Annotated in this window: 47 protein-coding genes and 1 pseudogene (2 of these 48 cut by a window edge); 23 read left to right on the forward strand and 25 right to left on the reverse strand. The window is 49.7% G+C overall.

The window, feature by feature from the left end:
* Positions 1-11 carry the 3' end of an FHA domain-containing protein gene (locus KS4_RS10000; RefSeq protein WP_145077566.1) on the forward strand. Its footprint begins 913 nt before the window's first position, so only the last 11 of its 924 coding nucleotides appear in the window; its start codon lies off the left edge, out of view; it ends in the stop codon at positions 9-11.
* Positions 12-64: 53 nt separating this feature from the next.
* Positions 65-1,288 (forward strand): tryptophan synthase subunit beta, encoded by a 1,224-nt coding sequence (trpB, locus tag KS4_RS10005; protein ID WP_145077568.1) that lies wholly within the window; start codon positions 65-67, stop codon positions 1,286-1,288.
* Positions 1,289-1,361: 73 nt separating this feature from the next.
* On the opposite strand, the gene KS4_RS10010 is transcribed toward trpB, so the two are convergent.
* From KS4_RS10010 to KS4_RS10020, 3 genes are all read right to left on the reverse strand, one after another.
* Positions 1,362-4,115 (reverse strand): hypothetical protein, encoded by a 2,754-nt coding sequence (locus KS4_RS10010; RefSeq protein ID WP_145077570.1) that lies wholly within the window; start codon positions 4,113-4,115, stop codon positions 1,362-1,364.
* Between the two features lie 84 nt (positions 4,116-4,199).
* Positions 4,200-5,282: a peptide chain release factor 1 gene (prfA, locus tag KS4_RS10015; protein WP_145077571.1), complete on the reverse strand. Its 1,083-nt coding sequence runs from the start codon at positions 5,280-5,282 to the stop codon at positions 4,200-4,202.
* 305 nt (positions 5,283-5,587) lie between these two features.
* Positions 5,588-5,848 (reverse strand): type B 50S ribosomal protein L31, encoded by a 261-nt coding sequence (locus tag KS4_RS10020; RefSeq protein WP_145077573.1) that lies wholly within the window; start codon positions 5,846-5,848, stop codon positions 5,588-5,590.
* Positions 5,849-6,251: 403 nt separating this feature from the next.
* On the opposite strand from KS4_RS10020, the gene KS4_RS10025 reads away from it, so the two are divergent.
* Entirely contained in the window at positions 6,252-7,196 is a 945-nt protein-coding gene (locus KS4_RS10025; protein ID WP_145077575.1) for an aminotransferase class IV, read from the forward strand.
* Positions 7,197-7,393: 197 nt separating this feature from the next.
* Complete coding sequence (locus KS4_RS10030) at positions 7,394-8,584, forward strand: PEP-CTERM sorting domain-containing protein (protein WP_145077577.1); 1,191 nt, start codon at positions 7,394-7,396, stop codon at positions 8,582-8,584.
* Positions 8,585-8,664: 80 nt separating this feature from the next.
* On the opposite strand, the gene KS4_RS10035 is transcribed toward KS4_RS10030, so the two are convergent.
* From KS4_RS10035 to KS4_RS10070, 8 genes are all read right to left on the reverse strand, one after another.
* On the reverse strand, positions 8,665-9,981 hold the full coding sequence (locus tag KS4_RS10035; protein ID WP_145077579.1) for a matrixin family metalloprotease: 1,317 nt from the start codon (positions 9,979-9,981) through the stop codon (positions 8,665-8,667).
* A gap of 817 nt (positions 9,982-10,798) precedes the next feature.
* Positions 10,799-11,503, reverse strand: a complete 705-nt coding sequence (locus KS4_RS10040) for a hypothetical protein (protein WP_145077581.1) — start codon at positions 11,501-11,503, stop codon at positions 10,799-10,801.
* 71 nt (positions 11,504-11,574) lie between these two features.
* Positions 11,575-12,159: a type II secretion system protein gene (locus KS4_RS10045; protein WP_145077583.1), complete on the reverse strand. Its 585-nt coding sequence runs from the start codon at positions 12,157-12,159 to the stop codon at positions 11,575-11,577.
* A gap of 300 nt (positions 12,160-12,459) precedes the next feature.
* The gene (locus KS4_RS10050; RefSeq protein WP_145077585.1) at positions 12,460-14,469 is read right to left on the reverse strand and encodes a methyl-accepting chemotaxis protein; all 2,010 of its coding nucleotides are present in this window, start codon (positions 14,467-14,469) and stop codon (positions 12,460-12,462) included.
* Positions 14,470-15,043: 574 nt separating this feature from the next.
* Positions 15,044-16,159: an ARMT1-like domain-containing protein gene (locus KS4_RS10055; RefSeq protein ID WP_145077587.1), complete on the reverse strand. Its 1,116-nt coding sequence runs from the start codon at positions 16,157-16,159 to the stop codon at positions 15,044-15,046.
* Between the two features lie 250 nt (positions 16,160-16,409).
* Entirely contained in the window at positions 16,410-17,054 is a 645-nt protein-coding gene (hisH, locus tag KS4_RS10060; protein ID WP_145077589.1) for an imidazole glycerol phosphate synthase subunit HisH, read from the reverse strand.
* Between the two features lie 191 nt (positions 17,055-17,245).
* Entirely contained in the window at positions 17,246-17,884 is a 639-nt protein-coding gene (locus KS4_RS10065) for an OmpA/MotB family protein (RefSeq protein ID WP_145077591.1), read from the reverse strand.
* A 323-nt stretch (positions 17,885-18,207) separates the two neighbouring features.
* Positions 18,208-18,432: a hypothetical protein gene (locus tag KS4_RS10070; RefSeq protein ID WP_145077593.1), complete on the reverse strand. Its 225-nt coding sequence runs from the start codon at positions 18,430-18,432 to the stop codon at positions 18,208-18,210.
* Between the two features lie 269 nt (positions 18,433-18,701).
* Between KS4_RS10070 and KS4_RS10075 the strand changes: the two genes are divergently transcribed.
* Positions 18,702-18,959, forward strand: coding sequence for a hypothetical protein (locus tag KS4_RS10075; RefSeq protein ID WP_145077594.1), 258 nt, complete (start codon positions 18,702-18,704; stop codon positions 18,957-18,959).
* Positions 18,960-19,122: 163 nt separating this feature from the next.
* Here KS4_RS10075 and KS4_RS10080 read toward each other — a convergent pair whose 3' ends face one another.
* Positions 19,123-19,530 carry a hypothetical protein gene (locus KS4_RS10080; RefSeq protein WP_145077596.1) on the reverse strand — a complete coding sequence of 136 codons (408 nt, stop codon included), beginning with the start codon at positions 19,528-19,530 and terminating at the stop codon, positions 19,123-19,125.
* A 123-nt stretch (positions 19,531-19,653) separates the two neighbouring features.
* Here KS4_RS10080 and KS4_RS18160 point away from each other — a divergent pair.
* A pseudogene (locus tag KS4_RS18160) lies at positions 19,654-19,796 on the forward strand (SMR family transporter); the annotation flags it as partial.
* A 62-nt stretch (positions 19,797-19,858) separates the two neighbouring features.
* On the opposite strand, the gene KS4_RS10090 reads toward KS4_RS18160, so the two are convergent.
* The 3 genes from KS4_RS10090 to xseA form a co-directional block, all read right to left on the reverse strand.
* The gene (locus KS4_RS10090; RefSeq protein WP_145077600.1) at positions 19,859-21,103 is read right to left on the reverse strand and encodes a prepilin peptidase; all 1,245 of its coding nucleotides are present in this window, start codon (positions 21,101-21,103) and stop codon (positions 19,859-19,861) included.
* A 64-nt stretch (positions 21,104-21,167) separates the two neighbouring features.
* The gene (locus tag KS4_RS10095) at positions 21,168-21,443 is read right to left on the reverse strand and encodes an exodeoxyribonuclease VII small subunit (RefSeq protein WP_145077602.1); all 276 of its coding nucleotides are present in this window, start codon (positions 21,441-21,443) and stop codon (positions 21,168-21,170) included.
* 66 nt (positions 21,444-21,509) lie between these two features.
* On the reverse strand, positions 21,510-23,126 hold the full coding sequence (gene xseA, locus KS4_RS10100) for an exodeoxyribonuclease VII large subunit (protein ID WP_145077604.1): 1,617 nt from the start codon (positions 23,124-23,126) through the stop codon (positions 21,510-21,512).
* Positions 23,127-23,310: 184 nt separating this feature from the next.
* On the opposite strand from xseA, the gene gap reads away from it, so the two are divergent.
* Entirely contained in the window at positions 23,311-24,330 is a 1,020-nt protein-coding gene (gap, locus tag KS4_RS10105; RefSeq protein WP_145077606.1) for a type I glyceraldehyde-3-phosphate dehydrogenase, read from the forward strand.
* Between the two features lie 159 nt (positions 24,331-24,489).
* On the opposite strand, the gene KS4_RS10110 is transcribed toward gap, so the two are convergent.
* Positions 24,490-25,230 (reverse strand): DUF4393 domain-containing protein, encoded by a 741-nt coding sequence (locus KS4_RS10110; RefSeq protein ID WP_200761141.1) that lies wholly within the window; start codon positions 25,228-25,230, stop codon positions 24,490-24,492.
* Positions 25,231-25,579: 349 nt separating this feature from the next.
* On the opposite strand from KS4_RS10110, the gene KS4_RS10115 reads away from it, so the two are divergent.
* The 9 genes from KS4_RS10115 to KS4_RS10155 all read left to right on the forward strand — a co-directional run bounded on the left by KS4_RS10115 (position 25,580) and on the right by KS4_RS10155 (position 40,919).
* Positions 25,580-28,054: a hypothetical protein gene (locus tag KS4_RS10115; RefSeq protein WP_200761142.1), complete on the forward strand. Its 2,475-nt coding sequence runs from the start codon at positions 25,580-25,582 to the stop codon at positions 28,052-28,054.
* 326 nt (positions 28,055-28,380) lie between these two features.
* A complete protein-coding gene (locus tag KS4_RS10120; protein WP_145077611.1) occupies positions 28,381-30,906 on the forward strand; it encodes a hypothetical protein in 2,526 nt (841 codons plus the stop codon).
* 1,524 nt (positions 30,907-32,430) lie between these two features.
* A complete protein-coding gene (gene carA, locus KS4_RS10125; RefSeq protein ID WP_145077613.1) occupies positions 32,431-33,678 on the forward strand; it encodes a glutamine-hydrolyzing carbamoyl-phosphate synthase small subunit in 1,248 nt (415 codons plus the stop codon).
* A 468-nt stretch (positions 33,679-34,146) separates the two neighbouring features.
* Complete coding sequence (locus KS4_RS10130) at positions 34,147-34,884, forward strand: PEP-CTERM sorting domain-containing protein (protein ID WP_200761143.1); 738 nt, start codon at positions 34,147-34,149, stop codon at positions 34,882-34,884.
* Positions 34,885-35,043: 159 nt separating this feature from the next.
* The gene (speA, locus tag KS4_RS10135; RefSeq protein WP_145077618.1) at positions 35,044-37,044 is read left to right on the forward strand and encodes a biosynthetic arginine decarboxylase; all 2,001 of its coding nucleotides are present in this window, start codon (positions 35,044-35,046) and stop codon (positions 37,042-37,044) included.
* Between the two features lie 154 nt (positions 37,045-37,198).
* Positions 37,199-37,990 carry a sulfite exporter TauE/SafE family protein gene (locus KS4_RS10140; protein ID WP_200761144.1) on the forward strand — a complete coding sequence of 264 codons (792 nt, stop codon included), beginning with the start codon at positions 37,199-37,201 and terminating at the stop codon, positions 37,988-37,990.
* A gap of 14 nt (positions 37,991-38,004) precedes the next feature.
* The gene (locus KS4_RS10145) at positions 38,005-38,823 is read left to right on the forward strand and encodes a DNA binding protein (protein ID WP_145077621.1); all 819 of its coding nucleotides are present in this window, start codon (positions 38,005-38,007) and stop codon (positions 38,821-38,823) included.
* A gap of 65 nt (positions 38,824-38,888) precedes the next feature.
* Positions 38,889-39,797: a carboxylating nicotinate-nucleotide diphosphorylase gene (gene nadC, locus KS4_RS10150; RefSeq protein WP_145077623.1), complete on the forward strand. Its 909-nt coding sequence runs from the start codon at positions 38,889-38,891 to the stop codon at positions 39,795-39,797.
* Between the two features lie 54 nt (positions 39,798-39,851).
* On the forward strand, positions 39,852-40,919 hold the full coding sequence (locus tag KS4_RS10155) for a biotin--[acetyl-CoA-carboxylase] ligase (protein WP_145077625.1): 1,068 nt from the start codon (positions 39,852-39,854) through the stop codon (positions 40,917-40,919).
* 34 nt (positions 40,920-40,953) lie between these two features.
* Here the strand turns inward: KS4_RS10155 and KS4_RS17600 are convergent, their stop codons facing one another.
* On the reverse strand, positions 40,954-41,118 hold the full coding sequence (locus KS4_RS17600) for a hypothetical protein (RefSeq protein ID WP_200761146.1): 165 nt from the start codon (positions 41,116-41,118) through the stop codon (positions 40,954-40,956).
* 18 nt (positions 41,119-41,136) lie between these two features.
* Between KS4_RS17600 and KS4_RS10160 the strand changes: the two genes are divergently transcribed.
* The gene (locus tag KS4_RS10160; protein WP_145077626.1) at positions 41,137-41,748 is read left to right on the forward strand and encodes a hypothetical protein; all 612 of its coding nucleotides are present in this window, start codon (positions 41,137-41,139) and stop codon (positions 41,746-41,748) included.
* A gap of 258 nt (positions 41,749-42,006) precedes the next feature.
* On the opposite strand, the gene KS4_RS10165 is transcribed toward KS4_RS10160, so the two are convergent.
* From KS4_RS10165 to acpS, 4 genes are all read right to left on the reverse strand, one after another.
* Positions 42,007-43,278 carry a pyridoxal phosphate-dependent aminotransferase gene (locus KS4_RS10165; protein WP_234698789.1) on the reverse strand — a complete coding sequence of 424 codons (1,272 nt, stop codon included), beginning with the start codon at positions 43,276-43,278 and terminating at the stop codon, positions 42,007-42,009.
* 136 nt (positions 43,279-43,414) lie between these two features.
* Complete coding sequence (locus tag KS4_RS10170) at positions 43,415-43,594, reverse strand: small basic protein (RefSeq protein ID WP_145077628.1); 180 nt, start codon at positions 43,592-43,594, stop codon at positions 43,415-43,417.
* Between the two features lie 29 nt (positions 43,595-43,623).
* Entirely contained in the window at positions 43,624-44,490 is an 867-nt protein-coding gene (locus tag KS4_RS10175) for a hypothetical protein (RefSeq protein WP_145077630.1), read from the reverse strand.
* Positions 44,491-44,711: 221 nt separating this feature from the next.
* The gene (gene acpS, locus KS4_RS10180; RefSeq protein WP_200761147.1) at positions 44,712-45,113 is read right to left on the reverse strand and encodes a holo-ACP synthase; all 402 of its coding nucleotides are present in this window, start codon (positions 45,111-45,113) and stop codon (positions 44,712-44,714) included.
* Between the two features lie 53 nt (positions 45,114-45,166).
* Here acpS and mqnE point away from each other — a divergent pair, with 53 nt between their 5' ends.
* Positions 45,167-46,309 (forward strand): aminofutalosine synthase MqnE, encoded by a 1,143-nt coding sequence (mqnE, locus tag KS4_RS10185; RefSeq protein ID WP_200761148.1) that lies wholly within the window; start codon positions 45,167-45,169, stop codon positions 46,307-46,309.
* A gap of 15 nt (positions 46,310-46,324) precedes the next feature.
* Entirely contained in the window at positions 46,325-47,023 is a 699-nt protein-coding gene (locus KS4_RS10190) for a hypothetical protein (protein ID WP_145077634.1), read from the forward strand.
* A gap of 166 nt (positions 47,024-47,189) precedes the next feature.
* On the opposite strand, the gene KS4_RS10195 is transcribed toward KS4_RS10190, so the two are convergent.
* Positions 47,190-47,945, reverse strand: coding sequence for a site-2 protease family protein (locus KS4_RS10195; protein ID WP_200761149.1), 756 nt, complete (start codon positions 47,943-47,945; stop codon positions 47,190-47,192).
* 96 nt (positions 47,946-48,041) lie between these two features.
* On the opposite strand from KS4_RS10195, the gene KS4_RS10200 reads away from it, so the two are divergent.
* On the forward strand, positions 48,042-48,764 hold the full coding sequence (locus tag KS4_RS10200) for an SDR family NAD(P)-dependent oxidoreductase (RefSeq protein WP_145077638.1): 723 nt from the start codon (positions 48,042-48,044) through the stop codon (positions 48,762-48,764).
* A gap of 364 nt (positions 48,765-49,128) precedes the next feature.
* Positions 49,129-50,073 carry an NHL repeat-containing protein gene (locus KS4_RS10205; protein ID WP_145077640.1) on the forward strand — a complete coding sequence of 315 codons (945 nt, stop codon included), beginning with the start codon at positions 49,129-49,131 and terminating at the stop codon, positions 50,071-50,073.
* 80 nt (positions 50,074-50,153) lie between these two features.
* Here the strand turns inward: KS4_RS10205 and KS4_RS10210 are convergent, their stop codons facing one another.
* From KS4_RS10210 to KS4_RS10220, 3 genes are all read right to left on the reverse strand, one after another.
* Entirely contained in the window at positions 50,154-51,194 is a 1,041-nt protein-coding gene (locus tag KS4_RS10210; protein ID WP_145077642.1) for a DUF6786 family protein, read from the reverse strand.
* 162 nt (positions 51,195-51,356) lie between these two features.
* Positions 51,357-52,397 (reverse strand): 2-oxoacid:ferredoxin oxidoreductase subunit beta, encoded by a 1,041-nt coding sequence (locus tag KS4_RS10215; RefSeq protein WP_145077644.1) that lies wholly within the window; start codon positions 52,395-52,397, stop codon positions 51,357-51,359.
* On the reverse strand, positions 52,394-54,379 hold the full coding sequence (locus KS4_RS10220; RefSeq protein ID WP_145077646.1) for a 2-oxoacid:acceptor oxidoreductase subunit alpha: 1,986 nt from the start codon (positions 54,377-54,379) through the stop codon (positions 52,394-52,396). Before KS4_RS10220 ends, KS4_RS10215 begins: the two co-directional genes overlap by 4 nt.
* 364 nt (positions 54,380-54,743) lie before the next feature.
* Here KS4_RS10220 and KS4_RS10225 point away from each other — a divergent pair, with 364 nt between their 5' ends.
* Both KS4_RS10225 and ccsA read left to right on the forward strand, forming a co-directional pair.
* Positions 54,744-55,358 (forward strand): hypothetical protein, encoded by a 615-nt coding sequence (locus KS4_RS10225; RefSeq protein ID WP_145077648.1) that lies wholly within the window; start codon positions 54,744-54,746, stop codon positions 55,356-55,358.
* Between the two features lie 70 nt (positions 55,359-55,428).
* Positions 55,429-57,671, forward strand: partial view of a cytochrome c biogenesis protein gene (ccsA, locus tag KS4_RS10230; protein WP_145077650.1) — the 5' portion only. It continues 835 nt past the right edge of the window; the window shows 2,243 of its 3,078 coding nt (coding positions 1-2,243); the start codon lies at positions 55,429-55,431; the stop codon falls past the right edge of the window.

Raw genomic sequence — 57,671 nt, forward strand, 5'->3', positions numbered from 1 at the left:
AACGCAAATAACACACACACCCGCCAGCTTGCATCTCACCTTCCTCATGGCATAAAGTATGCCTATGAACACGGAATCCGAGAAACCATCCAAGTTGTCACACCTGCCCTCTGAAACCGGCCATTACGGCGATTTTGGCGGTGTTTTTGTGCCTGAAACCCTACATAACGCTTTGGTACAACTCACCAAAGCATATGAGGACGCCAAGCATAATCCAGAATTTCAAGCCGAATTCCAACGTCACCTCAGCGAATATGTTGGCCGCCCAACACCACTCTATTATGCCGAACGACTCACCAAGCACGTCGGCGGCGCCAAGATCTACTTCAAACGAGAAGATCTATCCCATACCGGCGCTCACAAGATCAACAACTCAATTGGCCAAGCCATGCTCACAGTCTGCATGGGTAAAAAGCGCATCATCGCTGAAACCGGAGCCGGCCAACACGGCGTCGCCACCGCAACCGCCGCAGCTAAATTCGGCCTGCAATGCGACGTCTTCATGGGCACCGAAGACATGCGTCGCCAACAACCCAATGTCAAGCGCATGCAACTTCTCGGCGCCAATGTGGTACCCGTCGAATCAGGCTCATGCACACTTAAAGACGCGACCAATGCCGCCATGCGTGACTGGATGAGTACATCCGAAACCACGCACTACATCATCGGCTCTGTTGTTGGCCCGCACCCATTCCCACAAATGGTTCGAGATTTCCAGTCCGTCATCGGCATCGAATGCCGCGCACAATGCCTCGATCAAATAGAGCGTCTCCCCGACACCGTCATCGCCTGCGTCGGCGGCGGCTCCAATGCTGCTGGCATTTTCTACCCATTCATCGATGACAAAGACGTTCAACTCATTGGCATCGAAGCAGGTGGTCGCTCCAATCAGCTCGGTGATCACGCCGCCCCACTCTCCTTTGGTGGACCCGGCATCCTGCACGGCTCACGCAGCTTTATACTCCAAAACAAAGACGGCCAAACCTCACCGGTTCATTCAATCTCTGCGGGCCTTGATTACCCCGGCGTTGGTCCTGAACACGCCCACTGGCATAGCAGCGGCCGTGTATCATACGAATCTTGTACCGACACCGATGCCCTCAAAGCATTCACTACCATGTGTCGTATCGAAGGTATCATCCCCGCACTCGAATCATCACATGCCATCGCAAATGCAATCACACACGCCGCATCCATGCCATCAGATCAAATCCTTGTCGTTAACCTCTCAGGCCGAGGCGACAAAGATTTGGAAGAAGCAATCCGCCTGCTTGATGATATGACCTGAACCCAATTCCAAGCCAAACAAACAAAAACAGCGATGCTTCATGCATCGTTGTTTTTTTATCACTCGTCCTGATTTATTCATACGTGCCGTAAGTTATCTTCTGATTCAGAACCGCCGGCCCATCCACCTCACGCACACCCACACGTACCGAAAATTTCTTTAATGCCTCTTCAACATCCTCGAAATAAAACCTTCGCATCACCGTCTCACCCGGCATCAACTTCGGCACAGGAACCTCTTGCCGACGTTTGCCCTGTATACTCGCAAACGAATACAACGTCACTTCATCTAAGCTTCGATTAGATATCAAACAAACCAGCACCGCATCCGTCGCCCCCTCCTGCAATCCAGGCCGCAATGATAATGTTGCCGAGAAATCAATCCCCTCAAGCCCCAATTCCATCGGCGTCCCCATATCAATCTGATAATCCATATCTGCAGTAAATTTAAACCTCGCAACCAACTGTTTATCACCAGACGTCTCTGAAAGCGGGAACCGCAACTTGATCGACAAACTATTTTTCTGACCTGCAGGTATCGAGAAGAATTGACGTACAGGCTCCATCTTCCATCGCTCTGGCCCTTTGACTTGCAGATACCCAGAGATCGTACGATTCCAAGGATTCTTCAGCAAAATCTTCCGCTCATGCATCATCTGCTTTGATTCAATGAACGGCTCAGATAATTTAAAACTAGCCCTAAACATCGCCAACTTCGTATCAATCCCTTCAACAAAAACCGGCACCTTGCTCAGCTTAATATGATGCTTTCCACCCTTTAATTCCAGCGATGTTCTGTTCCCCCACACATCAACCAATACCGGCGATTCGCCCAAATACATCGACAACTCTCGTTCCCGACCATCTGCCAGATCATCCCATACCGCCAGCATCCCCCCTTGCCGACCATCCAAAACAAGCCCCTTCAGCCCCCTCTCCAATGGCAACTCTTCAACGACCTGTCGCTCTGCCAACAGCTGCCCCAACTGACTAAACGCGCCCAATATTGGGTCAGGCAATACCGCATTTCTACGCTCAGCCGCCCTCGTCCATGGCCGGCGTATCGCAAGTACATTTGGATCTTCACGCCATGCATAAAGCATACGCTTCACCAAATCACTAACGCGATCAACATGCCGATACCGTGACGCATCTAACGACGGGAAATACACCCAAAACGGCGGGCGATCCGTCTGCCATTCCTCTAAATACGCGCCCAATTCATTTGGCGCAATCCCCTCAGATGCGCGTAGCAAATACGTAACATCCTCTTTATCATCCACGTCCATCGGCCGAGCCTGATTCAACTCCCAGGGCAACATCAAATCCGGCGTAGGCACCATCGACCTCAACCGACTGCGTGCCCCGCTTACTTTCTCATCCAACTTATCAAAATAAAACGCATCTGGATCTTCACTGTAACCGATCTGCCAGTTAGAAATCCGCTGCCCCAATCGCATCATCATGGGTGCGATATGCTGCCGCCACAACGCCTCTTCACGCTGAAACATCACCAATGATTGCTTCGCATCTAGCTCCTCAGATTGCGACAACAACTTCGGCAAAGGATCCAGCGACAATACTAACTGACCACCGCTGCGATACACATCACTCGCAATCTGCTCAATCTGTTTATATCGCGCAACAATCCCATCCGGCGATGTCTCTTCATCCCACACATTCAATGTCAACACCTTCACACCAACACGCAACAACATCTTTGATATCAACCCCAACTGATGGCTGTCCGCATCATCATTAATAATCGCAAACCGCCGCCCCTCAGCACCCACCGCATTCCGCAGCTCTGGCGTCCACAAAAACGCGCTCCGCGTCCATGCCACGGGAACACTTTCTCTATTCGATCGATAGAATTTTTGTTCATAGATCCGCATGTCAACCAAATACCAACCAAATTCCTTAAGCCCCGGCTCCCACGTCCAACTCTTCGGCATGCCGCCGCCAACCACCCTTCGCTGACTTGCAACTTCCTCTAACCGATAATCATAAACCTTAACATCAGCCAGCAATCGGTGACCCGTCAAATCCCTGATCTGCAAATCCAACCTCGGCCGCTCCGGCCAGTTCACCACATTCACCTCCGACTGAGTCTTCACCTGAATATGTGGCACCTGCCATACACCAATATCATCAAACCAAGCCCCACCCTCAATATCTTCCAACACAATCTGTCGTTTGCCCAACGGATGATCCACCTGATCCGTTGGCTGCTCAATATCCAACTCCATCCCCAAATAGGCTGCTCGATCATAATTCCCCAACAGCTTCAACTTCACCAGCGTCCATTCTCCCTGCGTCCGTATCGCCTCACTCGCCACGACACTCTCACCAATGCGTTCACCTTTTGTATCAACAAAGTACACCCGCACGCGCGCATTCGCGCGATGCAGCGCTTCTGTTTTCACATGAAACGTCATCAGATAATCACTATTCGGCACCACCGGAATCGCACCCACCTCCAAAAACATCCCGACATCCCCATCCTTCACCTTCATCCCCAAGCTATACTCGCCCGACAACTGATGAGTCTGATCAAAACCTAGCTCATTAAAAATCGGATACCCCATCCGCCCTGTCATCTCCCGATGCAGCGGCTGCATCATGAATGATTGCACCGCCGTCTGCGCATCGCGCCCCGTCTCATACCAATACCGTGGCATCTGCTCGAAGTTATTGCTTGCCCGTTCCTCAAAATCAAAGAAATGAATCAACCGTCTCGACCCAACACTCACCTGCGCATCACACACCCCCGCGCCATACACACTCAACAACAACACCCCAACCAGCCACAAGCAGGTTTTCCTCATCGCCTCTTTCACACCCTTATTATCGGATCATTCCCCTATCTCCCCCCTGTTTTTTTCCCCTTTTTCACCGCGAATTCCCGCACATCACAGCGCCGCCAAACGCTTCGCTCGATCTTCCGCTATCAAACTGTCAATCATGTCTTCCAACTCACCCGCCAATATCGATTGCAGGTTATACGACTTACTCAACCGGTGATCCACTACCATATTATCTTTGTATCGATACGTCCTCACACGCTCGCTTCGCCCGCCCGTTCCGATCATGCTCGCCCGTTCTTCCGCCCGTTCCTTATCCTTCTCACGCTGATACAGATCATGCACTCTCGCACGCAACAACTGCCACGCCTTCTGCTTATTCTGCGCCTGGCTCTTGCTCTCCTGCATCCTCACCTCAATCCCTGTCGGCTTATGGATCATATGAACCGCCGTCGCCACCTTATTCACATTCTGCCCCCCCGGCCCCGTCGCCGTCGTCACATGAATATCAACATCACTATCCGGAATCTCAATCTCCAACTCCTCAGGCTCAGGCAACACCGCAACCGTCGCCGTACTCGTATGCACACGCCCTTGCGTTTCCGTCGCAGGCACGCGTTTCACACAATGCACCCCGCCCTCATAACCCAGCCCCTGCCACACACCATCACCCGTCACATTCGCCGTCAATCCTTTCAACCCGCCCATATCTCCCCCACTAAAATCCATCAGCTCAATCTTCCAACGCTTCTTTGTCGCCCATTTCTGATACATCTCCCACAAATCCCCCGCCCAGATCGCAGCCTCATCCCCACCAGCCCCCGGCCGAATCTCCATAATCACCGATCCCACCGCCTTATCATCCGCCGTCACCAACTCATTCGCTACTCCCTCCAACATCCCATCCACCTGCTCTCGCAATTCCTCCAACTCCATCTCCGCCAACTCAACCAACTCCGCATCCTCACCCTCCTCAACAATCTCTTCATTTTCCGCGATCTGCTTCATCGCATTTTCCCACTCCCGAAACTTCACAACCACATCCTCAAGCGCCTTTCGTTTCACGCTGATCTGCATCACCTTCTTATGATCCGAAACCACCGCAGGATCATTCAGCTGTTCACTCAGTTCATCAAACTGAACCGCCAACTCCCGCAATTTCCCGATCAGATTCGCATGCTCATCAGCCATTTTTAGCCATACCCTTTAATTCCCCCCCTGTTCGTATTATCAAACTTTCAATCTCGCCCCTTAGTTGCAGAATCCCCTCTTCTCATAATTGCTCCCACCAACGCCAATCCTACAAACTCAAGCCGCCGATCGTCACACCCCACTACGACATCTTTCCACCCAATCAACGCCCATTACCAAAACCCCTCGCCTCCATCTAGCAACAGCCCCTGCACTCCACCACTTTCCCAGGGAGAGGGGGGGGGATGATGCGCATAAAAATACCGCAGCTTGAATCACAAACCGCGGTATCCATTTTCGTCTTGCTATTTCTTGCTGAAATAACCACCAGCAAATTTTCTGTTGAACTTCTCTACGCGGCCAGCAGCGTCCACAAACTTCTGCTTACCAGTAAAGAACGGGTGACTCGCACTCGAAATATCCACCTTCACCAGCGGATAATCATTGCCATCTTCCCATGTCACGGTTTCTTTAGACGTAACAGTCGACTTAGTGAGGAATTGAGCACCATCTGACACGTCTTTAAAGACTACGGTGCGGTATTCTGGGTGGATATCTTTCTTCATTGCCGTTACCTGTATTTCTTAAAACTATGCAGTTACTGCATTTGCGCGGATATTCTCAGAACGTCAACGTACGTTACTGTCCGTAGAGTCCATAAGTCTACCGCACCCCCCTAATTAGGTCAATTTTATCCCCCCAATCCCCCCCCTGTTCGTGTCATGCAATTTCCAAAGCCGCCCCTGATCCTGCACACAACCCCTTCGCAAGAATAATTTATCAAGCCCATGACCGCCGGTCATGAGGTGCTTCGCATTCAAATCACACATTGCCTACAAACCCACACCCTCTCTCCCAACCCATTCCTTCAACACCAATACACGCTCAGCGCACTCCCAAACCTAATGTCGCAATACCCCCAATCCTCACAACTTCCCTCATCCCTTCACACTCATTACCATATTTGCCATGAGCGAATACCAGATTTACCACAACGGCTCCTTCCACGACCCCGCAGCACCCATCCTCTCCGCGCAGGACGCCGCATTCCAGCACGCCATCGGCCTCTTCACAACATTCTCCGTCTACCACAGTCAACCCTTCCGCCTCGAACAACACATCAACCGTCTCGAAGCCTCCGCCATCGATCTCGGCCTCGCCCCCGCTCTTGACAAAGCCCAACTCTCCGACGCCGTTCATCAAACCATCGCACACAACAACATCGACCGTGCCCGCATCCGCCTCACCTTCACCCCCGGCAACCTCTCCCTCCTCCGTCCCAACACTGACGAAAATTCTGGAACTTCAGGGGGGGCCGCCCAACCAACACCAACCGTCATCATCCAACCCACACCCGCCGTTGAATACGACCCCGCCTACTTCAATAAAGGTATCCGCGTCGTCGTTGCCCAGCCCTCCGCCAACCCCTTCGATCCCAACGCAGGCCACAAAACTCTCGCCTACTGGTCAAATCTCCGCTCTCTCCGCCAAGCCGCAGCAGCCGGCGCAGGCGAAGCTCTCCTCCTCAACATCACCAACCATCTCGCCTCCGGCTCAGTCTCCAACATCTTCCTCATCAAAGACGGCACCCTCCTCACACCAATCGCCCACGGCGAAGAAGTCGAGGACGCACTCCCTGCCCCAGTCCTCCCCGGCATCACCCGCGCCGCTATCATCGAAATCGCTCAAAAACTCGACATCCCCATCAAAAAGCAAATGCTCTCCATCAACGACCTGCTCGAAGCCGACGAAGCCTTCCTCACTAACTCATCCTGGCTCATCCTTCCCATCACCTCCGTCGAACAAAAAGAACTATCTAACAACAAAATAGGCCCCATCACTCAACACCTCCGCCTCGAGCTCTTGAAGCTCATTGAGAGTGAAACCAACCCCGACGGCAACCTGACCGACTAAATCCTTGCCACTCAGCCTACTTCCCCAATCCGATTAAACTCCCCAAATTAACAATCGCAATTTCTTCTTGCGTCTTAGCTATTCCGCACCATAATTAACTTACATTTTATTGCTTTCATTATTGCCCAACCAATGCCTCGAAATCTCCTCAGGCATTCAACGTTATACCTATTCTCCAATGGCAAAAGGAATCCGGAATGGCGAAAAAACACCTTATCCACACCGCTACGTATCTCAGCATCCTACTATCAACGACAACCCTGCTCTCCGCCAGCTCATTCCAAGGCCTCGGCGACCTCATCGACAACACCGGCTCCAACGTCATTAACAGCACCGCCACAGCCCTCTCAGCCAACGGCCAAACCGTCGTTGGTTACGATGGCAAAAGACTCACAGACTTCAGCGACTCTTACGCGATATACACACGAGCCTTCAAACACACATCAAACAGCACAACAACCCTCGGCAACCTGAACCCCGATCGCCCTATTAGTGTCGCCTATGGCGTCTCAGCCGACGGCCAAACAATCGTCGGCACCGCCAGAAATACCTACGTAGACACCGCCTTCCGTTGGTCGCAAGACACCGGCATACAAGCTCTTCACGCACCCAACCTATTCATCAGCAGCTCCGCATACGACGCATCCGCTAACGGCCAAACCATCGTCGGCCGCGTCGTCACTGAACCTTACGACAATTTTCCTACTGAATTTAAACCCTTCGTATGGACCGCCGATCAAGGCCTTCAAATCATCGCCCAGTCACCAAACAACGATTTCATCGGCCATGCCTCTGCCATCTCAAACGATGGCCAAACAATCGTCGGCACAAACTACATCACACCCACACACCAACAAGCATTCTTCTACACACAACAGCAAGGCATCCAAACCCTCGAATCGCTCACACTCGACTCAACACACACCTTCGCACACAACATCTCAGGTGACGGCAACGTCATCGTCGGCGAAGTCTATGTCGAACAACAAGCACTCGCCGTCAAATGGGATGAACTCGGACAAATCCAACCACTCGACGCACTCAGCCCATTATTCGATCAAACCATGGCAACCGCCACCAACTACGACGGCTCCATCATCGTCGGAAACGCATGGAACGGTTCCGACCAAACCACATTCATCTACCACGACAACGTCGGCATCCAATCACTAACCGCATACCTCCAAGACCTCGGCCTCGAAGACCAACTAGAAGACTGGACACTCACCACCGTCAACGACATCAGCGATGACGGCCTCACCATCATTGGTATCGGCGTCAACCCTGACGGTGACACTGAATCATGGATCGCAACCATTCCCGAACCCGCTACCAGCCTCCTCTTGCTCACCGCCCTCCCCCTCTGCTTGGGAAGAAGGAAACACTAAAACGACATCAACATTCAACACATAAAAAGCCGAGCATGACTCGGCTTTTTATCTTTATTTATAGGCTTAAATGTATTGTTCTAATTCATATCGATCGTGGATCGGCGGCGTCTCCGCACTCCATGCAATACACACAATCCCATCAATCCCCAAACACTTGGCTCCGGAATCTCGACCGCAGACATACTCAACGAATAAAACTGTATCTCATCATCTGCCCCATTAATCCGCACATAATAATCTCCCCCATCAGATAACTCATAACCAAACATCGTCTCTACCCCACCACGCGCCATCGCATCAATATGCTCCAGCAACACACCTTGCTCGTCGAATAAATCAAAACTCAAATCCGACATCGTCTGCATATCAATCACGTACTCAGGCTTCGTATCACTACGAATCGCCCGGCTATACTCAAAACCAGCCGGCGTTAAAGCAATGTTCAACATCGACTCGCCTTCAACCGAAAACCGGTAAAAATCTCGATCCGAATCATCATCAATCGATACAAAATCGATATCTTCCTTATAAAGCAAATCACTCTTGCCCCGCAAACCATCCGTACCAATTGACCACACAACCCCATCAGTCAACAAACCCACGTCCGTAGCCTGATCCAGTGAATCATTTCCACCATTCTTTTCCAACACATCCCCATACAACCGTTGAGCCATAAAAATATCATCCATCTGCGGCCCAAAGAAATTCGTAGGACGGTAAATCTCCATCACCGCCAATGTATCCTTCGACATCGCATGACGTATCCCAATTCCATGCCCAATCTCATGCTGCACGGTGTTAATAAACGCCGTACTATTCGAACTATTAATGTACGGCAAGCTCGGATCATAAACCTTCCAACGCGAATCATGATTCGCATTGATAAACATATCACCATTATCTGGATAATAATTATAAGCATACGGCCCACCCGAATCCCCATAATGCGTTCCACCAATCCGTATATCAGCCCGAACCCCCAACACGCCAGCCGGCCCTCCCGAACCATGCTTGTCATGCGTCGCGTTCGCATGGTAATTGAACGTCAACCCCGTCAACTCCTCCCAACGATCGAACGATAATTGAAAAATCTTAAACCACTCCCGGTCACGCAAATCTCCTTTATCCGCCGTCCCAACATTAAAATGCTCATCCATCAGTGATATCAAATCACTTTGCCGCTTCGGTTGCCCGCTCCGATTCGTCTCCGTACCATCCGGAATGATCGACCACGTCAACGTCACCGGCGTACCATGCGCCCATCCAACATAGCCATCCGTTGCCGTGCGCGACCATCGATCCAACTCACTAAAATCTTTATAAACACCATGCACCTGTCCAGCGTGAAAAAGACCTATCACACCAGCCATTACGCCTATCACATGAATCTTCATGATTTACTTTTCCCAGAAACATAACTCAATATTACCCACAGAACATTCAACCACACGCCGCTCTCGTTTAGCATCCATTCTAACGAAACACATCCGTACACAGAAGATTTTTATTCAATTATCGCACTCTCACAAATGATCATCCTCACGCTATCACACACCCACTCGTCCAACCTGCGCGCAATCCAAACGCTCCATCTCCACATCCCCGATCAATCACAGTGCAAAACTCATACCAAAACAAACTGATTTCATTTTGTGCGCACAAACATGAAAAACCACTTTAAAACCAGTCATTTTTTCACCATTTCTAGCCCATTTTTCATCCAAACTAATCATTTTCCACTGTTTTCTCCTTATTCTTCAAACGAAATCCATCAGATAAGTCTGGCAATTTTCTTTTCCGTGCGCGCAACACAAACACGCACCCCCTTTATCAACTCAAAAACACGCACATCGTATAACCTATTTCACAATTCCAATCATGAACTTTCTCATTTCGCACATCTCCACATTCATCATCCCCCATTTTAAACCACATATTTTTTTAGCAATCAATCAAAATATGCGCACAAACGCACTCAAGCAAAACCAATCCAATAAAAAACCCGCTGCACTTGCAGCGGGTAGCACAACATCGCATCACCTTAGTGTCTACATTCTTCAAATCTCAAAAAACGTCTATCCCCGTCATCCCCATACTTTCTCAGCTCTCCTTACCCTCCCCTGTCATTCAGCTTTCATCATCTCTTGTGGCTTACGATGCATGCCTCTCTCCATCCCTCCGCCTCACGTATTGGCAAGTGTACGGTCTTTTCTACTTTTTCCCGCCACCGCGGCCGCCAAACTCAATCCCACGTTGTTTCATGCGCGCATCCATCGCGGCACGATATTCGGTTCGCAGCGCCTGTGATTGCGGATTACCTGTTTCCGCTCGCTGCTGCCCACGTTCGGTCATGCGTTCGCGCATCTGTTCGCGACGTTTTTCACGGTCTTCATCACTCATATTTTCTCGCCCGCGCCCCTCTGGTCCACCCGGGCCGCCTCGTCCACCACGCATCCCCTGGAACTGATCACGCATCGCAACAATACGATCAATATCCGCATCTAAAATCGCTAATCGATCCTCTGGCGAAGCTGCGGCAAATTCTTTTGTGCGTTTTTCCATCATCGCCCGCATACTTCCAAACACTTCGCGGCGCACTTCACGATCACCCATATTGGCCCGTATAAAATCACCGCGTTGCTCTTGTTCCATCCCTTCCATCAATTCACGCATACGCATTTGGTATTGCTCTTTGCGTTGCGGACTCAGACGCTGATATCGAGCAGACTTCATCATCGCGATTGCTTCGGCTGGCGTGGATGGCAACCCGGGTGGGGTCATCAACCATGTCATATAACTACCCGCGCCTAGTGCGCCAACTGCGATCACAACCAGCAACCCTGTCATGATTTTCTTTTTACGCTTTGCCAATTGTTCTTTGCTTTTTTTGCTCGATTTGCGATTTGATTTCGCCATCATTTATCCTTTCACATGTGTACGCTTACCACATGCTCATTTCATTTCGTTGTTGATGTCACCGATGTGATTCAGTCATAATTACCGACATGTGTATCAGCAAACAATAAGTTACGACGATCATGGAAGAATCCCACTTCAATCGTTTCACCCGTTGAAAGTTCAAAAGCTGCACCATCATAATCGCGGCTGACCCACATTTGTGATGGGTCGCCCATTGATCTACGCCAATGGCCGCCATGCCCACTACCGGCGCCGAAGACTTCATCCAGTGTTTTTCCGCTAAGCCGAACCTGATAGTTGTAGCTCATCCCAGATACGTCATAGACCTGGTCATCACCACTGCATCGGTATACTTCGTTGGGCTGATTGTCGTCTCTGACAAGGTAATCTTTCATCGACCAATCGAGGCTCGGCCAAACGGAAGCAGAGATGAAGGGGGCTGGCATGTACTTGGCGACAGGATACATTTCCTTCCAGTCAGAGCCGTACATATCGACTGCGTACCCGATTTGCTTCAGGTTTGATGCGCAAACAACTTTAACAGCGCTAGAACGAGCCCTGGCAAGCGTGGGAAGCAATATTCCGACGAGAATGCCAATAACGGAAATCACAACAAGAAGTTCAATGAGTGTGAATGCGCTGTATTTTTTCATCTTTTCAATCCGTGAAAAAGCTGTTTTTACAGTTGTCATATAGCTGTAACGCGGCGAAAAGCTGGATATTGCATCAAGAAATAAAAAAAGCACACGCTCTGAGCGTGTGCTGTTTCGTGGGGCATCTATAAAACTATAGAAAGGTTTGTATCCAAATTTAAAGCGTTTTGCGTGGCTATTCTTGCGTTGACCAGTGGGTCGATTACATGAAACGAAGGTATTTAATCGATCTCTCACTGCTGTTATGCATTGGCAAGATCTATGAGCATTCACACAAACTGCTCTCGCGCTATCACGGTCTTATGACGCAAGCTTAAACTGACTGACGAGTGCTTTGAGCTGATTTGCATTTTCACTCATCTGGTTGGCTGCTACCGCCATCTGCTTGGCACCTTCGGAACTTTCCTCAGTACCGGAACGGATGGCAGTGATGTGCCCAGCGATTTCACTTGCAGCGGCTGACTGCTCCTCAGAAGCGGCAGCGATGGACTGAACCATCCCTTCAACTTCCCGAGAACCCGAGAGAATGCTGCTGAGTGCATCACCGGCCTCGTTGGCTAGAGTGACACCTTCTTCAACACTTTCGGTGCCTGACTTCATTTGATCGACAGCGGCTTGCGTTTCTTGTTGTATTTCATTGATAGAACCTGCAATCTCTTCGGTTGCTTTGGTGGTTCTGTCTGCAAGTTTGCGGACTTCATCGGCGACGACGGCGAAACCTCTGCCATGCTCACCGGCACGTGCGGCTTCGATTGCGGCGTTGAGTGCGAGTAGGTTTGTCTGATCGGCGATATCATTGATGACATCGATGACCTGCCCGATTTGTTCGCTCTTGCTGCCGAGTGTATCGATAGATTTAGCTGAATCGTTGACGAGCTGTGCGATGGTGTTCATGCCGTCGATCGTACGCCCAACGACTTCGCCGCCGTGCTCGGCTTGATTGCCTGCTTCGACTGAGTTTGCAGAAGCGTCGGTCGCTCGATTAGAAACATCTTTAACGGAACTGCTCATCTCTTCAACTGCACTGGAAATTTCAGTGGTTTTCTGAGATTGCTCTTCCATACGGCTGGCGATCTGCTCACTGCTTGCAGCAATCTCAGTTGCGGCACCTGATACGTCGGTGGTGGCGTTGGATACTTCAGCGATCGTGTCGTGGATCTTGCTGACAAAGGTATTGAACCAACGACCAAGTTCACCGATCTCATCTTTACGTTCTTGATCAACACGCTGGGTGAGGTCACCTTCACCTTCGGCGATATCCTTGAGGCTATCGACCATCGTTTCGAGAGGTTTGACTGCAAGACGTCTGGCAAAGATACCGAGAATGATGGCGATGATGACACCGGCAATCACTGCGGAGATGGTGATTAGAGCGGCACGTTGCGCGGCGACTGTGCCGTCATTCGCAGCTGCTTCAGCAACACCTGTGTTGAGTTCTAAGATTTCTTGAAGCCGTACGATGGTATCATCGCCGATGACTTGGTTTTGCTGAGTAAATTGAGTTCGAGCTTCTTTAACTTTGTCTTGTCCTTGTTCAGCGATTTTGCGTAGTTTCGAGAGGATGTTTGAAACATTTTTCGAATTAGCAATGATTGTGGTCTGATAGATATCTTCAGCTTCTTTTGAGCCGGTGGTCACAAGAGCTTGCTTGAGTTCGGTCACACCCTGATGGTAATCATTATGGTAAGGATGTATTTCGTCGACGAGCGCGGCAAATTGTGGGTTTTTAATGTCGACAGATTTGAGCCATTTACCGAGTGAGCAAGCGGTCGGATCATCACCACCTTGAATGTGCTTGCCGGTTTTGATCATGGAGTAGATGTTTGAGCAAAGCTCGAAATGATCGCCACGGAACTGCTCCATTCTTTCGCGTAGGACATAGGGGTTGCCGATGTCCATGCTGTCGAATTCTTGCATGAGTGAGATGTATTTATTGTTTGCGTTCTTCCATAAGTCCCATTTAGGAACGAATTCGTTCCACATGACAGATTCTTCTTTGGTCTGCGGGAGTGGAGCGTAGATATCCCATGCGGTTTTGATATCCTTGCGAAGAACAGGAACGTTATCGTAAATTTTCTTCCGTTCCTGTTTTGTCAGAGACATATCGAGAAGGGATTTGAGATCACCCATCAGGCGCGTCGCGTTGATATCGACTTCTTGGAGGCTTGTGACGCTGGGAAGCCTGACGTCGTTGATTTCGCCGATACTCGCGGTTGTTTCTTTGAGCCCCATGTATCCGATGGCGCCGATGAAGCCACATAATCCTGCAACCCCTAGAAACGATGCCATTAACTTGTGTCCGATTTTCATAAGACTGACCTTTACGTATATAAACCCCGGCTGGCTATTGCCCGCCGTCCATTCTGTTGTTTACTAACTCACTGTTAGCTGTGACATGAATCGGCCAATCTTGTTTTTTGTTTAATCATTTATTGTTTTTTATGAACACATTTTCTTTCCTGTGCAGACTTGCACATATGATCTACTCTAATTATTTCTGGATCTATATTTTATTATTTGTTGGTATTGTGATAGTTATAACTTTAACAATTATAGATATATAAACTCCGGTATAGTTAAACCAAAAGCTAATTTATTATGGCGAGTTATCGGCTTGTTTTACGTTTTTCCCTTTATTTTATGTGTTTTAATGGCATCAAATCGTTCTTATATGCGTGTTATTCTGTTCATATCTTCATTGATTTGCGATTAAATCTGATCATGCGTGCAATCATAGCGTCATCAAAATTGTATGATTTAAGCGATCTATTATTAATTTATAGTTAATTTTAATTTATACATTTGATTTATTCTAAAAGAAAAAACCGCAATCAATAGTTGATCACGGTTCTAATACTTTATTATTATTCCAATGTGCTGCTGCTTATTTGGCAGGTTGGAATCTCATGACTAGGTCATAAAGCTCACCGCCTACACCCTCGGCAGAACCTTTATCTTTGAGCATTGCAATCTTCAGGCAATCGCATGACAGATTGGCATCGAAGTTACTTTCGACAGCACGGCCCATGCCTTCAAGAACGACGAGATCGACGTTCTCACGGCTAACGGCTTCGATGAGCTGATCGGAAAGCTTGGTGAGGTCAATCAAGGGGGCAACGTTGCCGGATTCGACAATTTGCAAATCCCCTTCTTCGATTGCATCACGAAGTACGGGGTCGAAGTCGCAAATTTCGTCGAGGATTTCTTCGAGTTCATGGACGATGACATCGTTAAGTGAGGGGCCTGAGTTGGCTGCGATAATAACTTTGGTACCACGTTGGATAAGGAAGCGGCAGAATGGGATCATGCCGAGGGCGATATCGGGGCCTGCGTTGTCGACGAAAACGAGTGCTGCATTGTGAACTTCGTCCTGCTGCATACGATCGAGCCAAAGATCGTAGTCATCGACGAGCCAGGGCCGATCTTTAAGTTTTGTTTTGGTTTCGTGAAAGCAGACGGAGCCGCCATCGGCGAAAAGTGATGAGGTTTTGGTAGCGCCCATATCAAAGATATTGCCTGCAAAGACGCCTTTGATGATCTCGAGTGTGAGTGTGTCCTCGTCGAGCTCATCGTGCTCATTGAGGAGATCAGGGAGGAGCTTGAGTGCGGTGTGGGTTTGTTCGTGCTTTGCGAGGCGATAGGGATCGGGGATATCGCAGTCGATGAGTACTTGCTCGCGAGCGTAACAAATGTCGAGTACACCGAAGAAGTCGAGAGGCTGGACGAGGGTATCGATCGAGTCGAGATAGGCTGCAAATTTGGCTGTGGCAAGATCGCATTTCTGATTGTGTTGATTGAGATTGCGTTTAGCGGCAATGGCTTCACGTTTGGATTGCTCGACAAGTGTCGGGAAGTGATCACGGAAGAGCTCAACCCAGTAGGCACGCTTTTCGTCTTCGCCGGGGGCAGCGAGGTTCCAAGTGCTGCCGTGGTATGAATCGAGATTGTTTAGTTGTGGTAGCGGATTATTGCCATGCAACATCGTAGTGGTCGCTTCCATGAGTGTACCTATCGTGATTTTAAGAGCGTTTTGCGGACTTAATATTGACCGGAGGGTCGATAACGCAGATTGCAGTTTATTTCAGCTTATGACTGCTAAAGCATAAATTGCATTCTGCGGAAGTTTTACCGCATACTGCTGTAGTCAATCGGTGCTCACTGCAGCGAAACGAAAGCGTGCAGTGAAAGGATTGTGGTTATTGTTTGTCATGTACCGCAGGGTGGCTGGTTGTATACAGACCCGGGAGGGATTAAATCGCGGCGAAATTTTGGAGAATCTTGAGGCCAATGCGTTGGGATTTTTCGGGGTGGAACTGAGTTGCCCAGACGTTGTCTTTCCAGACGGTGGCGGTGAAGTCGTGGCCGTAGTCTGCGCGGGCGGAGGTGATGGGTGTGTCAGAGGTTTCGGTGGGCTGAACGTAGTAGCTGTGTACGAAGTATACGTATGCGTCCTGCTGGAGACCTTGAAGCAGAGGATCATTGCGATCCCAGTGAATGGCATTCCAGCCCATCTGCGGGACTTTGAGGGGTGAGGGCGAATCAATATTCTCATTAAAGCGAACAACCTTGCCGGGGAGGATGCCGAGGCCGGGAACGAGCTGGCCAGGAGCGGCTTCTTCTTCAGATCCTTCGAAGATGAGTTGCATACCAAGGCAAATACCTAGGAAAGGATTGCCAGTTTTGATGTGCTGCTTGATGGGGTTAACCCAGCCAAGCTTATTAAGGAAGCCCATGGCAGCGGCAAATGAGCCGACACCGGGGAGAATGAGCTTGTCGACAGATGCGGTTTCACTGGGATGGCGCAGGATATGTGCTTCGGCACCGAGAAGCTCGAATGCTTTCTGGACTGACCTAAGATTGCCTACGTGGTAATCAATGATCCCAATCTTGCTCATCTGTCATCCTAAATGAATGTGGAATGTGAACGAAGGAAGCGGCATTGCTGCTTCAAAAGAGATTGTAACGCCGAGAGAGGTGTCGTTGTGGCGAGGGGCGGTCAGTCGGATAGTTTTTTTGTGCATGAACATAAAAAAACAGACCTGCTGCGATGAACAAGTCTGCTGAATAGTTGAAATAGTGCAGGGATTTAGTCGTTAATGACAACGATCTCGACGCGACGGCTCTTTTCCTTAGTGGATTGAGCTTTGTTTGCGCCGAAGCCGGCAGAGTACATGCTACTGGCGCTTACACCACGGGTCGCGAGGTAGCGTTGGACTGCCATGGCTCGCTCGGCGGAAAGTTCTAAGTTGTCTTTCCATCCGGACTTACGGATTGGGTCTTTGTCGGTATAGCCTTCGACACGGATCATATTGCCGCTGTAGTCGGACTTGATGATACTTGCGACTTGAGCGAGTGTGCGAGTTGCTTTGTCTTTGAGGGAAGCTTTGCCCGAAGTGAAGAGGACATCGCCGGGAATGCGGATCGCGATGTTGTTGCCGCTTCTGATCACGTCAACGCCTGCAACGTTGTTAAAAGCTGAAGATTCAGCGGGATCACGTTCGACGACGACGGTTTCTGTGACAATTTTTGGTTTTGAGGCCAAGAGTTGCTGAAGATTGTCGTTTTCCATCTTGAGACGATCTTCTACGGCACGTAGCTCTTGGTTTTCGACCCATAGCTGATCCCGCTCTTTTTTGAGGCGATCAACGGAGCAGCCGGTGAACATGGAGACAGTGACGGCGGCGAGGATCATGGTGAGGAAGGTGCGTTTCCAAACGCTAATCATGACAGTCCCTTTCCCCCCGGTATTTGCGGCAGCAAGAACATGTGCTTTGGTTGCCAGAACCGGGGATATCAAAAGTCGGTATATACGAATCGTTCTGACGGAGCCAGAGTATCAGAAGAGATTGTAATAAAAATTGCGCATTTTAACTTCATTAAATCGGCGTTACGGGCGTTTTTTTTGGATTACTCGGTTGATCTGTGATTGTGGCGAGATGAACGATTACGAGGCGAGGAAATTCCACTACAGGAGAGTCAATGGGTGCAACGGCATGGATATTGTTGTGCCGCGAGTATCGGCGAGGCCAATCTATGCGATAGATAGGTTTAATACTTGTTTTGGAGCAAGTCCCAGCGACCGACGACTTCGATCAATATTGCGCGGATCATGTTTTCGTCGGCATTATCAAGAAGACTGATGAGTTGCGTGGGAAGGTTAACAATATCGTCGAGTTCAGGGAGTGGCTCGCCGAGAAGATCAAGAAGATAAAGAAGCTTGGCATGCGGACTCAAGTGTTCGGATGGCGTGCTATCAGATAATTTATTGCACATAGTGGCCTCGATACCATTAGGTTAATCTACTGTTTGACAAAAAATGAGACAGATAAAATGTTAATGAAACTGATTAAAAAGCTTTTACAGGGATGCGCGCAACAGATAACATTTGAACGTGCTTCTAAGAAATACGATCGAAGCGCAAAGCGCTGAATAGATCACGCACATAGATTGACATGAAATACAAAATCAATCAATAGATATTTATAGATTTTCATATATTTCATTACTTTGACTAGACGTAAACGCACATAGACAATAAGAATATGGTTCAGAAGAATTTTGATATCGATCGTCAACTTGCTGAAGAATTTAGTCAGTTTTGCAAAGAGCGAGGGATGACTTTGGGTGCTGCTGTTAGCGCAGCAATCCTATCTTACATGCAGTTAGATGCAACAGAACGGGAACAGGCTAACCTAAATCTAAGCAATTGGCTTAATGAAGGGCATCATGCAAGCGAATCAAAGCGATCGCGTGCGGCGAAGCCTTTAGGTGGATCAAAGGGCAAGAGGTATTCGTCATAGATAATCATTGTCAGAGTCGTGTTCGCTCAAACAGTGTGTTCACTCTCTAAAATATTTCATCAATAAAATAAACAAATGATTTAACCAAATTACCTATAAATTTAGTTAAATCCATGCGCGATCATGGTGTGCATATTGGGTTACATTTGCGATTGCGACGGACTTAACATGCGCGAGATGGTTTTTGATCTGAGAGCAATTGAAGAACTGGAATGGGCTGTTCAAGCTTGGGAGACATCATGACGGCATCACAATCGATACCTTGCAGCATATAAACGTGTAAACGAGCGAGAGTCATCGCGTCGAGTTGAGACATGGCAAGACCAATCAGGTTACACATGGATTCTTCGTCGTGTGTGTCGGATTGTGCGATATCTAATTCATAAGCAAATGCGTGGACAAGTTCATGCCAAAGAGTTGAAAGCCGCTTGCTTGGCTTGAGCTGGCCGGAGATCAGAATGGTCTGATGATCGAAAAAGGTTAGCCCGCAATACGGGTCTCCGGCTTCGTCGCGAACAATACCCTTGGCGAGAATAATTCGGTAGACGTGTGGGCCAACTTTCACTTCCATCGTATGCACCTCATTTGATTCACATTACGCGACGAACAGAAATATGAAGTATGGTAAACAAGGCGAGTGCCAATAGATTGGCACTGATGCTTACTTTCAATCAAAAATAATATTGAGGCTGATATGACGTATCTCTATTTATTTTCGACAATCATTTGTGAAGTGATTGGTACGATCATGCTGAAATCGAGTGATGGATTCACGAAGTTGTGGGCAAGCGTTGTGGTGGTGATGGTGCGGCCTTTTGCTTGCTGTCACTGACGCTGTGAGAGATGAAGATTGGGGCGGCTAAGCTATATGAAAGATGTGATTGTTTTCTGATGGCGGTCTAGTTGCCGAGCGGCAGGTTCAAGAGTGTGAGTAGCTCATTGCGAAAGATGAGGATGACGTAGGTGGCACCGGCGAGGTATGGGCCGTAGGGGATGACTTTAACTTGGCCTTTAAGGAGAGTGCTGGCTCCGATCATGAGAACTGCCGCGATGAGGCCGATGAAAGGGGCAACGAAGAAGATGAGTGTGGCTTCGAGCGCGCCGACGACAGCGCCAATTGCACCGAGGAGATGGACGTCGCCGAGTCCCATGGCTTCTTTGCCGAAGGCGAGCGTGCCGAAGATGCGTGTATACCAAACGATGCCGCAACCGACGAAGTAACCGCAGATGCATCCGGCAAGAACGTGAAGCCAAGGGGCTTGGGTGAAGGAGGCGGCGGTTTCTTGTGAAGGGTCGTTGCCAGCAGCGACGAACATGCCGAGGAATATGCCGATGGTTGGGAAGAAGACAAAGGCGAGTTCTTTAAGAACTTCACGACGAGGGTGTGGATAGTAAAAAATTTCCTCTTGAACTTCTTCAGCTTCAATGCGGTCTTTGTGTTTACGGGTTTTATTTGAGGCTTTTTGCTCGGCTTCGAATTGCTCCATGAGGGTATCCCAGTCATTGAAGGAGCGTTTGAGGGTGCCTTGTTTGAGGAGGACGAAAGCAAGGCCGAGGCCGAGGATTCCACCGATGGCTGCGCCGATGCCTGCGCCGGTGGCGATGGGGAGCGGCTGATCGTTGAGCATACCTGTGAGAGCAAGGAAGTTTGGCGCGTCGAGCGCAACACTGAGCGGAAGCGCGATAAGCGCAATGATGAGTACGAAGTAAGGGATTTGCAGCGGGATGATGTAAAGTTTGGAGTCAATAATTGTCGCAGCGATGAGTGCGCTGATCATGATGATGTGCGTCAGGAAGATGGGCCAGGTTGCATCGAGGCCGAGGAAGCCGAAGCCGGGGCGCAGGTCAGTCATGTAGTAGGTGTAATAGAGGAGCGCCCAGAGGAAGCCGGTGATGAATTCGATGACGGGGTATTGGATGGAGATGGGCGTTTTGCAGTATCGGCATTTACCTCGAAGCCAGAGCCAACCGAGAATGGGGACGTTGTCATACCATGCGAGTTGATGATTGCAGTTGGGACAGGCGCTGGGCGGTGAAACAATGGATTTGCCTTCAGGCAAACGATAGGCGACGACATTGAGGAATGAGCCAATGTTTGCACCGAAAATGAAGAAGACGATTAGCCACATGATGTCGGGGTTCATTAAATGCCCTATTCTCTATCTAATAATTTGATATGGTTGAGAGGAGATGAGAAAAGAGGCTTTTTTATTCGTAGTCCTCATGCTCTTCTTCAATTTCAGCACTGGTGGATTCACCTTCGACGGCGAGCTTGCCTGAGGGATCTTCGGTGAGTTTGGCGATCTTCGCTTCGGCTTTATTGAGAATGCCTTTACAGTGCTTGATAAGACCCATGCCAGCCTCATACTGGTCGAGAGCTTGTTCGAGGCCGATCTGGCCCGATTCGACTTGATCGATGATAGATTCAAGTTGCTGGATTGCGTCTTCGAATTTCATGTTTTTTGAAGGTTGTTTCTTGGCCATGGTTTTATTTTATCTAATTAGAGGTTGCTTGTGCTGTTTGGGGCTGACGATTTTTTGTTAAACAGATTAGAAAAGCAAACCCTCATCGGCGTTGGGCTTAGGGTTGCTTTTCGTTTTAGAGGCTTTCGTTTTGCGCGTTGATGAAGTAGTTGTTTTGGGAGTTGGCTTTGTGCCCTGCCCTGCGGGGGTATTTTTATCGTTGACAGTGGAATCGATCGTACCGTCAGCGAGATGGGTGATGAGAGGATCGCCTGGAGAGACATCTTTGGGTGAGCGGATGAGCTTGCCAGTATTGGTTGTGGTGTAGGAGAAACCACGTTCGAGGACGGCATTTGGGCCAACAGCGCCGAGCTGCTTTTCGAGGGCAGTAAGCTTGGCTTTGGCGCGGGCGAGGTCATTGGGGAGTGTGGTGGTAAGACGTTGCGTGAGGATATTGAGCTTATTTTGATGTTGAGAAATTTTCTGTTGCGACAAATTGCGTAGCTGAAGTTCGGACTGTCGAAGCTTCTGAGATTCAGAGGCAAGACGGTTTTTGAGCATCGGCAGCAGGCGGGCTTGGAGGTGATCAAGTTGGAGCGATTGCTCACGAACCAGCGCGGTTGGCGAACGGAATAGTGGGTGACGAACAACATGACGAAGGCGATCGGCGTTGTGACGAGCGATGCGTTCGACGAGAAGCTTGAGTCGAGATTCGAGTTGCAATGCTTGTTGCCAAAGTGCGCGGGCATCGGGGACAAGCGTCATCGCGGCTTGGGTGGGTGTGGCGCAGCGATGATCGGCAACAAGTTCGGCAATGGTCGTATCGGTTTCGTGGCCAATGGCGGCAACAACGGGGACGTTACATGCGAACAGCGCGTCGGCGACAATACGCTCGTTGAATGCCCAAAGATCTTCGATGCTGCCACCACCTCGCGTGAGGATGATGGCGTCGATGTTAAGCGAGCGATAGTCAGCAGAGATTTTGCGGATAGCGCGGGCGATTTCTGGGGCAGCTGGCTCCCCTTGCACTCGGACATCGGCGAGTAGAAGTTTGCATGCCGGCCAACGACGATGCGTGGTGTTAATGACATCTTGAAGAGCAGCTGCTGCGCGGGAAGTCACAACAGCGATGCGGCGAGGCATGGCGGGGAGTTGTTTTTTACGTGTAGGGTCGAAATAACCGAGAGTGCGCAGCTCTTCCATACGGGCTCGGAGTTCGAGTTCGAGATTGCCGAGGCCGACGGGTTCGAGCTTTTCGACATAGATCTGAACGGAGCCTTGCGCATCGTAATAGTCGACTCGTCCGGTTGCGACGACTTGGAGGCCATCTTTAACGGGGAAATTGATGCGGCGAGCATTGGAAGCGAAACAGACACAGCGGATCGCAGCCCCTTTATCTTTCAATGAGAAAAACCAGTGCTGGCGATTGGAGAGATTGGAAATCTCGCCGATGATGCGAATTTTGGCGGGGAAATGGTTGGTGAGGGCGGATTTGATCTGGGACGAAACCTGCGTGACAGTCAGCGCGTCATCCGCAGCAGATGCCGAGGAAGAGGGAGGGGAAGATGATGGGGATGAGCGTTTTGAGGCTGAGGGAGCGGGTTTGGCGGCTGTTTGGGGTTTACGAGATCGCTGGCCGCCGTTGGGCTGCTTGCCCCACAACCCGTCATTTACTTCATTTTCATTAAAAGGCAACTGGTTCATATAAAATAAGATACTGCCCCGAACCGCGTTGTGAGTCAACCAAGGGGGTTTTACCCAATTGCTAACTGGAGGCCAGCTTGACAAGAGCGTGCAACTTCCTACCTTTTACTCTGTTATTCATGCCCGATCCTGGGCGCTTAACACTCAAGAATCAAACGTTAATCGTTTTTTTGGAGAATGAGCAATGGCTCTTAAAGTTGGTATTAACGGCTTTGGTCGCATCGGTCGCTTGGTCTTCCGTGCTGCCATTAATAACCCGAACATCGAATTCGTCGGCATCAACGACCTTTTCCCAGCTGAATCACTGGCATACCTGCTGAAGTACGACACCGTTCACGGTCGCTTCGACGGTACCGTTGAAGCTAAAGACGGCGCACTCGTCGTCAACGGCAAGACAATCCCAGTCTCAGCTGAACGTGACCCAGCAAACCTCCCATGGGGTAAAGTTGGCGCGGACTACGTTGTTGAATCAACGGGTCTATTCACCGATGGCGACAGTGCTAAGAAGCATATCGCTGCTGGCGCTAAGCGTGTTGTGATCTCTGCTCCAACCAAGACTCCTGACACCGTCAAGACTCTGGTTATGGGTGTTAACGATCAAGAATACACCATCGAAGACGTGGTCGTTTCTAACGCATCATGCACCACCAACTGTCTCGCACCTGTCGCTAAGGTTCTTAACGACAACTGGGGCATCGTTGAAGGTCTCATGACAACCGTTCACGCGATCACTGCAACGCAGCCTACTCACGACGGTCCTTCTAAGAAAGACCTCCGTGGCGGCCGCTCTGGTGGCTTCAACATCATTCCTGCATCAACCGGTGCTGCGAAGGCTGTTGGTCTGGCTCTCCCAGAACTTAAGGGTAAGCTCACAGGTATGGCTTTCCGTATCCCAACCGCAGACGTTTCTGTTGTTGACCTCACCGTGAAACTCGGCAAGGCAACCACATACGCAGAAATCTGTGCGAAGATGAAGGAAGCTGCTGAAGGTTCAATGAAGGGCTACCTCGCATACACAGACGAGCCAGTCGTTTCTAGCGACTTCATCACTGACCCAGCATCATCGACTTTCGATGCAGACGCTGGCATCGGCCTCAGCGACACCTTCTTCAAGGTTGTCAGCTGGTACGATAACGAATGGGGTTACTCAAACCGCGTTATCGACCTGATGAGCCTCATGGCTAAGAAGGACGGCCTCATGTAATTCACCCTCGCCCCCGGAAGTGTTGAGTTCGAAACACCGAATCTCTTCATGACCTGAGGTAAGAATTACTTGAAGTAATAATAAAAAAACCACGGCCTTAGGGTCGTGGTTTTTTGTTGGCTCTATCAAAAAAATACATCTAAAAATCCTTGCAGTAATTTAAATGCATATTGCTATAAGCCCGCTTCCAAATTCTGTAATAGACAGTTCACTAAAAGTATCAGTTGGTAAATCACTAAGTAAGTTGTAGTCGTCCATACTCAAATAATCTTTTTCATATACAGTTTCAATCTGAAAAATGCGTAATCGTATAAAATTGTCTAAGTATGTACAGGCTTGCTTTTCATCCACTCCCTCGATCGATCTACATATACTTGAGAAATGTACACCAAAAGAAATTTGGTGAATACCATCCTCTTTATGTCTAATTGTAAATCCATCATTAAACTGGTTTGTCATACTATTTAAAATCAATGCTTCATCCGACGATAACTGCTGCAACACATGCACATACGATGGATGCACTGAATCCGCTCTCTCTTTGTGCATCGCCGCCGCTAACAGATTTGCATACATCTCCTTCAAATGTTCTTCTTCATATGCAAAATGCAAATTCATCATAATCGGCCCAGCTATCGACAACTTAGGCGACTGAATATTTGCAGGATCTTCAGCTGTAAACTTCTCTAATACCTTCGAGCATATCCAATCTTTAATACAATCATAACCCCATACTGCACCTTCGAGTGGATCGAATGCTTTGCCAAGCGCATTTGCAACAATGAATAGCTTTTGTCCTGCCAACTGAGTTGTTGGCTTTAACAAATCCCGATAAACCTCTGGTAGTATCTCTTTAACACCAAGTGCTTTTGCAATTTCAATTACCGTTCCTGGGGTCATATCTTCGCCTCCGATTTTGTATATAAAATGACCAAAATCATTATATAAAGGCACGTACATTTACTGAATGTAATTCTTATTTCATCAACAGCACAAATAAAACAAGACGATTTTTCTTTTTCACATTAATACGAATTTTTAGTGTTTTTCCGTATATTCCCTATTTCATAGTCTTTTCCGATTGATAAAGTATCTCATCGCATTTGCGACCAAACCGTGGGCTAAATGCAGCCATGCTACATTTGAAATCTCCACAGCAGCATGTCTGTGATAAATGCTCTATACACTTTCTATCTTATGATTAGGGTAATGCGTAGTTGCTATGCATATATTCTTGAAAGGGAAAAAGATGAACCGTTTGTGTTACCTTGGCTTGATATTAATCGTCAGCTTTATGTCAATCTATTCAACCCCTGTTAACGCCGCTATAGTTCGAACTGGCAGCACCGTCATCAGCGTTAACAACCCACCATTTGATGCTGGAGATTGGAGAACCGTTCGCCTTGGCACCAGCCATCCATCCAATCCTACCTTTGGGGAACTTAGAATCACCGAAGGCAATGATGCAAACGCTGAGAACACATACATTGGCAACAGTACTGGCATCGAAGGCCGACTCTTCGTCGAAGACGCTGGCTCAACTTACTCTTCAACCATACTCGCTGTAGGCGCAAATGCGAACGGCTCATTGACTGTCCAGAACGACGCTACAGTCACCACTGCCAACCTCTGGCTCGGTGTCTATACAAACTCAGAAGCAAACGTCACCGTCACAAGCAACTCAACACTGAACGCAAGCTTGATTTCACAAGGCACCGAAAGTGAAGCAAATATCTATATCAGTGATGGGTCAGAGCTCAACGTCTCATCTGACAACTGGTCAATTGGCAACGGCTTCAAACACACAACAACATCACTCAATCTCTACAACAATGCAACAGTCAATGCAGGCGACATTTCATTCAGCCCATGGACAAATACAACACTAAGCATCGAAACCGAATCCCGCTTAGACATGAACGATCTCGTGCTCTCCGCTCACTCATCCACAACCCTCACAAACAGATCCCATCTCCGAGCAGACAGCATTCTCTATGCTGATCGCCAAGCAGGTGCGACCAGTGGAAGAACTCGCAACATTACATTACGTAACGGATCTTCAATTGGCACCTATGAATTTACGATACGTGGCCAATCAAATATCACCATTGATGATTCACAGTTACTAACCTGGAATTCTGCTTCAAGCATTGCTATCCGGGCTGGTAACAGTGATCTCGACAGTGAACTTAACATCATCAACGGCGGCAGCTTGAATTCCGGAGCATACATCTCTTTATGGGGCCACGAAACATCAACTGGCAGCTACACCGTCCGCGTGCAAGGCAATGATTCTCTTATGAGAGCACGCTACGATATCAGCTTCGGTATTGGTGGAGGAACTAATTTCAATGCTTTCCTCGATGGCGGCACTATCTACGCAGGTGACGACTTACGACTCAGAAACGGCGCAACCTTCACACAAAACGGTGGCTCGGTCCAGGTTGACGACATCTTCATCTACGATGACTCAACCTACAACTTCAACTTCGGCCACATCTACTTACGCAATGTATCTGATCTCTTCAGTAGCCATGTCCTCATCGACAAAATCCTCACCAACAACAGCATCTACGCCAATCAGGAAATCGAGTTCGCAAGCGATCTCAACATCTACACGCCACTAGTCGTACGGGGCGGCACACTCGCTGCTAATCAAATCAATAACACCGCAGCACTCTACTTCCAAACAGGCACCATACGCCAAGGCTCACCACTAACTTCCCAAACAATGCTCGGCATACTCAAAGGCAGTCAACTCAACTCTGGCATGACCTTTGAATCAGGCCAACAAATGGATATCTTCATCAATCACCTCATCGACATGAACGGCGGCACACTCGCAGCACCACAAGGTATCGTCAACAGCGGCATCATCGAAGGCCGTGGCAACCTCAACGGCATCGTCGCAAACCTCAACGTCGCACAAATCCGTGCACTCGACGATGACACACTCCGCGTCAACGGCCAACTCTTCAACGAAGGCCGCATCGAAGTCGTCAACGGCCATCTCGATGCAAGCACCAGCCCCGTCATCAGCTCTGCCAGCGCTGACATCATCATCCGCAACGGCATCTTTCGTGCTAATCATCTCACCAACGATGGCAGTCTCGCTGTAACCTTTGGTACAACCGACATCCACGGCGACATCGTCAACCAAGGTACCGGACGCATCATCATCTCCGGCAACTCCAACGTCACCATCTGGGATGACATTCAGCAGAACTCTAGCATGCACATCGCTGACGGCTCCACACTCGTCGTCTTCGGCTCATACGCAGGTGCTGGAACCACAGGTACAGGTACCGTTTTCCTTGAAGGTGACACACGACCGGGTTTCTCTCCTGGTGAAACAATCATGGGCGGCGATGTAGCGCTTGGTAATAATCATGAACTCACAATCGAGATTGGCGGCACTATCGCTGGCACGGAACATGATGTTTTCGGTTCGCTACAAGAACTGAAACTCAACGGTGACTTGATCGTTGAATGGTATGATGGATTCGCAGCAGACGCAGGCGATGAGTTTGATATACTTGACTGGGACACACTTGTTGGTTCATTTGATAATGTCGATTTGTCAGCAGCAGCATTAGCACCTGAACTTTCATGGGATACATCAAGTCTTTATACAAGTGGCGTGATCAAAGTTGTTCCTGAGCCAACATCATTACTGTTGTTTTCAGTACCAATGTTCGCATTACTTAGAAGACGCTCAGCATGAAATTCGCTTAACAACTAAAAATTGCAAAAGCTGGGATGAAGTATCCCAGCTTTTTTTATACCCATATCGTTATTAGCCATAATTATGCGACAGCCATCTTGCTACTTTTAAATTTTGACTTCCCCAATACAGCGAGGGCAAATGAGAATAGTTTGCGTATCTCATTTTTTTTATGATCTGCACAAAGCGGTGAATTCGTAACAAAGAACCATGTGATATTTGTATTAGAGCATGGCATGTACCGCAAGAACTATTTGAAAGCTCCTACAAACTTTCAATCAATTGAACAACCTGATGGATCTAATCAAGTATGAGAGGGAACGATTATGCTACGCGCTTTAACTTATGGCTTTCTGACGTGTTTAACCACAACCGGCTTTTTGATGAATCATGCTGCGATGGGAGGAATCTCAATTTCCGGACCAACATCAATCAGTGGTTTTAATGACACGCCAATCGAAGACGGTACATGGAATGTCGCTTTACTTGGAACTGCATTCTCTCTTGATGATGCAATTGTATCAGTCACTAATGGGCAAACAGTTACTGCTATATCAACGATCATTGGTTCGAGTATGAATCGTCACGCTTATCTTAATGTGTTCGGCGAAGATTCCGTGTACTCATCAAACTACATCGCTGTTTCTAAAGCACAAAGTGTGCCATTCGAAATAACCCAAGGTTACCTCTATGCCGGCAACGGCGGAACAGTCGCCGCATTCAATTTCGACACCGGCACAGTCAAATATTCAAACGGCCACATCGAGATCGCCAACGATTCTGTCCTAAGTGTGATCAATGACTTCAATGCATCGCATCATTCGTTTAGCGAAACAGATCTCATCGCGAGCACACTTTTTGTTGGCGGCAACATGATCTATGGCCAATCAGATAACGCCGAAGATACACCATCGGCACGACTTTATTTACGTGACAGCGAAGCGACAGTCGAGGGTGAAGTAACATTTCACAACAACTTATTCGCAAACTTTACTCTGCACAACAATTCGAGACTCAATGTCGGATCACAAATGTTTCTCGGCTACAACACAAACCTCAACTTGAGCGACAACTCCGTGATGGTCATCGACGAATCATTAAGACTGGGCGGTTCTATCACTGATTCTGCATCAAATCGAAGCACACGTATTAACAATGGCAGTCATCTGCAAGCATTCAGCTTCCGATCAGCAGATTCAAATCGAATCTTCATCACAGACCAAGGATCCGAACTCAGCACCGCTTCAGAAATCAGTATCTTCCGATTTACCGATGAACGTGTTGACGTCAACATCCTGAATGGCGGCACCATGAGCTCAGGAAGCAGCATCGCATTCTCGGATTATCTAGGAGCAAATGACTTTGACATTACCGTCCACGGTATTGATTCACGAATGCAAGCCAACAGCTACATCTCATTCAACGGCTCCGACTTTTATACAATCGACGTCACACTCGATGCAGGCACCATCACAGCTGGACAACACCTATCCCTAAATACAGCCAACTTCCAACAATACGGTGGCGTGGTCGAAGCATCACGAATATTCATGAATGATTCGGTCTACGCTTTTCATTTCGGTACAATCCGCTTTACCGAAGAACAGGATATATACAACGGCCACGAACTCTCACAGATCATCAGCAAAGCAGGCATCCTACAAGGCCAAAACATCGAACTCACAGGCGAAACCAATATCTACATGCAACTGCCCATCAACGGCGGCTCACTCAAAATCGGCAACCTGCTCACCCCGCAAAACGCCAGCATGCTTAAAGGTCGATTCACACAAACTGAAGAACTCAGCTCCTATGCCATCCTGGCAATGCTAGAAGATCGCACCGTTGAAGCAGGGATGCATTTTGCATCTGAAAGCAACATTGATATTGCAGCAAATACACGAGTAAAAATGACCGGCGGCTCACTGGGCACAACATTTAGAATTGGTGGAAACCCAGAACACCCTCAATTACTTAGTCCATTAGCAGGCATGATTCTTCTTGCTGGTGTTATCGAAGGATCTGGTGAACTAAACGGTGCGACATTGATTACACCAACAGGTGAACTACGGATTCTTGAAGGTGATACGATGCGAGCAATGAATATCAACAACACTGGTGTCATTGATATTGTTGATGGGCATCTCGATGCGCGATTCGGTGTATTGGTCAATAACAACAATGGATTGGTGAGTATTCAAAATAGCAACTTCAGAACTGATCTCATTAAAAATGAAGGTGATATTGCAATCACTTTTGGAACCAGTGCAATACGTGGCGATATCGAAAACAATGGTCGTGTAATCATCTCAGGCAACTCAAACATGACGCTATGGGATGACATCATTAACGACAAAATTTTGCATGTTTCAGATGGCTCCACATTGGTTGTTTATGGATCCTTCTCTGGTAATGGCACAAGTGGAACAGGAACCATCTTCCTTGAAGGCGATACACGTCTTGGCTTCTCCCCTGGCTACACCGTTAACGGAGGCAACACTATCCTTGGGAGCAATCACGAATTAACAATTGAAATTGGCGGCACCCTGCCCGGCTCCGAATACGACGTCTTCGGTTCATTACAGCAGCTCGCACTCGACGGCGACCTCCTCGTTCAATGGTACAACGGCTTCAACGCTTCTCTCGGTGATAGCTTCGATATCCTCGAATGGAATTCGCTTACCGGTACATTCGACAACATTGATCTCGCAGGCGCATCACTTGCTGCAGGACTCCAGTGGGATACATCAGACCTCTACGTCACAGGCACAATCACTGTCATCCCAGAACCCGCAGCGATCACCCTACTTCTCGCCGGCTCATTACTGCTTATCCGAAGATCGAATCATTGATCGATATCGCTCAAGTTAAAATAATAAGGAAGGCATGTACGAGACATGCCTTCCTTTAATGCGCATAAAAAGAAGCTGCTAGCCGTGCCGCTACCGATTACCCCAAGTACATGCATGCCACATGTTCTTGTCAATAACAGATGATACAGAACGTAACAGTACCGAAGCGCTGATTAGATTGTTTTTATGTTCATCACCCACCAACGTCCAAGCTGATAGATAGTGAAGGAGATTCACAACACCGTATTTAGCTTTCCTGACACGATCTTGCTTGACCCATTATAACTGTGTCTCTTCGAACACAACTATAACCGATCCACTCCAGCCGTATGTCATGGCGATCTCATTCGAGTGTGCTCACTTGCAAGTAAACACATCAAAAGGCTTCGCATCATCTGTGGGCCTGGCCGCAGTGATCCGTGTACACGACCCGATGGCATACCGAATCATTTATACACGTTTCCTCGCGGCGAAAACCTTCTTACAGTTTCAGCTACACGTCGATCATTGCCAGTGGGGTTGGCATACCGAATGCATACGCATCCAGCCATGACTTTGGAATCCCACATTATGCATCCGCATTGTTTCACGAATCAACCAATATCAATCGCACACCAGTACAATCAACATCAACCGATCAATGATCACAAAACATCTAACACAACGCAGTACTCCAAGGAAACTGCCGCCCTATCCTGTATGCGGAGGGGTGCAACAGGCATTCAGACGAACCCGAGCAGGCAACAGTTCCAAGCGGAGAGGCTCCATTGAACTGTTCCAGTTTCCTTCCCTTCAGTCTCGCTGCCTCAAATACACATTGCTGTATACCGAATCACAAAACTGATTTATCAGGGGGAATAAACCGGGGGTGGCCTACGGTTCAGCGGATCAGATCCATCTACTTGCGTAAACAAACCCAACGGGCTGAAAGGTAAACGACCGACGGCACGGCTCATCGCAGCTTCATCTCATAGATCATCACGTCGATCACGTCCCCGCAATCGCACACCAGCACGTCATCATCAGCCCTTGGCTAATCTGAACGTGCCAGCAACGCAATGATTCGTTTAATCCACTACGACACAATCTTGATGAGCTTCACCTTCCCGATCACAGTTTTTGCCGTGTGGGGTTAGGTTCACCCATCTTCGTTCCATATCACTTGCCAAAGAGCATTCGACCACAAGCCTCTCACTAGCAGCTCCCAGTCAGCCCAGCGAATTTGTCATCCGCCCGACTTCTTGTTCTATCCCACTTCACAAACGCATCATGCCGTCCCCAGCAATCTGTCGCAAGATATTTCCATTTTGTTGATTTACGGTGCATTTCAGGAAAATAACCGGTGGATAAGCTGACATCTTCATTCATGTCAAGGCCGATTTTCACCCAATCACCCTCAGCCTTTTCACAATCCCAATTCGGCCTCTCACCACACAAGATATCGCCCCGCCTTATGAGTAATATTGTGAGTAACGCGTCCCCTATTCGTCAGAAACATCAAAAATCTGTAAAATCCCCCCCAAGATGCAAAATCAAACGAATCCTACCGTCGATCTCAAAACTGTTCCCGCACGCCTCGCCCTTGAGGACGGCTCAGTCTTCCATGGACAAGGCTTTGGTGATGTATCATCACGCACTGTCGACGCCGAGGTCTGCTTCAACACCTCCATCACCGGCTACCAGGAAATCCTCACCGATCCCTCCTATGCCGGCCAGATCGTCACCATGACCTACCCCCTCATCGGCAACTACGGCACAAACCCCGCCGACCTCGAATCCTCTAAAATCCAAGTTTCAGGCTTCGTCGTCCGTGAACTCGCCAACCTCGCCAGTAACTTCCGTTCAACCGAACGACTTGAAGATTGGCTCGCCTCACAAAACGTCACCGGCATCACCGGCATCGATACCCGCGCCCTCACCCGTAAACTTCGTATCAACGGTGCCATGAACGGCGTCATCACCACCGACACTAGCAAATCAGACGCCGAACTCGTTGCCGAAGCAAAAGCATCCACCGGACTCGTCGGTAAAAACCTCGCAGAAACCGTCTCAAGATCCGAAACCCTTCAATGGGATGAAGATCTCGGCGACTGGGCTCCCATCCAAGGTACCGTCGAACGTCCCACCAACGCCTTCCGTGTCGTCGCAATCGACTGCGGTGCCAAGCTCAACATCCTCCGCAACCTCACCGACTCCGGCTGCGACGTCATTGTCGTCCCATGGAACACCTCCGCCGAGGAAATCCTCTCTCATCAACCCAACGGCATCTTCGTTTCTAATGGCCCCGGCGACCCCGCTGCCGTCTCAGAAACCATCGAAACTCTCAAATCCCTCACAGGCAAGCTTCCCATCTTCGGCATCTGTCTCGGCCATCAACTCCTCTGCCTCTCACTCGGCGCTGAAACATACAAGCTCAAATTCGGCCACCGCGGCGGAAACCAGCCCGTCCAGAACCTCGAAACCGGCAAAGTTGAGATCACCAGCCAAAACCACGGCTTCGCCGTCGAAACCGAATCACTCGAACACGTCGGCGCAGAAGCAACCCACATCAACCTCAATGACCGCACACTCGCCGGTTTCCGTCACAATGAAATGCCCGTTTTCGCCATCCAATACCACCCCGAAGCTTCGCCCGGCCCACACGATTCTCGCTACCTCTTTGATTGCTTCATCGACATGATGCAGTCCGGTAAGTCACCCACTGGCGAGCAAATGGACACAGCCCAACGCCGTCGAAATGACCTGCTCACTGCCACGTCTCGCGATCAGTAGCAATACCATTTGTTAAACTAGGCAAAATATAGCACCCCGAACATTCGCAAATTTTGGGCAAACCTTATCAATTTAACAACTTATATCAATACCGCAGTCCATAACACAGTTAACCTCAATTTCATAATATTTAGTGTTATACCTATATAAAACATGTTGCAAAGCATTTGGTAAGCGGTTAACTTTAGAACTGTTCAGATGAGTGAATATGAAATGGTTTTCAGCGACCACATCTATTCACCCTGTGAACGCCGGAGGATTGGAGATTGCAAGGATGTATGTGCAACCCATTTCTTTATCGGCATCGCTGATTTTCTTTCAGTCAGCTTTGTAGTTTTTGACGATACTTTTTGTACGACGAACTTTCTACAACATATTGCTTAGATGGATACGCTCCTACCTGTATCTAGTCTCGGCAACAATCCGCAGTCTGCTTTTCCTACACGCAGACGCAGGAGGGCTTGGGTAATGCACAACTTCGCCAGCAAATCTATACGTTTTGCCACAGGTGCCACAATCGCCGCCGCTATGACATTCTCTATTGCAGGTGTCTCCACAGCAGCCATCGTTTGGGACCTCGACGCAAGTAACCCGTCAGCAGATGTCACCATTCAGGAAATCATCGATAACGGTGGTCTCCAAGTCGAAGGCTTATTCTTCGATGATTGGCTCGTCGCTTCCACCAGCAGCGATGTCGACATCAATGCAAGTGAAATCAAGGTTCGCGCCTTCACCAATGGTGATGGCGGCGTAGGTATCACCTTCCTCGCACCTTGGGTAGCCGGCACCAACACACAGTACACCACAAACATTGAATTCAGCATCGACGCCGCAACTGCCATCACTGGCGTGCAGCTCTGGACAACTTCATACGCCACAACCGGCGAAGGCGTTGTCAGCATCGCTGAAAATATCACAACCGAACCCCCAACGGTCTTCGATCCCAACAGCGTTGGTGAACTTGGTGTCTACTATCAAGAAAATGACCCTTCCAACGTCACCGGCGATCAAGCAACCTTCGATCCAGAAACCAAGCTCTACATCAGCAAGGACATCTCAGTCCGTGGTTCTGCCGATCCAACAATCGCTGGCAATGCTCACCTGAGCAAATTCAACCAGTACTACCTCGTTGTACCTGAGCCAGCCTCGCTCGCTCTCTGCAGCTTGGGCATGATTGCTCTACTTGGTCGTCGTCGTACCAACTAAGCATCAAGCAATAGATTACCCAACCATCATGGAAGATAACGTGCCCGCTCATCGTAGCGGGCATTTTTCATGCTCACATCGTCAACCCAATTGAGCTTCACCTCACAACTCACCTATAATACGCCGTCCATCATTCACACCACCTTGAGGCTTTTTGGGATGCGCACATTCACACAACACACAACTCAATCCACCGACTGGTCCCTCCAACAATCAGCCGACCTCTACCGCATCCCCGCCTGGGGTAAAGGCTACTTTGGCATCAACGATTTAGGCCATCTCACAGTCCACCCCAAACAAGACGCTCCCCCCCCTTCTCTCCCCCCCTCCTCCATTTCCCCCTCAGTCGCAGCCCCATCTTCCGCTGCTATCGACCTAAAAGAACTCATCGATCAACTTCGCAGCCGCGATATCCATACCCCCATCCTACTTCGCTTTACAGACCTCCTCCGCGAGCGGCTCGCCGAAATCGCTTCCGCTTTCCAAACAGCCATCACAGAAAACGATTATCAAAGCAACTACTGCGCTGTCTACCCCGTTAAAGTTAACCAACAACGACACGTCGTCGAAGAAGTCCTCGGCTTCTGCAAACAACATAACTTCGGCATCGAAGCCGGATCAAAACCCGAACTCCTCGCCGTCCTCGCGCTTGTCACCGACAATGACACCCCCATCATCTGTAACGGCTTCAAAGACGATGCCTTCATCGAAGCCGTCATACTCGCCTCAAAAATCGGCCGCAACATCATCCCCGTCGTCGAAAAGCTTTCCGAACTCCGTCTAATCATCCGCTGTGCCAAAAAGCACAACGTACGCCCCCGCATCGGCGTCCGCGTCAAGCTCGCCACCACCGCCGCATCCAAGTGGGAAGACTCCGGTGGCATGCGATCCAAATTCGGCCTCTTCATTTCCGAACTCCTCGACGCCATCGAAATCCTCCGCTCCGAAAACATGCTCGACTGTCTCCAGCTCCTCCACTCCCACATCGGCTCCCAACTCTCCGACTCCGCCCAAATCAAGCGAGCTGTCAACGAACTCGCGCGCGTCTACTGTGAGCTCCATAAATCCGGCGCATCAATGCAACTACTAGACGTCGGCGGCGGCTTCGGCGTCGACTACGACGGCTCCCAATCCACTGCCCATTCCTCAATCAACTACACCCCTCAAGAATACGCCAACAACATCATCTTCCACATCAAAGAAGCCTGTGACGCCGCACAAGTCCCACACCCCACCATCATCTCCGAGTCCGGCCGCGCCATGGTCGCATACTCCTCCGTCCTCGTCTTCGACATCCTTGGCTGGTCAGGCTTCAAACGCTTCCCGCTCCCCGAAGCAACCCCCAAAAACCTAGAAGACCTCATCAAACCCGTCCAAACGCTCTACGAAACCTTCGCAGAAATCAACACCGACAACTACATTGAATACTACCATGATGCGCAGATGAACCGCGACGAAGCACTCTCACTCTTCAACCTCGGGTACGGCTCACTCCAAGAACGCGGCCTCGCCGAAAAACTCTTCTTCGGCATCTGTTCCAAAGTTCTCACCATCGTCAAAACACTGCCCGACATGCCCGAGGAATTCGCCAACCTCGAAGCCATGCTCGCCGACACGTACTTCATCAACGGCTCCGTCTTCCAATCACTCCCCGATAGCTGGGCCATCGAGCAAATGTTCCCCATCGCCCCTATTCACCGCTTAGACCAGGAACCAACCTGCCGCGGCAAGCTCGTCGACATCACTTGCGATTCTGATGGACGCATCGAAAAATTCATCGACGCCACAGGCACAAAAGACGTTCTCGAACTCCACACCCTCACCGACGACCCCTATTACATCGCCGTCTTTCTAGTCGGCGCATACCAAGAAATCCTCGGCGACCTCCACAATCTCTTCGGCGATACCAATGCTGTCCACGTCTCACTCGATGACAACAACCAAGTCTCCATCGACGAAGTCGTTGAAGGCGATACCGTTTCCGAAGTCCTTCGCTACGTTCAATACGAACCCGAAGAGCTTCGCCGCAACATGCGCCGCATCATCGAGCAATCCATCAAAAACAAAAAACTCACCGTCAACGAAGGTAAAGCCCTTCGTCTCTTCTACGAGCAGGGCCTCGCAGGCACCACCTACCTCAACCCCGACTCAAACACTTAAGTTCATCCCGATAAATTCGTCTCTTCACGTCGCACCAGCCGACGACCAACAAGCCCTTAGGCACAAACTGCCTGCAATAGCGCACTTACACATTATCACACCCCACTCCCAACCCACCTACAAACCACTAACCAACCATTAGACTGAGATTCCAGTGTTCGACTTCCTTCCAACCACAATCCCCCTCTCCATCGTCATCACCATTCTTGCCATCGCTGCCATCATCATCGGCATCAGCAAATCCGGCTTCGGCGGCTCCACCGGCGTCATCGCCACACCACTCGTCGCCAACCTACTGCCCATCGAGCAAACCCTCGGCTTCATGCTTCCTATCCTCATGATCGCAGATATCATTGCCATCAAACAACATTGGAATAACCAATCATGGAAGCATGTCCGCTGGATCGTCTCCGGTGCAACCCTCGGCGTACTCGCGTCAACAATCCTCATCTTCCTTCTCGCTAATAACACTGCAACACTCGATACATACATCAAGCTCGTCGTCGGCATCCTCTGCCTCTTCTTCGTCGTCTTCCAAATCGCGCGAGACCTGGGCATGCCCCTGCCCCACATCCCCGAAACACGCAACGGCGGCATCACCTGCGGCACCTTCACCGGCACAGTGTCAACACTCTCCAATGCTGCCGGCCCAATTGTCGCCATCTACATGATTGAACAAAACCTTGGCAAAAAACGCATGACTGCTACCATGGTATTCACCTTCGCCATCATTAATTGGCTCAAGGTACCAGGTTTCCTCTTCCTCGGAATCCTATCTCCGGGTGCAGTTCTTTTGGCTCTCTGTTTCCTGCCTTTCATACCCGTCGGTTCGCTTCTCGGGATCTGGATGCATAAACGCGTCAACGAGACACTCTTCAACGCAATCATATACGCTGCTACCGCGCTCTCATCTTTCTCGCTCGTCTACAAATCCATCGCTCCCTAATCAACGACGACACCATGGGCAATACAAACAAATCGCACATCGCCATACTGAAAAAAAAATACATCGATCTCATCCTCACCGGCGTCAAATCCGTTGAATCTCGCATCACCAAATCTGCATGCGCTCCATTCAACCAAATCGACGTCGGTGATACCATCTTCCTCAAAATCTCCAGCGGCCCATTCGTCGCCAAAACACACGCCATTCAAATCGAGCAGCACCAAAATCTCAACCCCGATCAAATCATGCAGCTCTACCACCGTCTCGATGCAGATGTCTGTGGCGGCATCGACTACTGGCAATCAAAAACCCCCTGCCAATTCGCCACCTTCATTTGGCTCAGTGATCTCATCCCCATCACCACCGGCCCCGACTACCCCAAATCCATGAAAGCATGGCACGTCCTCCACGGCTCCACACACCAATCTCAATCCCCTTCTCCCAAAGCCCTCAATCGCCTCACAGGCCTCAATCGCGGCCCGACCATCTCACACACCCCCAACACCTCAACGCACCCGCACAGCAGCTTCCCCGCCTCACCAGACGACTTCACCATCACCCTCACACCCGGCGCCCTCAAAAACGGCTACATCCGCATCCCCCCCCTGCTATTAAGGCAATCTTACACCCCAAACACCTCCCCTACCTCCCTCAATCTCATCCTCCCGAATGCCGATCAAATTACCACTGAAATCATCCCTCGCCGCAACATGATCCGCTGGCGTGGCTGGCCGCAACTCTTCCAATCACACAACCTCACCCCCGGCGACGAAGTCCGCTTTGTCTCCCTCGGCAATGGGCGGTATCGTGTATTATTCGTAAAGCAATCCTGATTGCTCATAGCACATCAAACCCCGCTAACACAGTTTTTTTCACACCAGGCCCTACAGGTAACACGATGGATATCAACCTCAACGATTTCGTCACAGACAAGCAACTCGACAATCTCATCATGACCGCCATGCAAGAAGATATGGGCGTCGCTCATCTCGACGTCACCAGCGAAACCTTCATCCCCGCCGACCTCCGCGGACAAGCCTCCATGGTCGCCCGCGAAACCGGCAAGCTCGCGGGCATCGCCCTGCTCCACAAAGTCGCCGCCGCATACAGCGGCTCAGAACCTACCGACCAAATCGAAGTCGAACTCCTGCTCCCCGATGGCTCAACCATCACGCAAGGCGATACCGTCGCACGATTCACGGGTTCAATGCGTCGCATCCTCTCCATGGAACGTGTCGCCCTCAACCTTGTGACCCATCTCTCCGGCGTGGCTTCCCTCACATGGCAATACGCAGAAAAATGCCTCGACACGAATGCCAAAATCTACGACACCCGCAAGACCATCCCCGGCCTGCGCGGCCTGCACAAGTATGCCGTCCGTTGCGGCGGCGGCGCAAGTCATCGCATGGGTCTCTACGACGCCGTTCTCATCAAAGACAACCACATCGCCCATCTCGGCATCGACGATCTTCACCAGGCTCTTACGGAAGCTGTGAAGCGAGCCCACTCGAAGTTCGATAATCTAAAATTTATTCAGGTCGAAGTCGACACGCTCAATCAACTTAAGCAAGTACTTAACACCGGCATCGATATGGTGTTACTCGACAATATGACCAACGAACAATTGCGTGAAGCTGTTGTGATCCGCGATTCGCAGGACCCGGGTGTGCAGCTCGAAGCCAGCGGACGCGTGAACTTGCAAACCGTACAAGACATCGCAAAAACCGGCGTTGACCGCATCTCCGTCGGCGCGTTGACGCACTCAGCCCCTGTTTTCGATTTTGGGTTAGACATCATCGAACAATAAAATGACTCATAGACAAATATTTGCCGATAGTTTAAGTATTGGCGATTTAATAAGATGCAAACGCGCGAGGAGGTTCGATTGCATCAGACCAAACCCATCAACATCGGCTTGCTTGATTGCTTACTGCAAAGCAAAACCGCGATCACGCGCGAGTCACTTGCACTCACCCTAGGCTTGTCACGGGATCGTATTGCGGACGAATTGCATGTCCTAACTCAATATGGCTGCGAGTTTAACGAACACCCACAGCACGGCATTGTCATGATTCAAAGCGGTTTGGGCGTGTGGTCAGATTACCTCGAAAGCGAATCGTCTGTCCTTCGAAACGTGTTGGTTTATGGCACAACTGGCAGCACGCAAGATATCTGTAAAGACATCTCTAACAGTATCACCGCTAATCCGCAAGACCTTGATCACACGCTGGTTATCGCCCATCATCAGCAAAATGGTCGCGGGAGGTTAGGCCGAAAATGGATCGCGCCGGAAGGCAAAACGATTTCTTGCAGTATGATCAAGACGATTAATCACCAATCAGATGCCGAGGTGATCAATCGGCTTACATTGGCGGTTTCCGTTGCGATTGCGCGGACGGTTGAGTTCTTTTTGCCGGAGAAAAAAGGGGTTACACAGATCAAGTGGCCGAACGATGTTTGGGTGGATGGACGAAAAATTGCAGGGATTTTAGTTGAGACAGTACATGCGAACAGACAGCCGACAGGTTTGGGCTATCCATCGAGTAGTGAGGAAGGTTTGGCGGCTGCGATTATCGGGATCGGGTTGAACGCGGGGCTGGATGAGGGAGATATTAAAAGCGCAAAATTGGATGGCCCCAAGTATTTACCGACGAGCTTGAAGATATGCGGCTGTGATGTTGATCGGCTTTTGGTGCTGCGAAAACTGCTTGAATTTGTGGATGAGATGATCGAACGCGCGGATGATGAGGCGATTATGAACGAGTGGCGCGGCCGATGTTTGCAGTTTAAGCAGCAGGTGAGATTGCGTAATGGGACGCAGGAAATTGTGGGTGAGGTGGTGGATATTGATCCGGCATTAGGGCTGATTGTTCGCAATGATCGTGGGATGCTGACCCATATGCCGGCCGCGTCAACAACGGTAATCTGACTGGTTGCACACTTCGTTTTTGCGCACAAAATTTTTATTTTGCCTGTTTTTCCACATTTTCGAGGTCAAAAATCGGCGACTTATCATGTGTTTTGATGCGTTTTCGATCGGTTTTGGAGAGAAATGACCCTAAAACATTGCTCATTTTTTTGGCCAAATCGCTTTCATGCGCGCGCCCGGAATTTTGCCTTTTTGGCACGGCGTTTGCATATCCTTGATGCAAGAAGAATGTTTGGTACATAAGTTGGGTGTTGTGCGTGATAGGCTGAGGGTGGCGTTTATGATTAATGCGCAAACTTCGACACGATCATCTATTCATCAATTAGCTCGAATGATATTTCGTACAGTTAAAAATGATCCGCCATGGTATACTTATTTTATGGGTATGTTTTGTAGAAAATGCGAGTACGATTTGCAGCAGATTCCTTCGCGTTGCTGCCCGGAATGCGGCACACCATTTGATCCGGCATATGAGAGATCATATAAGACGACACTTGAGAAGCCGTGGCGCCTGGAAACATTCATCGCCTGGGCATGTTTACCGGCCGCATTTATTTTTTACCCTTTCCATATCAATTGGATTTACTTCAGCAACTATTTCTACTTACCTATTATCTTCGTCTCTTTCGGCTTTGGTTTTAGCATGTCGGGCTTACGCCGAGGTTGTAAGACTAACCGTCGATTAGCCTCTATTGCTTTTTTGTTTGCAAACTTATACCTATTCTTTATTGTAGGTTCGCTATTGGATTGTATGATTTTTGAAGAATATCGTTTTCATGTTTTTCGCCCCATATTCGAAGTCGTGACACTTTCAGGAGCGAGACGCTAATTAAACCACAATTATCGAAATTTGTAGCCAATATACACTAAGAGATTACGCTCACTCGCCAGTTCAACAACCTGTGACCTGTCAGATCGCGGCTACTTTATAGTAGTTCGATGTGTATCAAATTATATATTTGGCGAATATTCATCCGGCGGTGGCAGGCTTGAGGATGGTTCGATTAATTTCTTTTGGTTGGTATTTGCTAGAATTAAAAAAAGACCTGCAATTGCAGGTCTTTTTTGTTGGTATAAGTTGTGCTGATTATTTTGCGGCTGCGCATTCATTGGCGGTTTGGACGAGTATGTCGAGGCCTTGCTCGAGTTTGTCGTCGGCGCATGCGTAGGAGATGCGGAAGTGTGTGTCTTTTTGTGAAAAGACGTTGCCGGGGATGACGAGGCAGTTCTTGGCGATAATTTTTTCAACAAATTCAGCGCCGGTAAGATTGAGTGATTCGGGGACTTTGGGGAATGCGTAGAAAGCGCCGCCGGGGGTTGTGAGTTCGAATGTGCCTGCGAGTTTATCGACGACCATGTCGCGTTTGCGTTTGTAGGCTGCGACGAAGTCGGACATGTCGAGGTCATGAGCGATGACGCCGCCGAACTGGGTCATGGATGGTGCGCAGACGAATGAGTATTGCTGAAGTTTGGTCATCTGATCGAGGACGGCTTTGGGGCCGACGGCGTAGCCGAGACGCCAACCGGTCATAGCGTAAGTTTTGGAGTAGCCGCGCATCATAATGAGGTTGGGTGAGTAGGCTGCGGGTGATGGGCAACGATCTTTGCCATCGTGATCGGAAGGCGTTTTTTCATAGCAAAACTCGTCATAGATCTCGTCAGAAAGCATGAGGATGTTTTTGTCTTCGCAGAGTTTGACGACGGCTTTACAGACTTCGGGTTTGGCGACGACGCCTGTCGGGTTTGAGGGGGTGTTGAAGAGGAGGACTTTGGTTTTGGGGGTGATGTGTTTTTCGATGCGGTCTGGTGTGAGCTGGAAGTCGGGATAGGTATCGACGAAGACGGGTGTGCCGCCTGCGAGGGTGACGAGGTGCTTGTACATGACGAAGTATGGGTCGGGGATGAGGACTTCATCGCCGGGGCTGATGGTGGTGAGGAGGGCGAGCATGAGGGCGCCGGAGACGCCGGAGGTGATGAGGAGGCCGAGGTCGTCGTTGTTGAAGGTGCCTTGAGCGTTTGCATAGGTTTGCGGGAACTCGGAGATGAGCTGGTTCATGACCCGTTCGCGGAGATCGGCCATGCCTTGGGTTTGAGTGTAGGAGTTTTTGCCGTCATTGATGGCTTTGATGGCGGCTTGCTTGATGGTGTCGGGGACATCGAAGTCGGGCTGGCCGATGGAGAGGTTGATGGGGTTTTTGAGGTTTGCGGCGAGGTCGAAGACGCGGCGGATGCCGGAGGCGTCGATGGCGTGGAGCTTATCTGTGATAAAGGATTCGGGGTTGAACATGGTGTAGGTTCCGGATTTATATGTTTCAGGACGAATCACAGGCGTGTGACGGAAAGGCGAAGGGTCAGTCATGAAAAGACAAAGCCCGATGCTGCGAGGGGGTTTGGGAAGCCCCTTGTAGCATCAGGCTGGTCATTTAGATCTGGTACCAGCCTCCGTTGCAAGGAGGCGGTGATTGACAGCGGAGCCTACGGGCTCGGCAGGTCAATTATTTCTTTTTGCCGGTGACGAGCTTGCGTGAGCCAACCTTTGGCAGACCGAGTGGGTCGCCGGAGTTGGTGTCAAACTTGCCGTTCTTGACGAGCTTTTCGATGCGCTCTGCACGCGTGAGGACGTTGCGGTGCTTAGCGAGGCCACTGCCCGACTTAAGGCTTGGGTCGATACTCATGGTGATGTATCCTTCTACAAGGCTTGAAATTATTGTCCGTAATATTCTTGGTAGCGATTGATGTACTGCTGACGATCGTTGTCGTCATATTTGTTGTAGTACATGTCACTTAACTTACTGCCAATTCGGCTGTTATATTTCCACCAGTCGATCCCAATGCGAAGCATGTCGGATTTAAACTGGTAGCCGGGGGTCTGGGGGGATTGTGTATCCTTGAAACCGTTCCGGGCTACAACCGTGACAGTCTTACTATTATGCGCGGGATAGGCTGCAGTTTCAACTCCACGGGTTTTGAAGAAGTCGATAAGGTCGACTGCTTTCTCATTACTGCAGGTTGTGATCTGAAGGTAGTTTAGGCCGATCTCGCGGGGATCGAGGTCTGGAGGGACGACGATGTCGCCGGTGACTTGAATGACACGTTCAGTGAGTGAGAGCGAGGCGGTGGCGGGGTCGATAGGGCCAAGGGTGTTGTTGGGAAGTGGCGCGATTCGGCCGGTGTTGAGGTTTTGGAGGCGTGCTTTGGTGAGCTCGGCGAGCTCGGCGACCTGGTTCTCAGCGTATTTGATACCGCGTGAGTGGCCGACCCAGTAGGACATGCCGATGAGGGCGAGGATGGCGAGGCAGATGCAGACGAGGAAACCACGGGGGACCCGGAAGAGGACAGGCTCATCGAGAGCGGCCCACCATGCTTTGTGTGCTCGGCCTGAGGGGTGTGGATCACGTTGCTGGGCGGGCTCGGGAGAAGCGTGTGGCGAGGTTGAGGGATCAGCGGGTTTTTGAGTGGAATCTTCCGAGGGAGAAGGATCTTTTTGGAATTGTTTTTCGAGCTGAGCTTGCTGCTCGGCCTTGCGCATGATCTCGAAGGGTGCGATGGAACCTTTGCTTTTAGGGGGCATGGCTGGGCTCGGGTATGGGGGAATGGGGTACGTGACTGAGGTATTAATATAACAAGTGGGTGAGAGGTTGGGGAGGTGGTGTAGAAAGGGTTTGAGGTAAAGGTCTGGGCGCAAGCGAGGGATTGATTTGAATTGCAGGTGTGGGAGATTTAGTTGTAAGACACCCCACGACCGGCGGTCGTAGGCTTGAAAGAAAGTTGCGTGTAAGAGGGATGATGAGATTAATTGGGGGCGGATGATCCGATGGCGATGGCGGAAGCCATGGCGTGGGATTTGATGTGGGATATGGAGATGAGGACGTCTTGTATGCCCTGCTCTGCAGCGAGGTCGGCAGCCATGTTGTGGAGGATGACTTTGGGTTTGCCGTTGCCGATACGGAGGACTTCGACATCAGTCCAGTTGATGCCTTCAGAGATACCTGTGCCAAGGGCTTTGAGAACGGCTTCTTTGGCGGCGAAGCGACCGGCGAGGAATTCGTCACGTCGGGCGGTCATGCCTTTGGAGGCAAGCTCTTGTTCGGTGGGTGTGAAGCATCGGTCGAGGAAGTGCTGACCGTGCTTTTGGAGCATCTGTGAGATGCGTGGTATATCGGTGAGATCGATGCCGTGTGCGATGGTGTGCATGGGGGTATTGTAACATGGTGTGGGGCGAGAGGGTGAGGTATGATATGCGGGTCATGGATGAGAAACTAAAGAAGATATCGGAGAAGGTTTATGCGGGTGAGCGGCTGTCTTTTGAGGATGGCATGGCGATCTTGCAAACCGAGGATGTGTGGACGTTGGGTGAGCTGGCGAATCATGTTCGGCAGAAGATGCACGGGCGGGTGACGTATTACAACGTGAACCGGCATTTGAATTACTCGAATGTGTGTGCGCTGTCGTGTAAGTTTTGCGCGTTCTATCGGAAACGTGGTCAGGATGGTGCGTACGAGTATGATCTTGATCGGGTGAAGAAGGAAGCCAAGGAGGCTGCGGAGGCTGGGGCGACGGAGATACATATTGTTGGCGGGTTGCATCCGTACTTGCCGTTTGAATATTACACGGAGATGCTGGAAGCGATTCGCGATATTTCGCCACAGATTCATATCAAGGCGTTTACGGCGGTTGAGATTGTGCATTTTGCGCGGATCAGCAAGCGGCCGAAAGATTTGGTGGGTGTGCTGGAAGATTTGAAGGCGGCGGGTTTGGGGTCGCTCCCTGGCGGTGGCGCGGAGATCTTTGATGACCGCGTGCATGACGAAGCGTTCAAGGGAAAGATTCGATCGGATATGTGGTTCAGGGTTCACAAGACGGCGCATGAGTTGGGGCTGATGAGCAATGCGACCATGTTGTATGGGCATATTGAATCGCTTGAGGATCGGGTGCAGCACTTTATGCAATTGCGTGATGCGCAAGATGAGGCGATTGAGAAGGGACATGGGGGCAGATTCCAGACGATCATTCCGTTGCCGTTTATTCCGGATAAGTCGGAGCTGGAGCATCTGCCGGGGCCGAGCGGTTTGGATAATTTGAAGATGCTTGCTGCATCGCGGTTGATGCTGGATAACTTTGCGCATGTGAAGTCATTCTGGATCATGCAGACATTGCAGCTGAGTGAGTTGGCGCTGAACTTTGGCGTGGACGATATGGATGGGACGGTTGTGTGGTATGACATTACGAAGGTTGGGGGGAGTGATACGCATCAAGAAGTGACGGTGAGTGATTTGCGGAAGTCGATTGTTGATGCGGGTTATGAGGCGGTGGAACGCGATACGTTGTACCGGCCGATTGAACGGGATGGTGCGGAGTGGCGGCTGGCTGAGGAGGTTGTGGTTTCGTAATTCTGGGAGTTTTTTATGTGCGAAGTTGATCCCACTAATGGCAAGATAGATAAGCGTTGGTTATTGAGCGGCGATTTGCCGTGCTTGGGGTGTGGTTACAATTTGCGAGGATTGATCGGGCCGGTGGTGCAGTGCCCGGAGTGTGGGAATGGGAATGATTTGAGAAATCCTGAGCCTTGGAAAGAGGTGGAGTTGCCGCTGGGCGTGAAGCAGCGGGAGCATTGGCCTGCGCTGGCGCCGGGATTGTCATTAATGGTGGCAGTGGTCGTTTTGATTGCGGGCAGGGAGTTGTTGTACTTTCTTATGCAGCTAAATGTAAGGGGGTTTACGCTGTCGGGTGTTGGTTTGAGAGGCGTATTGCCATTCGGGCTGATTGCTGTTTTTGCGGGCGGATGGTTGTGGCTTTGTATGAAATGGTTGAAGTCGGCGGATTGGAGCCGCGGCGCTTGGAAAGTGTTGTTGGGAACTCATGCGGGGACGTGGATGATCTTTTTGGGACTGACGGTTGGGCCGAGCAATTATTTTTTGCGAGTGCAGCCGCGAGTTGACGCTTGGGTGCTGTTGCCGTTTGTGATGTTTCCGGCCGGTTGTGCGGCATTGATTTGGGTGAAGGTGCTTTTGAAGAAGGCTGATGGGGAGAAGATGCGATACCGAGAGGATTGGGCGAATTGGTTGTTGCCAGTGGGTGAAGGCGGGGACGCTCGAGAAAGTTGAATGGTGGGTTGATTGCGGTGGATGCCACTCCAAACACCTTAGCCACAAATATGAGTATATCGTTACTATGTAGCCGATATATAGAGACCGATGGTTTATGTTGCAAACACCCTGCCACCAGCGGTGGCAGGCTTGAGAATGACAAAGCCATGCGTCTAACTGTTGATTAGCGGCGGTTCCAAGGGTCGAAGCGGTATTGATTTTCTTGCTGGGCCATGATTTGCGAGACGCGATAGCCGTTGTAGGCTTGCCAGCCGACGAAGATGGCGATGATGAAGAGCCATGTGCGACCGGACATGAGTGCGAGGATGCCGCCAACGATGGCGCAAACGAGGCCGATGGCGGAGGTGATTTGGAGTGAGCGAGAACGGCCAATAAAGAACCAGAGGATGGCTTGAAGGATTTGGCCGCCGTCCAAGGGGTAGATGGGGAGCATGTTGAAGATGAGGAGGACGAGGTTGATGGAGTTGAGCCAATAGACGATTTCGATGAGGTTTGAGCCGAGGATCGTGGTGGGTATGCCTTCGGGGGTTGTGGGGATGAGGAAAGCGGCGAGGAGATAAAGGCCGAAGAGTATGGGGAGGAGAACGACGTTGACGAGTGGGCCTGCTGCGATTGACCAGAGGACGGCACCGGGGCGTTGAGGCGGTTGTACGAAGGCGATACCGCCTAGGGGCCAGAGCATGATGGTGTCTGCTTTACCGCCAACAGATCGGCAAGCGAGCGCGTGGCCGAACTCGTGAATGAGGACGATGCCGAAGAGGCCGAGATAAGTGAATATCCCAACGAAGATGTTTTCTGAGAAGATTGTCCCGGGCAGGACAAAAAAGATGCCAGCGACAACGAGCCATGACCAGTGAAGCCAGACGGTGATGCCGCGGAATTGGAAAAGACGCCATGAGCCGTTACGCATTTCTAACATGTTTGGATTATCGTCGGTTAGATGTAGGTGGGTCAATTTTATAAGGACAAGCGTTAATCTTTGTGTGTAACGTGGGAATGGTCGATAATATTCCGTATGGAAACAGATCATCAACAGGTAGCGATCGTGACGGGAGCCGGCTCGGGGATTGGGCGAGATACGGCGATGATGCTGGCAGAGCATGGTTTCGAAACGGTGCTGGTATCACGTACAGAGAAGAATTTGGACGAAACGGCGATGCTGATACGTCAGGGTTGCGAGGGGGCTGAGCCGTTGGTTGTGGCGGCGGATCTGACTGAAGCGGGAGCAGCGAAGCGGGTTGTGGAGGCAACGATCGACAAATTCGGGCTGGTAGATGTGGTATGCAATGTAGCAGGGAGTGCACCGTTATTGCAGATTGGCGATATTACGCCAAAGATTTGGCGGGACTGCGTTGATATTAATTTGAGTGCGGTGGTGATGATGACGCAGGCGGTGTGGGCGCATTTTAAGTCGAGGCAGAATGGGATGATCGTGAATATCTCGTCGATGGCGTCGATTGATCCTTTCCCGGGTTTCTCGATATACGCGGCGGCGAAGGTTGGAGTAAACATGTTTACGAAGTGCACGGCTGATGAAGGGGCAAAGCTGGGTATTCGAGCGGTTGCGATTGCGCCAGGCGCGGTTGAGACGGAGATGTTGCGGGAGAATTTTAATGAGAAAGTGATCCCCACTGAGAAGACGCTCGACCCGAGCGTGATTGCGGGAAAAGTGTTGGAATGCGTGACTGATCACGAATCATTTAGTTCTGGGGAAACGATTGTTGTGGCAAATCCATGATGAGAATTGCGTGATCAGGCTAGCACGGCGAATACTGAAAAAGGTTGCGATTGTATTTTTTTCTTTTCAAAGCGTGATGAATCGTGATAATGGAATCAATTAGAACGTTGAAGCTATTGGTTTTGGTATGGTCGCGCAGCTGTGTTCTTTAAAGAAGCCTTGAATTATTTTTGTATTCATTTTCCGTCGAGGCTCGTTTAATAGCTGGTTTCATGGTTGAAATTACGTGTTGGCGTGTGATTTGTGATTGCGCTTACGTATTGCACCGCTGGCTAATCAGTAAATAGAAGTTACGTGATTATTCATTCAACGACTGTGTTTGTGTGTGAATTAACGAATATTACTTTTGCTTGTGGGGTTTGCCATGCTTACTGTTGGACAAGAACTGCATACGTATACGTGGATAGACAATTGGGTCAAGGTGCCGGAGGTTTCGTCTGCTCGAAAAAATGGGCGAACGCTGGGGATCGTCTGCACGGATGATCAGAAGATTGTGGTGTTTCACCAATCAGATCCGGGGATATTGATTTATTCGCAATCAGGGAAACTGGCGAAGTCGTGGGGCGGCAGGTTTTTGGGCGCGCATAGTGCGAGCTATGTGAAGGAAGGTGATCGAGAGTATCTTTGGCTGTGTGATGAAAATAGTTGTGAAGTTGTAAAGACGACGATGGACGGGGAAATGGTGATGCAGCTAGAACGTCCTGACCATGCAATGTACTCGGAGGGTACCGCTTTTATACCGACATCCATCGCTGTGTTTGAGGAAAGATACGGTGGGAATGGCGATATCTGGGTGTCGGATGGATATGGTGCATCACTGGTGCATCAGTATGACAAGTTTGGGAATTGGTTAAATACGATCTCTGGGGATGAAGGGAAGTCAGGGCGGTTTTCTTGCCCGCACGGTTTGGCGTTTAGATACGACCGCGCGGAGCCGGAGCTGTATATTGCGGATCGTGGACATGAACGGATACAGGTTTACAATCCTGAGGGGCAGCATATGCGAACGATTGAAGGGATGTTGCATTCGCCCTGCTCTTTCACTTTTTTCGATGGCTGCACTTATATTCCTGAGTTATTTACGGGGATCAAAATATTAGACCCAGATGATCAATTGATTGCATCGATTGGCGATCATGATGGGATAACAACAGCGCCGGGTTGGCCGAATATGGGCGGAACAGATTGGGTGAAGCCGGGCTTGTTTAATAGCCCGCATGACTTGACGGTTGATGCGGCGGGAAATGTTTATGTCGCAGAATGGATCATTGGCGGGCGTGTAACAAAGCTGGAAAAGGTGATCAGTTAACGAACGATTTGGTGTAGGGATAGAAAAAGCTGAGCGTTATGCTCAGCTTTTTTCATGCGATCATTATCACTAACTGACGATTAGATCGGTATGATTTCGCAGTTAAGTATTTGTTTCCCTGCAGTTTTTACGGCGTCAGGTGAGCCGGTGAGGATGTGTGTGACGGACGTGCCTGAACGTTTGTTGGGTGTACCTTGGACGACAACACCGGGGTCATGGTATTCCATTTCACCGAAGGGGCCGTAATTGCCATCATCGTTGTAGGCTTGAAGGACGTCACCGCCTGTAATGCAATCTTTGTCGTTGGAGATCGGCTGGTCAACGTATGGGAGGCCAGGGAATGAGGGAAAAATGCGGATGATGAGTGTGGCGGTGGAGCCGATCTCTCGGTAGTAGCCCATGCGGCCGGTGGTTGCTTCGGGCGGTATACCCATTTTTGTGCGTCGATTGGCGTCGATGAGATAACGAACTGCGGTGTCGTCCCATTGCACATGGAGATCGCCGAAGTCTTCGTAATAGGAGGTGGGTGTTTCGATGGGTTGTGCGAGCGGACAGATGAGTGTGCCGCGAGGTGGGACTTGTAGGATATCCCATGCACCGACGACGGCTTGTGGATCGCCTTGGGAAACTTGTATCTCATTAGTAATGCTGAAGCTGGTGCAAGTGACGTTGTCGGGAAGCCCTTCAGGTCGGGGGCAACGGCCTATGAAACGTTCGATGTCGAATTGAATCTTTTTGTTGGTACGGCCATCCGTCAGTTTGATGTCACGGTTTTGCAGGCAAACATGTTGCGAGCCTGCGTCGGCGGTTTGATAGTTGCCGGGGTCGACGTTTTGTGGGACGGCTGCCCATTTGATAGCGTCTTCACGCGCTTTTTCGAGTGATGGCCAATAGTAGGCGATTTCGGGAGCGACCCAGACACGGTCACCACCGCCGTAATAACCGGGTTCGATTTCGCCACCTGAGTAGAAAAGGTTTTCATCGATACCGTCGATCTGGCAGGCGATGATGCGTGCGGCCTTTTGTGTGACGAGTAGCTTGCCGCCTTCAAGTTGAATTTCGAATTTGTCGAGACCGGCGTTGTTGATGTTGCCGACCATTTGATTGAACCAATCGTTCATGTTGTTACCTCGTTGTGACACACTGAAATATCCCATCTGACTATGAGGATTGGTATTAATCTAGCGTATGGATGTTCGGTTCGCATGTTTTTATAGGAAAAAGCATGAAAAAACCCACTAAGTAGTGGGTTTCGGTTAGTTACATTTGGTTTTGAGAGATCATCAATCATGGAGATGATGCTTGCTGTCGATCTCAGTGATCTCGTAGGTGTCGCCCGTGTTGAAGAGATCGTCGAGCGTGCCGATACCACGGTGGTCTTGCGCATCGGTGATCTGTTTGGCGAGAAGGTCTTCGTAATGATTACCTTCGACAGAACGGAAGATGCCTACAGGCTCAGGGAAATCGGGTTGCTTGAAGCGGCCGAGAGCATAGGCAAGTGATGCGTCTGTTTCGTCGTGAACAGCAATGTCGGAGAGCGTGATACCACCCTTGCCGATGGTGACGACTTCGGGTTTAGCATCGGTGAACATGATGCCTTTATCACGTTCTTTGCCAAAGAGGATAGGCTCGCCGTGTGTGAGCCGAATGACGCTGTCTTCTTTGGTTTGTTTATCGGTTGCGTAGCTGTAAGCGCCGTGATTGAAAACGTTACAGTCTTGGTAGATTTCAACGAAGGCGCTGCCTTCATGCTTGGCGGCGCGTTCGAGTACTTCGCTGAGGCTTTTATCAACGTCGATAGCGCGGGCAACAAAAGAAGCTTCTGCTGCAAGGGCGATTGAGATGGGGGTGAGTGGTGGGTCGATTGAACCCATGGGTGATGAGGGGCTGCGTTTACCGATCTCACTTGTGGGTGAGTATTGACCTTTAGTGAGGCCATAAATGCGGTTGTTGAAGAGCAAGATTTTGAGGTTCACGTTACGACGCAAGACGTGCATGAGGTGGTTGCCACCAATGGAGAGCGCATCGCCGTCACCGGTAACGACCCAAACGTCTAACTCTGGGTTAGTTATCTTGACACCTGTAGCGATGGCTGGCGCACGGCCATGAATGGAGTGGATACCATAAGTGCCCATGTAGTATGGGAAACGGCTGGAGCAGCCGATGCCTGCGACAAAGACAGTATTTTCTTTCTTGGCCTGGATTTTAGCAAGGACGCGTTTCACTTGGTTAAGGATGGCGTAATCGCCGCAACCGGGACACCAGCGAACGTCTTGATCGGAGGCGAAGTCTTTGGGTTTAAGGACAGTTAGTGGCTGGTTCATGCGTTGGCCCCTTCCTGATCGGTTTGAAAATCATAATCCCATTGATTGGGGGTGACTTGGTGTTCACGAGGCATGATGAATTCCTGATTTCCGAAGCCATCAGCGAGCATGAGGTCGATGGCTTGTTCGATTTCTTCTACAAGGAATGGTTTGCCTTGGATTTTGTTCAGGCCACGAGCGTCGACGAGGTATTTTGAGCGGACAAGCAAACGAAGCTGGCCGGTGTTGAGTTCGGGTATGAGAACACGCTTGAAACGCTTGAGAACATCGCCGAGATTTTGTGGCATCGGGTTGAGGTGACGAAGATGTGCAGAGGAAACTGAGAGTCCCTTAGCGCGAGCACGTTCAACCGCGGTGTGGATCGAACCAAATGTGCCGCCCCAACCGAGAACGAGTAGATCACCGGCGTTGTCACCGTGTGGCTCGATTGGTGGAATCACATCGGCGATACGGTTGATTTTCTCTTGACGGACCCGGGTCATCTTCTGATGGTTTTCCGGATCATAGGATACGTTGCCTGTGACGAAATCTTTTTCCAAACCACCGATGCGATGCTCAAATCCGGGCATGCCGGGCGAGGCCCAAGGACGTGCAAGTGATTCGTCTAACCGCTTATAAGGCTCGAATTGCTGATCTTCTTCCAATGGCGGAACTGTTTTAATGGTGATCGGATCAAGGTCATCCGCTTTAGGGACGGGCCAAGGTTCTGAGCCGTTGGCAATGTAGCCATCGGTGAGAATGATCACGGGGATCATATGTTCCATGGCGATGCGTGACGCCTCAATCGCGGCATCGAAACAGTCGGCAGGTGATTTAGGAGCAACGATGGCCACAGGACAGTCTCCGTTGCGTCCCCAGAGCGCTTGTAGAAGATCGGATTGTTCTGTTTTTGTGGGCAACCCCGTTGAAGGACCGCCGCGTTGAACGTTCACAATGACGAGTGGCAACTCAGTCATGACGGCGAGGCCGATGGCTTCACTTTTTAGCGCCAGACCGGGGCCGCTGGTGCCGGTCACACCCATGCCGCCAGCATACGAGACGCCGATTGCTGCACAGACGGCTGCGATTTCGTCTTCGGCTTGAAAGGTTTTTACGCCGTAATGCCTCATACCTGCAAGCGCGTGGAGCACGGTACTGGCTGGGGTGATGGGATACGAGCAATAGACTAAGTCGCGCTTAGATAATTTTGAAGCGGTGACAAGACCCATTGCGGTGGCTTCGTTGCCGACCACTTTGCGGTACCGACCGGGGGTGATGTCTGCGCGATTGATCTGATAGCGTTCGGTAAAGAACTCTGCGGTTTCACCGAAGTAGTAGCCAGCTTTTAGGGATTTGATATTTGCCTCAGTGACTTCAGGCTTTCCCTTTTTATCCGTGAAATAGCTGGTGATGTATTTAATGGTGTTATCGAGTGGACGATCGTATAGCCAATAGATAACACCGAGTGCGAACATGTTTTTGCAACGGCCGATGTCTTTAGCACCCATACCTGAATTGGCTAGCGATTCTTCATTAAGACGGGTGATCGGAACGGCAAAGACTTGGAAGCCTTCGAGGAAATCATCGTCGTCAAGTGGATTGGAGCCTTCGGGATAGCCAGCCTTCTTGAGATTAGTTTTCGTGAATTCACTTTCGTTAACAATAACGATGCCTTCACGTTTAACTTCTGAAAGGTGGGCTTTGAGCGCGGCTGGATTCATGGCGATGAGCAGATCGACTTTGTCGCCGGGGGTGTGAATATCTTCACTGGCGAAGTTGATCTGAAAGCCTGAGACGCCGGCAACAGTACCGGCCGGAGCGCGGATTTCTGCTGGATAATCGGGCAGCGTCGCGATATCGTTGCCGACCATTGCGCTGGTATCTGTGAATTGAGTACCGGCAAGCTGCATACCATCGCCTGAGTCGCCAGCAAAGCGAACGACAGCGGATTGCCGCGCAAGGATTTTGCGCTTGCCATTAACGTTATTCAATTGCTCGGCCATTTGGCCTTACTCCTCGTGAATCTTATGCGATAAGACCGTGTTTAAGCGTGACAGTGTAGCGACCGCTGTCATTTATGCCAACGTCAGTAATAGCAAATAATTCCATGAATTTACGCTTGTTTTAAAGACGATTCGGTCTTTATATAAATACAGATAGACGAGTGTGATTATAAAACTTTGCACCATTTGGTCAGCATATAAAATCACATCACATTGATTAATAATTATTGAGTAAGAGAGGATAAGCATTCGTCACTCGCAATACTTTTATACTCAAAGCAGTTTGCTAATTGAGCGTCATGGGATTGATCGCTAATCTATGTTGAGGAACGTGACAGAAGATTCATAACTTAAGGTGCAATATATGATTCGCAGCGTGAGAATGTCCTTCATCGGTGGATTGCTTATTGTGGTTATGGTGGGGGGGTGCGAGGAAGAAAAAATCAGTCCGTATTATGCGCCAAAGGATCCGCCGCATCTGAATGATCATACAGGACATAACCATCCAGTTAATGGCGAAATCGCGAATCAAACTGAGAATGAGACGGGGCCGGGTCAAGCCACTGTAAATAATGGGATCACATACACGGTTCCTAAAGCTTGGGTTGCTCAACAGAATATCAGTAGCATGATTGATGCGGCCTACAAAACGGATCAGGGTTTAATGATTACCGTTTCGAAGCTGAATGGCGATGGTGGAGGAATGCTTGCCAACCTGAACCGCTGGCGAGGACAGCTCGGGCTCCAGACATTACGATCACTCGACCAGCAGGATTCACAAACACTAGACGTTGATGGCCAAATTGCCACGGTCTTTGTGCTAGGCGATTCTGAACAGACACAAGGCATTGTGATCGCATCGATCGCGGTGCCTGAACAGGGACGCACTTGGTATATCAAGATGACAGGCCAACCTAATTTGCTGAACCAAAACAGTGAGGCATTTGCGACATTCCTGCAATCTATTCATTTCCAATAATTTTGTGCTTAAGCATTGGAACAAACCAATTCAAGGGTGGGAGCGTACAAAGATCGGATCAAACGCAATCATGGGTAAGAAAACAACGCCTGGCATGATGATTTTCAAAACACTCGCTTCATTGAAATTGACGGTGTTGCTTTTTGCAATGTCGATTTTTCTTGTTGTCGCTGGCACGCTCGCTCAGCGATTTGTTGGCAACTGGGAAGTTGTCAACGATTATTTCCGTTCGCTGATCGTCAATATCCCGATTCGGGATATTATGCCTGACAACTCCATCTTCAGCGATTCGACATTCTCGTTTCCATTCCCGGGCGGCGCATTGCTTGGGACCCTTGTGCTGATTAATTTGATGGCTGCATTTATTGCAACGTTCAAATTTAATCGCAAACGTCTCGGTATTTTGGTGATCCATAGTGGGCTTGTCTTGCTGTTAGCAGGTGAATTCGCAACAGGTATTTTGGCTGTTGAATCGCAAATGCTGATCCCTGAAGGATCGTATGCCAATTTCTCCGAAGACATACGAGAGGTTGAATTAGCAATCGTTGACAAGTCTGATCCGGTGCAAGATCTCGTGATCCCGATCCCTCAATCGGTTCTGGTCAACTCAGCTAAAAATCTCCGTCCGATCACACAAGCGAATCTCGCTGAGAATGCAATTGCCAAGTTACCATTCGATATACGTATCGATCAATATCTGAGCAATGCAATCTTGGTTCCATTGTCTGAACCAAGGCTTCCGAAAGATTGGCAAAACCCAGCAACGTATGGATTGGGCCTCACGGAATATGCAAGTTTTCCGATCCCCGACGTCACGGGCACAGATGTTGAACAGAAGGTGAATACACCGTCCATCTATTTAACGATTAGTAATGCGGATGGACGATCTGAAACATTATTGCTTTTCAGTCGTTTCGACATGCCCCACACGTTTACTGTCGGCGAAAAAGTTTACGAACTCTCGTTACGATTCAAGCGTCTCTACAAACCATACACAATACACTTGACAGATTTCCGATTCGACCGCTTTGTAGGCACGAATATACCACGGAACTACTCCTCAGATATCATCCTCAAAGATCCGACAAACAACGAAGAACGACCCGTTAAAATCTGGATGAATCATCCGCTGAGATATCGCGGCGAAACTTTCTTTCAATCCTCCTTCACACAGGATGAAAAAGGCACGGTTCTCCAGGTCGTCGACAATCCCGGCTGGACTGTTCCATATATCTCATCAGCCATTATGTCACTGGGTCTATTGCTGCATTTCGGATTGATGTTTACGAAATTTGCGAATAGGCAAACGCAAGCTGAGAAAAAGGTCAAAAAAAGTCCCTTGGATGAATCAGCCAAACTTGGGCATCTACCCAAAAAATATGTCATTGCCACTACAATCGTCGCGCTATTGGTCTGTACATACATCTATGCACCGCTCATGCAAAAACCGGCGCAACCATCTGATGTTGCCAAAGCTAATTTCGCCCGCCTACCGGTCACGGCTGAAGGCCGCGTCAAGCCAATGGATTCGTTTGCTCGTGCGACAATGATCAAGCTCATGGGCAAACAAACCTTTAAAGATGAGCAAGGCAACAAACAGGACGGCAATACGTTCCTGCTGGATTTCATTACGAATCCGCAAGTCGCGGTGAAACACAAAGTTTTCCGCATTGATAACCCGGATATTAAAGCGATGCTGGGTGTTACGGATGACAAGGTAAAATACTTTTCGATTGAGCAACTGCAGCCATTCATTGAGCAGATCGTAACCGATGCTCAAGAAGCCAATAAAATACCGGATCGTCAACGCTCGCTATATCAAAACAACGCCATCGTGCTCGCCTCGAATTTGAGCTTGCTCGCAGATGTCCAAGCGATGCGTACGCCATACCTGATTCCGCCCTCGGACCAACGAGATTGGGAACCAATCACAGACCCGATCACGCGCACTATTCATGATAAGAAAACAGATGTACAGGAATCTGTCGCATATTGGCAGAACATCTTCTCTTCATATGCTGGAACATACAACGCAGAATCAACACTCGCTGTACAATCGCAAGTCAGTTTTAGCCAATCAGTCAATGCTTACACGGAATATCTTGAAGTCAAGCATGAGCCAATGGTCGCGAAATCTAACTTTGAGTTTGCCTTCAACAAAATGCAGCCGTTCTATCACGGCATAGTTCTTTATGCCATCGTTTTCTTTCTTGCCATCTTCACGCTTGTTGTCTCATTACTGAAACATAACACGGATAGACCGCGTTCAAACTTTTTACGATTCCTCGCAAGAACGGCTGTGGTCATTCTGGT

Source organism: Poriferisphaera corsica (assembly GCF_007747445.1).
In the GTDB taxonomy this organism is placed as follows: Bacteria; Planctomycetota; Phycisphaerae; order Phycisphaerales; family Phycisphaeraceae; genus Poriferisphaera; species Poriferisphaera corsica.

Excerpts from the sequence above, each read along its gene's own strand:
- KS4_RS10205 (WP_145077640.1), top strand. The coding sequence starts at position 49,129 with ATGCTTACTGTTGGACAAGAACTGCATACGTATACGTGGATAGACAAT.
- xseA (WP_145077604.1), bottom strand. The coding sequence starts at position 23,126 with ATGAACCAGTTGCCTTTTAATGAAAATGAAGTAAATGACGGGTTGTGG.
- KS4_RS10070 (WP_145077593.1), bottom strand. The coding sequence starts at position 18,432 with ATGTGCAATAAATTATCTGATAGCACGCCATCCGAACACTTGAGTCCG.
- gap (WP_145077606.1), top strand. The coding sequence starts at position 23,311 with ATGGCTCTTAAAGTTGGTATTAACGGCTTTGGTCGCATCGGTCGCTTG.
- KS4_RS10025 (WP_145077575.1), top strand. The coding sequence starts at position 6,252 with ATGAGCGAATACCAGATTTACCACAACGGCTCCTTCCACGACCCCGCA.
- KS4_RS10195 (WP_200761149.1), bottom strand. The coding sequence starts at position 47,945 with ATGTTAGAAATGCGTAACGGCTCATGGCGTCTTTTCCAATTCCGCGGC.
- KS4_RS10145 (WP_145077621.1), top strand. The coding sequence starts at position 38,005 with ATGGGCAATACAAACAAATCGCACATCGCCATACTGAAAAAAAAATAC.
- KS4_RS10110 (WP_200761141.1), bottom strand. The coding sequence starts at position 25,230 with ATGACCCCAGGAACGGTAATTGAAATTGCAAAAGCACTTGGTGTTAAA.
- carA (WP_145077613.1), top strand. The coding sequence starts at position 32,431 with ATGCAAAATCAAACGAATCCTACCGTCGATCTCAAAACTGTTCCCGCA.
- KS4_RS10175 (WP_145077630.1), bottom strand. The coding sequence starts at position 44,490 with ATGCCCCCTAAAAGCAAAGGTTCCATCGCACCCTTCGAGATCATGCGC.
- nadC (WP_145077623.1), top strand. The coding sequence starts at position 38,889 with ATGGATATCAACCTCAACGATTTCGTCACAGACAAGCAACTCGACAAT.
- KS4_RS10055 (WP_145077587.1), bottom strand. The coding sequence starts at position 16,159 with ATGGAAGCGACCACTACGATGTTGCATGGCAATAATCCGCTACCACAA.
- KS4_RS10045 (WP_145077583.1), bottom strand. The coding sequence starts at position 12,159 with ATGAAAAAATACAGCGCATTCACACTCATTGAACTTCTTGTTGTGATT.
- speA (WP_145077618.1), top strand. The coding sequence starts at position 35,044 with ATGCGCACATTCACACAACACACAACTCAATCCACCGACTGGTCCCTC.
- KS4_RS10160 (WP_145077626.1), top strand. The coding sequence starts at position 41,137 with ATGCAAGAAGAATGTTTGGTACATAAGTTGGGTGTTGTGCGTGATAGG.
- KS4_RS10065 (WP_145077591.1), bottom strand. The coding sequence starts at position 17,884 with ATGATTAGCGTTTGGAAACGCACCTTCCTCACCATGATCCTCGCCGCC.
- hisH (WP_145077589.1), bottom strand. The coding sequence starts at position 17,054 with ATGAGCAAGATTGGGATCATTGATTACCACGTAGGCAATCTTAGGTCA.
- KS4_RS10035 (WP_145077579.1), bottom strand. The coding sequence starts at position 9,981 with ATGAAGATTCATGTGATAGGCGTAATGGCTGGTGTGATAGGTCTTTTT.
- KS4_RS10010 (WP_145077570.1), bottom strand. The coding sequence starts at position 4,115 with ATGAGGAAAACCTGCTTGTGGCTGGTTGGGGTGTTGTTGTTGAGTGTG.
- KS4_RS10040 (WP_145077581.1), bottom strand. The coding sequence starts at position 11,503 with ATGGCGAAATCAAATCGCAAATCGAGCAAAAAAAGCAAAGAACAATTG.
- KS4_RS10120 (WP_145077611.1), top strand. The coding sequence starts at position 28,381 with ATGCTACGCGCTTTAACTTATGGCTTTCTGACGTGTTTAACCACAACC.
- acpS (WP_200761147.1), bottom strand. The coding sequence starts at position 45,113 with ATGCACACCATCGCACACGGCATCGATCTCACCGATATACCACGCATC.
- trpB (WP_145077568.1), top strand. The coding sequence starts at position 65 with ATGAACACGGAATCCGAGAAACCATCCAAGTTGTCACACCTGCCCTCT.
- KS4_RS10130 (WP_200761143.1), top strand. The coding sequence starts at position 34,147 with ATGCACAACTTCGCCAGCAAATCTATACGTTTTGCCACAGGTGCCACA.
- KS4_RS10220 (WP_145077646.1), bottom strand. The coding sequence starts at position 54,379 with ATGGCCGAGCAATTGAATAACGTTAATGGCAAGCGCAAAATCCTTGCG.
- KS4_RS10210 (WP_145077642.1), bottom strand. The coding sequence starts at position 51,194 with ATGAACGATTGGTTCAATCAAATGGTCGGCAACATCAACAACGCCGGT.
- KS4_RS10200 (WP_145077638.1), top strand. The coding sequence starts at position 48,042 with ATGGAAACAGATCATCAACAGGTAGCGATCGTGACGGGAGCCGGCTCG.
- mqnE (WP_200761148.1), top strand. The coding sequence starts at position 45,167 with ATGGATGAGAAACTAAAGAAGATATCGGAGAAGGTTTATGCGGGTGAG.
- KS4_RS10165 (WP_234698789.1), bottom strand. The coding sequence starts at position 43,278 with ATGACTGACCCTTCGCCTTTCCGTCACACGCCTGTGATTCGTCCTGAA.
- KS4_RS10030 (WP_145077577.1), top strand. The coding sequence starts at position 7,394 with ATGGCGAAAAAACACCTTATCCACACCGCTACGTATCTCAGCATCCTA.
- KS4_RS10080 (WP_145077596.1), bottom strand. The coding sequence starts at position 19,530 with ATGGAAGTGAAAGTTGGCCCACACGTCTACCGAATTATTCTCGCCAAG.
- KS4_RS10225 (WP_145077648.1), top strand. The coding sequence starts at position 54,744 with ATGATTCGCAGCGTGAGAATGTCCTTCATCGGTGGATTGCTTATTGTG.
- KS4_RS10215 (WP_145077644.1), bottom strand. The coding sequence starts at position 52,397 with ATGAACCAGCCACTAACTGTCCTTAAACCCAAAGACTTCGCCTCCGAT.
- KS4_RS10090 (WP_145077600.1), bottom strand. The coding sequence starts at position 21,103 with ATGAACCCCGACATCATGTGGCTAATCGTCTTCTTCATTTTCGGTGCA.
- KS4_RS10115 (WP_200761142.1), top strand. The coding sequence starts at position 25,580 with ATGAACCGTTTGTGTTACCTTGGCTTGATATTAATCGTCAGCTTTATG.
- KS4_RS10050 (WP_145077585.1), bottom strand. The coding sequence starts at position 14,469 with ATGAAAATCGGACACAAGTTAATGGCATCGTTTCTAGGGGTTGCAGGA.
- KS4_RS10095 (WP_145077602.1), bottom strand. The coding sequence starts at position 21,443 with ATGGCCAAGAAACAACCTTCAAAAAACATGAAATTCGAAGACGCAATC.
- KS4_RS10170 (WP_145077628.1), bottom strand. The coding sequence starts at position 43,594 with ATGAGTATCGACCCAAGCCTTAAGTCGGGCAGTGGCCTCGCTAAGCAC.
- KS4_RS10190 (WP_145077634.1), top strand. The coding sequence starts at position 46,325 with ATGTGCGAAGTTGATCCCACTAATGGCAAGATAGATAAGCGTTGGTTA.
- KS4_RS10020 (WP_145077573.1), bottom strand. The coding sequence starts at position 5,848 with ATGAAGAAAGATATCCACCCAGAATACCGCACCGTAGTCTTTAAAGAC.
- KS4_RS10155 (WP_145077625.1), top strand. The coding sequence starts at position 39,852 with ATGCAAACGCGCGAGGAGGTTCGATTGCATCAGACCAAACCCATCAAC.
- prfA (WP_145077571.1), bottom strand. The coding sequence starts at position 5,282 with ATGGCTGATGAGCATGCGAATCTGATCGGGAAATTGCGGGAGTTGGCG.
- KS4_RS10075 (WP_145077594.1), top strand. The coding sequence starts at position 18,702 with ATGGTTCAGAAGAATTTTGATATCGATCGTCAACTTGCTGAAGAATTT.